The organism is Paenibacillus sp. OAE614 (assembly GCF_040546645.1).
Lineage (GTDB): Bacteria > Bacillota > Bacilli > Paenibacillales > Paenibacillaceae > Paenibacillus_AQ > Paenibacillus_AQ favisporus.
The window spans coordinates 1569623-1627293 of sequence record NZ_JBEPOD010000001.1 but is presented as its reverse complement, the minus strand read 5'-3'; the positions used below and the strand labels follow the sequence as shown (position 1 = coordinate 1627293).

The 57671-nt window shown below is 56.1% G+C and carries 40 protein-coding genes (1 of these 40 cut by a window edge); 9 read left to right on the top strand and 31 right to left on the bottom strand.

Annotated features, from left to right (window positions below):
- Positions 1 to 777: the 3' portion of a C45 family autoproteolytic acyltransferase/hydrolase gene (locus ABIE48_RS07815; protein WP_192714853.1), read on the top strand. It extends 186 nt beyond the left edge of the window; only the last 777 of its 963 coding nucleotides appear in the window; the start codon falls outside the window, past its left edge; its stop codon occupies positions 775 to 777.
- Positions 778 to 972: 195 nt separating this feature from the next.
- Here the strand turns inward: ABIE48_RS07815 and ABIE48_RS07810 are convergent, their stop codons facing one another.
- The 4 genes from ABIE48_RS07810 to ABIE48_RS07795 form a co-directional block, all read right to left on the bottom strand.
- Positions 973 to 2178: an MFS transporter gene (locus tag ABIE48_RS07810; RefSeq protein WP_145022313.1), complete on the bottom strand. Its 1206-nt coding sequence runs from the start codon at positions 2176 to 2178 to the stop codon at positions 973 to 975.
- Positions 2179 to 2399: 221 nt separating this feature from the next.
- Positions 2400 to 2984 carry a TetR/AcrR family transcriptional regulator gene (locus tag ABIE48_RS07805; protein WP_145022316.1) on the bottom strand — a complete coding sequence of 195 codons (585 nt, stop codon included), beginning with the start codon at positions 2982 to 2984 and terminating at the stop codon, positions 2400 to 2402.
- Positions 2985 to 3152: 168 nt separating this feature from the next.
- Positions 3153 to 4343: an S-layer homology domain-containing protein gene (locus tag ABIE48_RS07800; RefSeq protein ID WP_354518653.1), complete on the bottom strand. Its 1191-nt coding sequence runs from the start codon at positions 4341 to 4343 to the stop codon at positions 3153 to 3155.
- On the bottom strand, positions 4315 to 7503 hold the full coding sequence (locus ABIE48_RS07795) for a X2-like carbohydrate binding domain-containing protein (RefSeq protein WP_354518651.1): 3189 nt from the start codon (positions 7501 to 7503) through the stop codon (positions 4315 to 4317). Before ABIE48_RS07795 ends, ABIE48_RS07800 begins: the two co-directional genes overlap by 29 nt.
- Positions 7504 to 8344: 841 nt before the next feature.
- Between ABIE48_RS07795 and ABIE48_RS07790 the strand changes: the two genes are divergently transcribed.
- The 3 genes from ABIE48_RS07790 (at position 8345) to ABIE48_RS07780 (ending at position 10960) form a co-directional block, all read left to right on the top strand.
- Positions 8345 to 8971 carry a chromate transporter gene (locus ABIE48_RS07790; RefSeq protein WP_145022322.1) on the top strand — a complete coding sequence of 209 codons (627 nt, stop codon included), beginning with the start codon at positions 8345 to 8347 and terminating at the stop codon, positions 8969 to 8971.
- A gap of 10 nt (positions 8972 to 8981) precedes the next feature.
- Positions 8982 to 9518 carry a chromate transporter gene (locus tag ABIE48_RS07785; protein ID WP_192714855.1) on the top strand — a complete coding sequence of 179 codons (537 nt, stop codon included), beginning with the start codon at positions 8982 to 8984 and terminating at the stop codon, positions 9516 to 9518.
- 86 nt (positions 9519 to 9604) lie between these two features.
- Positions 9605 to 10960, top strand: coding sequence for a sodium-dependent transporter (locus tag ABIE48_RS07780; protein WP_145022328.1), 1356 nt, complete (start codon positions 9605 to 9607; stop codon positions 10958 to 10960).
- A gap of 69 nt (positions 10961 to 11029) precedes the next feature.
- Here the strand turns inward: ABIE48_RS07780 and ABIE48_RS07775 are convergent, their stop codons facing one another.
- The 7 genes from ABIE48_RS07775 to ABIE48_RS07745 form a co-directional block, all read right to left on the bottom strand.
- Positions 11030 to 13879, bottom strand: coding sequence for a beta-galactosidase (locus ABIE48_RS07775; protein WP_192714856.1), 2850 nt, complete (start codon positions 13877 to 13879; stop codon positions 11030 to 11032).
- Positions 13880 to 14009: 130 nt separating this feature from the next.
- Complete coding sequence (locus ABIE48_RS07770; protein WP_192714857.1) at positions 14010 to 15479, bottom strand: glycoside hydrolase family 30 protein; 1470 nt, start codon at positions 15477 to 15479, stop codon at positions 14010 to 14012.
- A 42-nt stretch (positions 15480 to 15521) separates the two neighbouring features.
- Entirely contained in the window at positions 15522 to 16367 is an 846-nt protein-coding gene (locus ABIE48_RS07765) for a carbohydrate ABC transporter permease (protein WP_192714858.1), read from the bottom strand.
- Positions 16360 to 17247, bottom strand: coding sequence for a carbohydrate ABC transporter permease (locus tag ABIE48_RS07760; RefSeq protein WP_192714859.1), 888 nt, complete (start codon positions 17245 to 17247; stop codon positions 16360 to 16362). Before ABIE48_RS07760 ends, ABIE48_RS07765 begins: the two co-directional genes overlap by 8 nt.
- 76 nt (positions 17248 to 17323) lie before the next feature.
- The gene (locus tag ABIE48_RS07755; RefSeq protein ID WP_354518645.1) at positions 17324 to 18610 is read right to left on the bottom strand and encodes an ABC transporter substrate-binding protein; all 1287 of its coding nucleotides are present in this window, start codon (positions 18608 to 18610) and stop codon (positions 17324 to 17326) included.
- A gap of 201 nt (positions 18611 to 18811) precedes the next feature.
- A complete protein-coding gene (locus ABIE48_RS07750) occupies positions 18812 to 19840 on the bottom strand; it encodes a LacI family DNA-binding transcriptional regulator (RefSeq protein WP_145156612.1) in 1029 nt (342 codons plus the stop codon).
- Between the two features lie 320 nt (positions 19841 to 20160).
- The gene (locus tag ABIE48_RS07745; RefSeq protein WP_192714860.1) at positions 20161 to 21639 is read right to left on the bottom strand and encodes an alpha-N-arabinofuranosidase; all 1479 of its coding nucleotides are present in this window, start codon (positions 21637 to 21639) and stop codon (positions 20161 to 20163) included.
- 118 nt (positions 21640 to 21757) lie between these two features.
- Here ABIE48_RS07745 and ABIE48_RS07740 point away from each other — a divergent pair, with 118 nt between their 5' ends.
- The gene (locus ABIE48_RS07740) at positions 21758 to 22537 is read left to right on the top strand and encodes a helix-turn-helix domain-containing protein (protein ID WP_192714861.1); all 780 of its coding nucleotides are present in this window, start codon (positions 21758 to 21760) and stop codon (positions 22535 to 22537) included.
- An 81-nt stretch (positions 22538 to 22618) separates the two neighbouring features.
- Positions 22619 to 23653, top strand: a complete 1035-nt coding sequence (locus ABIE48_RS07735) for an FUSC family protein (RefSeq protein WP_192714862.1) — start codon at positions 22619 to 22621, stop codon at positions 23651 to 23653.
- Here ABIE48_RS07735 and ABIE48_RS07730 read toward each other — a convergent pair.
- From ABIE48_RS07730 to ABIE48_RS07640, 19 genes are all read right to left on the bottom strand, one after another.
- On the bottom strand, positions 23602 to 24249 hold the full coding sequence (locus ABIE48_RS07730; RefSeq protein WP_192714863.1) for a nucleotidyltransferase family protein: 648 nt from the start codon (positions 24247 to 24249) through the stop codon (positions 23602 to 23604). The two genes, ABIE48_RS07735 and ABIE48_RS07730, sit on opposite strands and share 52 nt — an antisense overlap.
- Positions 24236 to 25282, bottom strand: coding sequence for an XdhC family protein (locus ABIE48_RS07725; RefSeq protein ID WP_192714864.1), 1047 nt, complete (start codon positions 25280 to 25282; stop codon positions 24236 to 24238). Before ABIE48_RS07725 ends, ABIE48_RS07730 begins: the two co-directional genes overlap by 14 nt.
- 14 nt (positions 25283 to 25296) lie before the next feature.
- On the bottom strand, positions 25297 to 25761 hold the full coding sequence (locus tag ABIE48_RS07720) for a (2Fe-2S)-binding protein (protein ID WP_145023190.1): 465 nt from the start codon (positions 25759 to 25761) through the stop codon (positions 25297 to 25299).
- Positions 25762 to 25811: 50 nt separating this feature from the next.
- Entirely contained in the window at positions 25812 to 26645 is an 834-nt protein-coding gene (locus tag ABIE48_RS07715; protein ID WP_192714865.1) for an FAD binding domain-containing protein, read from the bottom strand.
- Positions 26632 to 28905 carry a xanthine dehydrogenase family protein molybdopterin-binding subunit gene (locus tag ABIE48_RS07710; RefSeq protein WP_354518641.1) on the bottom strand — a complete coding sequence of 758 codons (2274 nt, stop codon included), beginning with the start codon at positions 28903 to 28905 and terminating at the stop codon, positions 26632 to 26634. The genes ABIE48_RS07715 and ABIE48_RS07710 overlap by 14 nt, the downstream gene beginning before the upstream one ends.
- 350 nt (positions 28906 to 29255) lie before the next feature.
- A complete protein-coding gene (locus ABIE48_RS07705) occupies positions 29256 to 32021 on the bottom strand; it encodes a discoidin domain-containing protein (protein ID WP_192714866.1) in 2766 nt (921 codons plus the stop codon).
- Positions 31969 to 34083: a putative Ig domain-containing protein gene (locus ABIE48_RS07700; RefSeq protein WP_192714867.1), complete on the bottom strand. Its 2115-nt coding sequence runs from the start codon at positions 34081 to 34083 to the stop codon at positions 31969 to 31971. The genes ABIE48_RS07705 and ABIE48_RS07700 overlap by 53 nt, the downstream gene beginning before the upstream one ends.
- A 37-nt stretch (positions 34084 to 34120) precedes the next feature.
- On the bottom strand, positions 34121 to 35548 hold the full coding sequence (locus tag ABIE48_RS07695; protein WP_192714868.1) for a glycosyl hydrolase family 28 protein: 1428 nt from the start codon (positions 35546 to 35548) through the stop codon (positions 34121 to 34123).
- Positions 35549 to 35642: 94 nt separating this feature from the next.
- The gene (locus ABIE48_RS07690) at positions 35643 to 37226 is read right to left on the bottom strand and encodes an extracellular solute-binding protein (protein ID WP_192714869.1); all 1584 of its coding nucleotides are present in this window, start codon (positions 37224 to 37226) and stop codon (positions 35643 to 35645) included.
- Positions 37227 to 37341: 115 nt separating this feature from the next.
- Complete coding sequence (locus ABIE48_RS07685) at positions 37342 to 38205, bottom strand: carbohydrate ABC transporter permease (RefSeq protein WP_192714870.1); 864 nt, start codon at positions 38203 to 38205, stop codon at positions 37342 to 37344.
- Positions 38206 to 38237: 32 nt separating this feature from the next.
- Entirely contained in the window at positions 38238 to 39212 is a 975-nt protein-coding gene (locus ABIE48_RS07680) for an ABC transporter permease (RefSeq protein WP_192714871.1), read from the bottom strand.
- Positions 39213 to 39388: 176 nt separating this feature from the next.
- Positions 39389 to 41617, bottom strand: coding sequence for a helix-turn-helix domain-containing protein (locus ABIE48_RS07675; RefSeq protein ID WP_192714872.1), 2229 nt, complete (start codon positions 41615 to 41617; stop codon positions 39389 to 39391).
- Between the two features lie 195 nt (positions 41618 to 41812).
- Positions 41813 to 45346, bottom strand: coding sequence for a putative Ig domain-containing protein (locus ABIE48_RS07670; RefSeq protein ID WP_354518637.1), 3534 nt, complete (start codon positions 45344 to 45346; stop codon positions 41813 to 41815).
- A gap of 328 nt (positions 45347 to 45674) precedes the next feature.
- Positions 45675 to 46844: a glycoside hydrolase family 88 protein gene (locus ABIE48_RS07665; RefSeq protein ID WP_192714873.1), complete on the bottom strand. Its 1170-nt coding sequence runs from the start codon at positions 46842 to 46844 to the stop codon at positions 45675 to 45677.
- A gap of 7 nt (positions 46845 to 46851) precedes the next feature.
- On the bottom strand, positions 46852 to 47682 hold the full coding sequence (locus ABIE48_RS07660; protein ID WP_192715348.1) for a carbohydrate ABC transporter permease: 831 nt from the start codon (positions 47680 to 47682) through the stop codon (positions 46852 to 46854).
- A gap of 2 nt (positions 47683 to 47684) precedes the next feature.
- Positions 47685 to 48620 (bottom strand): carbohydrate ABC transporter permease, encoded by a 936-nt coding sequence (locus ABIE48_RS07655; RefSeq protein ID WP_192714874.1) that lies wholly within the window; start codon positions 48618 to 48620, stop codon positions 47685 to 47687.
- A gap of 30 nt (positions 48621 to 48650) precedes the next feature.
- Complete coding sequence (locus tag ABIE48_RS07650; RefSeq protein ID WP_192714875.1) at positions 48651 to 49988, bottom strand: ABC transporter substrate-binding protein; 1338 nt, start codon at positions 49986 to 49988, stop codon at positions 48651 to 48653.
- Positions 49989 to 50361: 373 nt separating this feature from the next.
- Positions 50362 to 51954 (bottom strand): response regulator transcription factor, encoded by a 1593-nt coding sequence (locus tag ABIE48_RS07645; protein ID WP_192714876.1) that lies wholly within the window; start codon positions 51952 to 51954, stop codon positions 50362 to 50364.
- Entirely contained in the window at positions 51926 to 53710 is a 1785-nt protein-coding gene (locus ABIE48_RS07640) for a cache domain-containing sensor histidine kinase (protein WP_145022386.1), read from the bottom strand. Before ABIE48_RS07640 ends, ABIE48_RS07645 begins: the two co-directional genes overlap by 29 nt.
- 213 nt (positions 53711 to 53923) lie before the next feature.
- Between ABIE48_RS07640 and ABIE48_RS07635 the strand changes: the two genes are divergently transcribed.
- The 3 genes from ABIE48_RS07635 to ABIE48_RS07625 all read left to right on the top strand — a co-directional run bounded on the left by ABIE48_RS07635 (position 53924) and on the right by ABIE48_RS07625 (position 56722).
- Entirely contained in the window at positions 53924 to 55105 is a 1182-nt protein-coding gene (locus ABIE48_RS07635; protein ID WP_192714877.1) for a DUF4272 domain-containing protein, read from the top strand.
- 234 nt (positions 55106 to 55339) lie between these two features.
- A complete protein-coding gene (locus tag ABIE48_RS07630; protein WP_192714878.1) occupies positions 55340 to 56044 on the top strand; it encodes a YwqG family protein in 705 nt (234 codons plus the stop codon).
- A 24-nt stretch (positions 56045 to 56068) separates the two neighbouring features.
- Entirely contained in the window at positions 56069 to 56722 is a 654-nt protein-coding gene (locus ABIE48_RS07625) for a hypothetical protein (protein WP_192714879.1), read from the top strand.
- Between the two features lie 48 nt (positions 56723 to 56770).
- On the opposite strand, the gene ABIE48_RS07620 is transcribed toward ABIE48_RS07625, so the two are convergent.
- Complete coding sequence (locus tag ABIE48_RS07620) at positions 56771 to 57466, bottom strand: VIT1/CCC1 transporter family protein (RefSeq protein WP_192714880.1); 696 nt, start codon at positions 57464 to 57466, stop codon at positions 56771 to 56773.
- Positions 57467 to 57671: the final 205 nt, after the last annotated feature.

Below are 57671 nucleotides of genomic sequence, written 5' to 3'. Positions count from 1 at the left end.
GAGGCCTTGCTGTCCGTTACACCAGACCGTCCCGGCGAAGCTCAGCTGCTTGCTATGTATAACCTCCCCCCCTTCTTCTCCGGCTGCAGCAACTCGATATCCCACCGATTAGGCCATCATACTTTAATCCGAAATTATGACTTCAGCTTGGACGGGTTCAGCGGCGTATTCCGTTACGAGCCATTGCCTGATGGAGGGTGGATCATGGGTTCCGCCGAAGGCGGCTGGGGCTATCTCGATGGCCTGAACCATCACGGTCTCGCAGCGGCCATCACGTTTGGCGGGGACTTCACGGTAGGTAACGGTTTCAGCATTCCGCTCATTGTCCGCTATCTCTTGGCCACTTCGGCAACGGTTCCTGAGGCAGTGGAACGGCTGAACTCGATCCCCCATCGGCTTGTTCAAAACATCTCGCTTTTGGATCGGATGGGCTGTTTCAGCGTCGTCTACACTTCGCCGGAAGGCGTTAGCGCAGCTGACGGTCTCATTTGCTGCACGAATCATCAAAGACAAGTTCAAGATTCCGCGCACGACGAACACCGGACCGTGGAGCGGTTCGACCATCTCCTCAGAATGGGCGGTGCCATATCGCCTCAGGATTTTCATAAGGAGCCGTTGTATCATCGCAAGTTTTCGAATCATTTCGGCACGCTTTATACCGTCGAAATCGATCCTGTAACGGAAACGGTTCATTATCACTGGCCTGAAGGACAGCAGCTTCTCGCCACGCCGGCGTCGTCAGAGGCTGAGATTAACATTCTATTGTCCGAGAATTAGGCGGGCAGGATATAGCATTTCTCTCAGGGAGGTATAAAAGCGAAACTAAATAGCCAGTCGCCGATTCATTATCGACGACTGGCTGCTTAAACGTGAAGGGTGTTTTGATCCCTGCCTTATAAACGGGGTCATTCCCCTTGTACGGTTGCTTTTTTGAGAAATCCAGCAGCGATCTTCCGGATGACACCATACTTGTTATCTCGCTTCCCTTTTCTCCGTTAAGAAGTAGAGCAAAGCCAGCACCGGAAAAAGAACGCCAAGCCATATGGCCGCTTCCCATCCGCCTTGTGCATACGCCCATCCGCCTACTGCGGAACCAATAGCCCCGCCGGCGAAAAAGATAGCCATGAACAAGCCGTTCAGCCGGCTGCGAAGCTCTGCACCCAGTGCAAAAATGGAGCGCTGCCCGAGCACCAGATTGGCGGAAACGGCCATATCCAATACAATGGCGGCCACGACCAGGCTGATGATTGATAGCAGGGAACCGCCATGGATCACAATAGGCAGGAGCATGGAAACGACCGCGAGTCCAAGGGCGATCCCTGTACCGGGGCGGATCCACCCTTTATCGGCAAGCCGGCCGGCAACCGGCGCAGCCGCTGCTCCGGCTACCCCTACCAAGGCGAACAGGGCGACCCCTGTCTGGGAAAAATGAAATGCCGGGCTGACCAGCAGCATAGGAACCGTTGTCCAAAACAGGCTGAAGGAAGCAAACAGAAACGCGTGGTAAAGAGCTCTCCGCCGCAAAATCGGCGTCGTTTTCAGCAGCTTCAGCATCGACGACAGGATCTCCGGGTAGCTGATGGATGTTTGCGGACGTCTTGCCGGAAGCGCCTTGGCCAGCACCAACGCAAGCACGAGAATCAGAACGGCGGACAGAATAAAGATAGCGTGCCATCCCAGGAAGTCTTCCACTAAGCTGGCAGCCGGACGGGCGAGCATAATGCCAAGGAGCAGGCCGCTCATGACATTCCCCACATTGCGCCCCCGCGTTTCCTCAGGAGACAGATGAGCTGCGTACGGAACCAGGATCTGGGCGGCAACGGACCCTACGCCGATAAACAGCGATGCCGCAAGAAACAAAGCCGCGTTACGGACTTCAGCAGCGATGAGAAGCACGACCACGTTAAAGATCAGCAGGGTGACCACAAGCTTGCGGTTTTCGAGCAAATCTCCTAAGGGCACGATCAATAACAGGCCGATTCCGTAACCGATTTGAGTTAAGGTGACGATCAATCCCGCTGCCCCGGAGGATAATCCCAGGGCTGAGCTGATCGATCCTACGAGAGGCTGGGCATAATACAGGTTGGCAGCGATGATGCCGCAAGCGACGGCAAGGATCAGGTTGATCCAGGATGAAACGGCAGCGGCGTGAGGCTTTTCTTTTGCGATGGTACTCATAACATTTCTCCTTTGTTTGTAAGGCATCCCTTTTTCGGAACAATCGTTCCAGTTTAGGAACAGTCCGCCTCATGTTTTTTAGCATAAAATAGATTTTTTCAGAAAAGATTTTATCGGAACATTCGTTCCAGAACGGTTAAAAAAATGTCTATCGACGTATCCTCGCAGAAGACGGACCGCTAGCGGAAGTTTTTGTTGCCGAATCAGGGAGCGGAGGCTCGTTACAGCATGCCCAGCACCATTTCCATCATCTCCCGCGCCTTCGCGCTGTCCTGCTGAATTTTTGCCATCACGTTAACGCTGTGGTTGAGATTGAGCAGCATGAACGATAAGAGACGAATGTCTTTGTCAGGAGAAATTTCTCCGGTCTCTTGTCCTCTCTTTAATTTTTCGTAAAACAGCTGTTCCAATTCATCAAAGCTCTTCTTGACCATGTTCTGCAGCGGTTCGTCCATGGCGTCGATACTAAGAGCTGCGTTCGTAATCATGCATCCATTGGGAAGGACTTCGTCCTGCGCAGCAAAAGCACTCGTGATATGAATCTCGAAATACTGCCGGATGCCCTCAATGGCGGTAGGAGCGGCGATTAACAGATCCCGCTTTCTTTGCGACATCTTTTTGTAGTGCTGGATCGTCTCATAGTACAGAGACTGCTTATCCTGGAACGTTTCATACAAGCTGGAACGGCTAAGACCCATCGCTTCCAGCAAATCAGGTATGCTCGTCGCTTCATAACCTTTCTCCCAGAACACCGTCATAGCTTTGCGGAGCACTTGATCCCGGTCAAATTCTTTGGTGCGTCCCATCGGCGCCACCTCCCTTTGAGCACAAGTATATACGAACTGGAACGAGTAGTCCAGTATTTTTTAGCAGCGTCCTTACAACATGCAGACCGCCGGTGTTTCGGCGGCCTGCTGCATTCTACAGGTTATTTTCCAAGGGATCTGGGATTCAGACCCCTGAATGATGTATTTTTACGGCTGCTTAACCGTCTCCGCAGCCCACTCTTCCCCGCCTGCTTTTCTTGCCTTCACCGGATGATCCAGCGAGGCTTCGGCGATATCCTTATATGCCCAATACGCAGCAGGCACATCGCTCCAAGGCAGTGCGGCCGTTCCATAGAGCGGTCCGCGGCCGAGGGCGCGGTTTAGTGCGGTAACCGCTTCCGCGCGCGTCAGCGCCTTGGACGGGTGGAAGGTGCCGTCCGGGTAGCCGTTCAGAATGCCGGCTCCCTGCGCCTTTGCGATAGCAATCTCTGCCCAGTGGCCTGAGGTATCGTGGAAGCCGCTGCCCGCCGCGGAAGCATCGGGCTTCAGCCGGCTGGCCAGCGTGGCCATTTCGGCGCGCGTGATGGCCTGATCCGGCTTGAAGGTGCCGTCTTCATAGCCCTTCATCAGGCCCGCCGCCGTTACAGCAGCGATAGCCTTCCCGGCCCAGAAGCCGTCCTTGAAGTCGCGGAACGCGCTGGCTGCCGTGCCGGCCGTATCGCCTGCTGCCTGCGGAGCCGCTTTGGACAGAATGACCGCCATCTCGGCGCGCGTAACGGGCTGATCCGGCCGGAAGGTGCCGTCCGGGTATCCCTGAATATATGCGGTATGCCGCTCATTCGGGGTATCGTCTTGAGCCCCGGGTTCAGGTGTGGACGGAGGCGCTGCCGCTCCTGACGATGATCCCCCAGAGTTTGATCCCGGGCCAGGTGCAGTTGGACCGGACGGCCCTGTTGGCGGGTTCGGCGCGCCGGGATCTACCGGGTCTGTGCCCGCTGCAGGTACGGTGAATTTCAGCTGATCCACGAGCATCAGATCGCCCGATTTTTTCACCGCCCTCAACGTATGTGTTCCGTCAGTCAAACCGGAAATACTGTATAAAGGCTGTAATACCAGGCGCTGATCGCTGTGGGCGCTGACGGTCTTCTTCAGCACGCCATCCATGTACACGTCGATGTCTCCCAGAGCCGGTCCAACGGGACCCACCAACTCCACGCCCGTTCCTTTGAACGTATAGGAGAATTCGTCTCCGTTCGCTGCCGTATAATGGACGTCGTTGTGATAATCCCCGCCGAACGCGAACGTCAGCTGCAGCGTTCCGGCCGGCTGGGCGGCCAGATAAGCTTTGCTTAGAATCACCCGGGTGCCTTCAAACCGTATAATCGGTTCCTTCGACAAGTTGGTTCTTCCCGTTCGCTATGCCGCTGAACAATTGCGGCTGCTGCAGCAAGGAGACCGCTATATCCTCCTGGTTCGCAGCAGACTTGTCGAACACGGCTGATACCGGGCTGATCAAGTCGGGGATTTCGACCTTGAGCATATCCACCAGCATGAAGCGGCCGGATTTCTTCACAACTTTCAGCGTATGAAACCCTTCCTTCAGCCCGCTCACGCTGTACAACTTCTGCTGCGGCTGGCGCTGCTCGCTGTATGAGCTGACGGTTTTCTGAAACTCACCGTCCAGGTAAATATCCATGTCCCCCTGCGATGGATCGATCTCGGTAAAGAATTGGATGCCCGTTCCCCGGAACGTATGCTCAAAGGAATCGCCGTTGGTTTCCGTATAGTGTACATCGTCCTTGTAGTCGCCGAAATTCCTTCCGGTGCTGCGGTTCCAGGCTCCATGATAGACGATACTAGGATCGTCATCGTTCAGAGTGGTATAACGCACCGTCTCCGTCCCGGTCATATGGACGGTCAGCGTCTGGGGATCGCCAGCGCTGAACATAAATTTGAGCATGATGTCGTCACCCGGCAGCCCCGCCAAAAATTCCTTTTTGATCGTCACCGTGTCCTGGTCAACGGCATACTCATTCTCCGTCAAAGGCTGCCCCTCGTATTCCACGGCGGTCAAAGTGTTGCCGTTCAGATCCAGCTTCACGGACAAGTCCTGCTGCTGGCCGGCGCTTTTGTCGAAGCTGGCCTCCTTCGGGTCAATCGAGCTGTTCTGCGCCGCTTTGCCGCGGATGTCCACGCTCAGCACCTCGCTGTCCCCACCTTCAAACATAAAGCTCAGTGACGCCGGACCCTCCGGCTGCTTGGCAAGATAAGCTTTGCTGATGGTTACCGTGCCGCCGCTTAACGTATAATCGCTGCCGTTCTTCAGCGGATCGGCGCCGTTTTGAATGGCCGTAAGCGAACCGCTCCCCAGCGTCAGATTCACGGTAAGGTCGGACGGATTGCCGCTCTCCCTGTCATAGCTGACGGACACCGGGTCGATCAGATGGCTTGTCGTCACCTTCAGCGCGTCCAGCAGCATATATGTACCCGTTCTTTTGACCGCCTTGATCGTATGCGGGCCTTCCGCCAGCCCCGATACGGTGTACACCACCTGCTGCGCCTGCTTGCTGCCTTCCGTATACGTGCTGACCGTTTCCGGTTCAGCCGCTCCGTCCAAGTAGACGTCCACATTCCCTTGTTCCGGATCTTTCTCCGTAATCAGGTCAATGCCGCTGCCGTTAAAGGCATACTCGAAGTAGTCACCGTCCGTTTCGGTAAAATGAACGTCCCCTTTATAGTCCCCCGCCGGCCGGTCTCCCTGTGACGACCAGCTGCCGCTGTATGTAATCCCAGGATCATCATCGTTGATATACACCGAATGAGTGACCGTCGCTTCTGCGGATGCAGGGACATCGGCGGCGCTCTTATCCGAAGGGCTGGAAATTGCCTTACCGGAGTCAGAGGTCTGGCTGTCCGCGGCTGCATCAGGCTGCGTGGCGGCGGATTGGCCGGCGCCATCCGGTTGAATATCATCACTTTGCTCCTCCGGCTGAACGGCTTCTGCTCCTTCCGGTTGAGCGCCACCTGCAGCCCCCGGCTGAACGCCGCCTTTGTCTTGCTCGGGCCCTACACCTTGTACAGATGCGGAGTCTTTAATCGTCACAGCCAGATTTTGCACGGCAGGCGTCTGCTCGTAGCCGCCGTTCCGCTGCCAGTCCCCGGTATATCGGATGCCCGTATCGTCGTCATTAACTGCCGATGTTCCTTGAACAGCCGTTACCTTGAACATTCGGGAGGCATGCGGCTCCAATACGGCTGCGTATCCGTCATCAAAGGTTCCAAGCTCCGCATGGCTCCACAAGTCCCTCACCTTGGCCGAGCCGGCCAGACCGATGTCCTTCCAGTTAACCTTGACTTCGGTACTGCGGCTGCCCAGATTGAACAAGGCAACGCTGTAGGTGCCGTCCCCGTTGTTGGCGTACCACACCTGCTGCTGGGTGTCTATCGACACCGGGTGGGCTGGGCGTCCCGACTGATTGACGGCAATCACCTCGTCGTTGGTCAGCAGCTTGAGCCCGTAATCATCAAGCCGGGTCATATCGTTGCCGATATAGAGCGGCGCCGCCGATATTGCCCAGAAGGTCATGGCCGTCTGGCGCTCGTCTTTGGTCAAGCCGTCCATCGAACCGTTGCCGACGTTCAGGGAATCAAAGTCGTTCCAGCCGGTAGCCGGCCCGGCGTCCCTCCACCATACCGCTGCATCCGGGAACAGGCGGGCGATATTGGCCCACTGCGTCAGCCCGACATTGCTGTCATAGGCTTCTACATCCCATTGAATGCGCCAGCCGTTGGCATACTTTTTCCAAAAGTCCACGTAGTTGTGGTCCAGCGCCCACGAGATCTCGAACCAAATGTCGTGGCGTGCCAGCGCCTCGGACCAGGCCTTCACGTCCCCGCGGGAGTCGAGGTTCAGGTTGTTGTTGCCCGATCCCGGCGTGACGCTGTCGAATTTGACGAAATCGATCCCCCAATCCCCGAGCATGTCGGCGATGGAGTCCACATACTTTTGCGCACACGGGTTGCTGAAGTCGATTTTGTACGTGTATGAGTTCCAGGCATCGACAATCTTGAGCGGCTGTGCTGCAATGTCGCGGACCCGGCAGGCGCCGCCCGTCCCATAGACTTCGAGATCCTTCTTATAGGCATCAATCGACAGGCCGGGAATCAGATAAATACCGATTTTCTGCCCGTTATGGTGCACATAATCGATGACCTCCTGAAATCCGTTCGGATACAGTTTCGTGCTCGGAATCGGCCTGCCGTACTCGTCCATGTCTCCGTTCCAGCCCGCATCAATATTGATGTAGTTGTATCCGTGGGACTGCAGCTTGTCACGCATCGCGTCGGACTGCTTCTTGATGCTCTCCGCCGACGTCCAGTTGCCCGCAGAATCATACACCTGCATACTGTAGCTGCTCCAGCCCATGTACGGCTTTTGGGCCAGCTCCTTGTTGGCCGCTTCGGCCACGTTCAGCTTTTGTCCAGTCCATCCAGTCTGCACCAGTACCAGCATCACCAGCAGGATAAGCCCCATCTTCCTTCCCAACCGCTTCATCATGATTCCATCATCTCCTCCCAGCATGAAAAACTTAGAGGCGCCTTCGCGTTGTACGGATGACCTTATTTCGGACCGCTTGACGGATGCTGGCTTCCAGGACGCTGACGCCACAGACGGCCGGCCACCGAACACAAAATGACAGCGCTTTCTATATTGCTGATGATAGGGACTTCCTCATTTTCTGAACAGGTACATCTGGGTGTTCCGGCGTACACTTTTCCCAAAAAACTGGTGTTTTGTCCGGACTGCAAAGGTTTTTTTCAGTTATGGGTATTCAAAAAAAAACAGCCGTTTCCCAATTCTTCACAGGGTAACGGCTGCCTCGAACCAAAGGGGAGCCCCCCCGGTTTCCATGGCACCTGCATCTAAATTGTCCAGCGGCTGACTTATTCAGGAACGATTAACGGGAAGTATATCCAGCATCGACGTGGATCGTCGTTCCTGTGTTTGAGCATCTGCTGAAGCTCATACTTCATGCACAAGGCTGTGCCTTGCAAATCTACTGAGATCAGCCGATCCCAATAAGATTAGTCAAAATCGGCGGCCGGCTTGTCATCCGCTCTTAAGTTAATTCTATTATGAAATAAAGTCGAGCAGTCCGCTTGGTTTAAATCCTTTTTTTGGAACCTCCCTCCAAACTTGATACAAATAAGATAAAACCCACTAAATCCCTCGACATTACAAAGGCGAAGCAAACATTCAGCAGCCGAAATCCCAGTCCCCGGTTATTGCCTGTTTCACTTCCCTTTTGATGTCTTCTAGCCTATTTTCAAATAAGTTAATTTCATTTTGGATAAAAGATGTTATAATACAGACAGAATTTAACTCGAGGTGACGTGTTGTGCATACCGACAAGACATCGAAGGCGTACCTGCTGCTTCAATTGTTTTGGATTTTTTTCAAAATCGGTCCGGCGACATTTGGCGGCGGGTACGCCATGATGCCGATGATCGAGAAGGAATTCGTCGATAAACGCAAATGGATGGACCGCCAGGAAATGAGCGATTTAATGTCGCTCGCGGGCTCGGCGCCCGGCGGCGTCGGGGTGAACGCTTCGGCTTTTCTGGGATACAGGCTGGGCAAAATTCCCGGCGCTCTGGCGGCCACGCTGGGCATAACGCTCCCTACGTTCATCATCGTTTTTCTGCTGAGCGTGTTCTACTCGATGTTCCGCGAGGAGCCCAAAGTCCAGGCCGCCTTCAAAGGCATTCACGGCGCTGTCATCGGACTGATCGCAGTGGCCGCGTTCAAAATGGGCAAAAACGCGCTGTTTGACCGGACGACCGTCATCACCGCCGCCGGCTCCCTGGCCCTGCTTCTGCTGACCGGACTGAATCCCATGGTTCTGATTGCGGTCGGGCTGGTGCTCGGCATCACCGTCATCCGGCTGAAGAAACGGCTGGGGCTTCCGGTTCACACCGAGAGGGCACGCGAGGAGAACGAGTCCGTCATCGAATATTACATCTAGGAGGCGTCCCATGCTGTTCTGGCAGTTATTTGTCTCATTTTTAAAAATCGGGTTTCTCTCCTTCGGCGGAGGTTATGCGGTTATCCCGATGATCCAGTACGAAGTGCTGCAGCACGGGTGGCTGAGCACCGGGGAATTTCAGCGGACAGTATCGATCGCGGGCATGTCGCCCGGCCCGATCGCCACCAACAGCGCGACGCTGATCGGTTACCAGACCGCGGGCCTGGCTGGAGCCGTTACCGCTACCGCCGGCATCGTTCTGCCTTCCCTGCTCATTGTGATCCTGATTGCTGCTTTTTTTTATCGAATGAATGCTAACCCCTGGGTCAAATCCTCCTTTTACGGCCTCCGGCCGATCATTATCGGACTTATCGTCTATGCGGCCATCCACTTCGGTTTCCCCAATCCGTCGGAAGCCATCTATCACTGGACGACCTTCGCCACGCTGCTGATCGGTGTACTGGCGTTTGTCGCGATCACCAGATACAAACTGCATCCGGTGACCGTCATCGTATGCTCGGGCGTTGCGGGAATCGTGCTGTTTTAATTGGGTGAAATTAAATTTCCTATGCCTTTACGGGGATAATAAATTATTATAGAATGAACTTTCAAAAATAAACTGGGGGAACTTCTATGACTACACCACCTAAAAACCCAGCGGCATCAGGAAAAAAAGACCAGTTTTCATCCGCAGGCTTCATCCTCGCCGCCATCGGGAGCTCCGTGGGTCTGGGGAATATGTGGAAATTTCCGTACATCACCGGACAAAACGGCGGCGCAGCCTTCTTTCTGCTCTTTATCGTGTGCTTGATCGTCATTGGTTTACCTGTTTTGCTCGCTGAGCTTGCCATCGGACGCGCAGGCAGAGGCAGTGCAGCCACTTCGTTTGTGAAAGCGGGCGGCAGCAAAGTGTTCGGCCGTCTCGGCCTGCTGCAGGTTATCGCGCCTTTTCTGATTCTGACCTTCTACGTCATCGTCGCGGGTTGGACGCTGCATTACGCCGTGCAGTCTTTCAGTGGACACCTGTACAGCAATCCGGATTTCAAAGGACAGTTCAATTCGTTTATCGGCGGCTACATGCCGATCGTATGGCAAGCTGTCGCCATCCTGATTACCGGCTTTGTTGTGGTCAAAGGGATTTCCGGCGGCATCGAAAAGTTCAACAAAGTGCTGATCCCGGGATTGATCATCTTGCTCATCGTCCTGATGATTCGTGCCGTATCCCTGCCTGGCGCGGGTGAAGGCGTATCGTTCTTCTTGAATCCAGACTTCTCCAAGCTGACCCCGGAATCGGCGCTAGTCGCTTTGGGACATGCCTTTTTCTCCCTTTCGTTGGGGATGGGCATCCTGCTTACGTATGGTGCTTATGTGGACAAGCGCCAGTCTCTGGGGTCTGCCACGATCGCCATCGGCGTCGGTGACCTGATCTATGCGTTCGTTGCCGGGCTGATCATTTTCCCGACTACCGCTTCGTTCGGTATCGAGCCCGACTCCGGGCCAAGTCTGGTGTTCATCGCCCTGCCGGCCGCCTTCTCGGCCATGCCGTTTGGTGCGTTCTTCGGTGGGCTGTTCTTCGTCCTGCTGGCGATCGCCGCCTTGACGTCGGCGGTATCGCTGCTGGAAGTGCCGGTAACGTACCTGATGGACCGCTGGAAGTGGGGACGTACGAAATCGGTGGTCATCATCAGCGTGCTCGTGCTGCTGCTCGGCCTTCCGTCCGCGCTGTCCTTCGGCATCGTGCCGGGTCTGTCGGAAATGGGCAGCAAAAACTTCTTTGACTGGCTCGACTTCATTACGTCCAACATTTTGCTGCCGGTCGGCGGGCTGATCACCACCATTTTCGCCGGGTACTTCTGGAAAGGTGCTGCCGAAGCGGCCGGCCTCAAATCGGGATGGTTCCGGGTATGGCTGTTCATGCTCCGCTATGTGGCGCCGATTCTGGTGCTGCTCGTACTGCTCGACACGACGGGCATTCTGAAGCTGAAATAACGACGAAACTACAAAAAAGCAATCTCCGGGGCTGTTCACGACAGCGGCTGTGGAGATTGCCTTTTTTTATTATTCCAACACGAACCATGGCTGCCGGGACGGCCCGTCATACATCAGCCTGACCTGCCCGGGGTGCCTGCCTTCCTCATCGAACAGAAGCAGCTCGTTTTCTTCCCGCAGCCACTCCGCCGGAACTTTGTAATCCTCCTGGGGACCGATCTGCCAGAAGCGTCCCAGATCATGCCCGTTTAGTACGACAAGCCCCTTGCTCATACCCGTTAACCTCAGCTTCAAGCGAATGTTGTATCCGCTTGGCCACAACGGCCGGCGGAATCGCCACTGGTACCAACCCGGGCCTCCTGCCGTACCCGGATCCGCGGCAGCATCGACCGCCTTCCAGGCACCCGGTCCAAGCAAGCCGGCTCCGGCCATGGACCAGTTCTCCAAGCGGTCCGCACTCCGGAACATGATCATTTCCAAACGGTTTAGCGGAGAAGACACATAAGGCATCTCGATCACATTGACTCCCCCCGGTATTAAATAGCAGGAGATGTCGACGGTGCAAAACGCGAACCAGTCATGGTAACCTTCCAGCTCAACCATAGTACCGTTGATGCGCAGCCCTTGGCTGACCGCGCCGACGATGATGGCCCGGTCCATGCCGCCGGGCTCGAATTCCTTTCTGAGCAGCGGGGAACCGGACGGATGGCTCACTTCGTCCAGATGGACGGCTGCCCCGTCTTCGCCGCGCCAATCCCGGCGAAGGTCCAATACGCGGCCGCCCCGGTATACTGGGCCGGTAAGCCCTTTGGTCTCGCCAAGATAAGGCGAGAAATTCAGCCTTCCCATGTGCTGCACCAGAATCTGCAGCCGGTTGGTCCCTTGAACCGTCTTCAACGGGACGGCCGCAGCCCCGACCTGGCGGACCAGCGCCTGCTCCGCCCCGTTGTTGTACACCCGTGCCGTGTCCTGAAGGTCCGGCAGGATCAGGCAGTCTTCTACCGCCTGTTCGCTGTCAAATTCGCAGGCATACAGCAGGTACCCGTAATCCTGCCCAAACCGTCCAAAATCCTGCGGATCTCCGGTAAGGACAGCGCCCCCCTCCCCCACCACCGCCTGTAGCTCAATCGGCGATCTCCTCCATACAGCGGCGGGGAGCTGGGGCAGCCCGTGCCCGGACGGCTCCTGCATCTGAAGCTCACCGGCTGTTACGCAGCGCTCGCCTCCGGCCCAATGCCCCAGCAGCAGCACGCTTCGGTCCGGATCGGCTGCGGTGCCTTGAACCCGGCCGTCCTTGCCAACATCGATATCGTCAAGGCCGACGGCATAACGAACACCTTCGCCGGAACGCCCCTCGATCCGCCACGTCTGGTTGAGCGCATCGCCGGTCAGCACGACAAAGCGGATGCTTTGTTCCCCCGCCGAGATGCGGATGATGCCAGGCTCTTCGAAATGGCACAAATCGAGCCGGAGCCTCCTACCGTCAGCTGTGCTTTCGCTCAGGGCGTTAGCACCGTTATCCGTGATGGCGACGGGTTCGGGCGCCTCAATCACGACACAGGAGCGCTGACCCCGGTCCGCCGCAACGAACAAGGTCAGTTCCTTCCCTACGATTTCGTTTCCTATGAGGAGGGAACCCGACGTGAGATGAATCCCCTCGCCAATCGGGATCCGGTCCAGCACTGGGGCGATTTCTCCGGGATCGACTGCAACCGGGACGGTGACGCCTCCACCCAGCGTCATATGTACCGTTCCCCGCTCTTCCTGGTGGCTTTCCACAAACCACATGTTTCCCTTGCCTGAGCCCCGTCCCCGGACCGAATAACCGCCCGGATGCCGCGGAAACGGAACCTTCTGCTCCGTCAATGCTTCGGCCTGCAGCAAAAAAGCGCGGAAAGCGTTCATAAAGTAAGACAGCTTTTTGACCGAGGCATACTTCTCCGTGATTCTGCCGTACTCATTCAGCGGGGCGTCATAGTCGTACGAAGTGACCATATAAATATCGCTGGCGCCTACCGTTCTTCCGCCATATCCGCCAAAGTTGGTTCCGCCGAAAAACATGTAATGGCTGATTCCCGTAAATCCGGCGCGGATAATTTCCATCATCCGCTTTTCGAGCAGCGGAGCGGTTTTCTGCGTGGCCGACGGCCCGCCCCAATGCTCGAACCAGCCTGTCCAGAACTCCGTCACCAGCTTCGGTGTATCGGGCTGCTTGGCCCGCAATTCCGCATAATGCCGATCCGCTCCCGACCAGAAATTGGCTCCCTCGATTGTGCCTTCCGCACCGCCCACGCAGGTGATCAGCGGCACGTCTATGCCCCGTTTGAGCAGGCCATTGCGCAAATACTGCATGTATCCCCCGGCCTGCTCATCGTCCGCCAAGTAGCCGTATTCGTTCTCCACCTGCACCAGGATGACCGGTCCGCCGCGGCTGATCTGACGGTCCCGGATGACCGGTACGATGCGGTCGAAGTACAGGTCGGTGTAGGGCAAATAAACATCGTTAACCTGCCGGAACCGCATCCCCTCCTTCGTGCCGAGCCACCACGGGTATCCGCCGAAGTCCCATTCGGCGCAAATAAAAGGACCCGGCCGTGCAATGACCCACAGTCCCAGCTCGGCGCACAGGTCCAAGAACGCCCCGCAGTCGCGGTCACCGGCGAAATCCCATGCCCCTTCCTGCGGCTCGTGCACATTCCAGGCGAAATACGTATCGATGCAGTTCATGCCGGCGAGCTTTGCCTTCATTAGCACCTCCCGCCATTCGCTGCGGGGCATGCGGAAATAATGCACGGACGCGCTGTTTAGAAATATCCTCTCCCCGTTCAGCATAAAGCTGCGGCGGTCATACGCCAGCTCCGGCGCAGCTGCTTCGCGGCGCGGATCGGTTAACCATGCGGTCGATTGTTCTGCCACCATAAACCCCTTCTTTCTTCTAGCTTCTCTTCTATAGATGCTGTCGCTGTTCTGACGCTAGCCGGGTTTCTTTTCGCATGACGAAGGTCCCCCGGCATCCTCCGCGGCAATTCGTTCGGGCCGGAAATATCCGTTACGGGTTCAGCTTGGGTGAAACGCCGTCGATCACGACGGTGGTGACGGAATTATCCGCTGCGGTGATTTCCAGACCGGTGGGTGATGTCTTCAGGTCGTCAAGCCGCTCCAAATTGCGGTCCGCCGAGGTTTGGTACACTTCCGCCACCGCTGATGCCGGATAGGAGTAACCGCTCAAGTCAAACGCTACTTTCTTCTCCGAAAGTTCGTTGCGGACGACAAGCACCAGCCTGCCGCGCTCCTCGTCGTAAGCAGCCAGCGTCCGGCCGTCGTCCGTCGGGATGATCGATGCCCCCGGCCGGATAAACTTGCTGAATTGGGCCATGCCGTAATACTGCTTGGTCATCGCATACTGCTCTTCGCCAGTGAAGCCCGCATGGATAAATCCCCAGTTGTTGCCCGCCCCTTCGTCCTCGACCGCCTGCCAATACACCCAGGCCGCAGGCTTCATCACTTTCAAGTCGAACATGATGCGCTCCGCCAGCTCCTGCACCGAAGACATATCCTCATGGCTGTGCGGCTCGCTGCCCCCGGTCCCGTATTCGGACATCCATAGCGGTTTGCCCAGCTTGCCGGCAAGCTCCCGGAGCTCCTCCATCCGGCTCCCGTTATAGGAGTGGGTGTTGATCTGCGAGATGGCGTCCAGCGTCTCCGGATCATAGGCCAGCAGATTCTCTACCGTTTCGTCGATGCTGTTGTCGTCGGCGGCGCTGACGCCAGTCCCGGTCAACCCTTTGCTTGCCAGGGACGCCGCGACTTTGCGGATGAGCAGCGCCTGCTTATCGGTTGAGAAATGGGCACCCTCTTGAATATTCCCTTTTTTCCACCAGTTCGAGGATGGCTCGTTCAGCGGGTCGAGCGTCCGGAACGTAATGCCCCACTCGTCGCGGTACCTTTTCACCACTTCGGTCAAATAGTCCGCAAAGGCGTCGTACTGATCATCCTTCAGATTGTTGCCCCCGTCGACGGCTCCGGTAACCGATCCGCTGACCGTCATCCAGTAAGGCGGCGAATTGGAGAACGCCTCGGCGATGGTCACCCCGCGCTTCAGCGCTCCCTGCAGCACCGACCGCTGGTTGGCGTCGGCCTCCCAGTCCCACCGCCCCTTTTCCGGCTGAAAACCGGGCACGTCACCCCCTGGGCGGAGCTCCTTCAGTTCCGGATTCTCACCTCCGCCGATGTTATAACGAACGATTGTGAGGCCAAGCCCCCGATCCGGATCGAAGAGCAGGTCCATCACCTCGTTTTCCTTCTGTTTGTCCTTCCAGCCGCCGAGCACGTTGGCCCACCAGGCCAGCGACGTTCCCCAGCCTTCAAAACCTTCGTATGCTTCCTCCGGCATCAGATGCACCGGCTCGCTTTCAAACGCTGCCGGCTGCGTGCCGCCGATTTCCTTTGCCGACTTCATCAGCATGCCTCCTCCCGCGATGACCGCCAGCACCAGGCCGGCGGCTGCCAATCCTATCATTCGTTTTCTTTTCCTGCCGGGCTGTGGCACACGCCTTCCCCCTTACTTGATGCCGCTGCTGCCGCCGCTGATGTTAGCCTCGTACACGAACCGCTGGCCGAACAAGTACACCAGCACCATCGGAATCGTCAGAAACAGCGAGGCGACCATGACCAGGTTCCACGGCGGCATCTGCCCGCCGCCAACCGTCGTCAGCAGCTGCACGCCCAGCGCGAGCGGCATTTTTTCCGGATCGTTGATATAAATGAGCGGGCCCATAAAATTCCCCCAGTTCCAGGAGAACGAGAAAATGGCGATGGCAGCGAGGATCGGATAGGTCAGCGGCATAATGATTTTCCAGTAGATGCCTGGATGGCCCATACCGTCGATCATCGCCGCTTCGTCGAGCGATTTGGGGATGCCCATCACGAACTGCCGGATCAGGAACACATTAAACGCCCCGGCGAAAAAGCTCGGTACGATCAGCGGATAGAACGTGTTGACCCAGCCCAGGTTGCGGAAAATGATAAACTGCGGAACCATGGTCACTTCTCCCGGAATCATCATCGTGCTCAGCAGCACCACGAACAGGATTTTGCTGCCCTTCGCCTTGATCCGCGCAAAGCCGTAGGATACGACCGAGGCGGACAGCACCGAGCCGATGATCGTGATCACTGTAATGATGAGAGAGTTTTTCAGATACAGGCCCAGATTGTTATTGGAAAAGATCGTCACGAAGTTCGACCATTCGAACTCGGCCGGAACGAATGTAAAAGCCGATTTGACCGTCGTCTCGTCGCTGGCCAGCGCAATCGAGATCATGTACAGAAACGGAGAGGCTAGCAGCACGCCCACAATGATCAGAAAAACGTAGGCTATCGCTTTTTCAACATGGGATATCTTACTCATTGGCTTTCCCCTCCTCGTAATGCACCCATAGCGCCGATGAGCGGAAGACGAGCAGCGTCAGCGCCATGATCATGATGAACAGTACCCAGGCGATGGACGAAGCGTAGCCCATTTTGTAGAACTGAAAGGCGTTCTGGAACAAGTACGGAACCACCATCTGGCTTGAGTTGTCCGGTCCCCCGGCGGTCGTGATAAATACCTGGGCAAAGGTCTGCAGCGCCCCGATGATCCCGGTCACCAGGTTGAAAAAAATCACCGGCGTCAGCATGGGGAACGTAATGTGGAAAAAGGTTTGCGTGCTGCGCGCCCCGTCGATCGCGGCCGCCTCGTACAGCTCCTGGGGCACTCCTTTCATGCCGGCCAGCAGCAGCACCACGCCGCCGCCCACGCCCCACAGCGACATCACGATCAGCGCGGGCTTGACCCAATGCGGGTCCAGCAGCCAGGCCGGTCCGTGGATGCCGAAGATCGCCAGCCCCTTGTTGATCAACCCTTCGGTCGGCGCAAGCAGATGGATGAAGAGCAGCGAGCTCGCCACCACCGGCACAACGGACGGGAGATAGAACAAGATGCGGAAAAACGTAATGCCTTTCAGCTTTTTGTTGAGGTAATAAGCAATCCACAGCGAGATGGCCATCCCGACCGGAATCGAGATCAGCGCATAGAAAAAGGTGTTCCCTACCGATTTCCAAAACAGCGGATCGTCGGTCAGCAGCGTTTTGTAGTTGCCAAAACCGATAAAATGCGGCGACTGGAACAGGTCCCAATCCGTGAAGCTCATATAAATGGAAAATAAAATCGGGCCCAGGGTAAGTCCGATGAACCCGATCAGCCATGGCGAAATGAACAGGTAAAACCATTTTCCTTCCCGTTTTCCCACGTCAAGCCCCTCCTGTGATGAAGGGAGAAGGCGGCCCCGGCGGATGCCGGAACTTGCCTGCCCCCCAGCTGTCATCCTACTTGTAAATTTTCTCAAGACCGCTTTGAATCGAGGTCACCGTGTCATCCAGCGAAGCTTTGTCGTTGAAGTACACGCCCAGCTTGTCGTTAATGACCTTCATCATTTCGTTCCACTGCGGATTGAGAGGCTCCGCGTAAATCTTGGATTCGCTGAAGGCCGCCATGTTGATCTTCTTGCCGCCGTATTCGGCGTTCAGGAACTTGTCGCTGGACAGTCCCGCCTTCGTAGCCGGAGCATCCTGGCCTTTTTCGATCATCGGCATTTGCGCATCGAGCGTGGTCAGCGCCTCGATCACTTTGAAAGCTTCTTCCTTATGCTTGGATGCGTTCGTAATCGTAAAGCCGTTGAAGAAGGCGTTGGTTTCGCCCCAGATCGGCGCGATATCCCAGTTGATGCCCTGCACCTTGGCCAGCGAGCCGATGTTCCAGAAGCCGGTCGTTTCCATGGCGATTTTGCCTTGGGCGAACAGCGGATCCGCACCGATGTTGCCCATGTCGGCGATCTCGGTCGGCGTCGGGCCGGCGCCGTACTTGAAGGTCAGGTCATTCAGGAACTGCAGTGCCTTGCGTACCGGTTCGGTGTCAAAGGTCGGCTTGTTATCGGCATCCAAGAGCGAGCCTCCATTCTGGTAAATCAGCTGCATCCACTGCGGCCACCAGGAGCCCGGGTAGTAGCCCCACTGCACGGTCTTGCCGTTTTCCTTGATGGTCAGCTTCTGGGCGGCGTTCAGGAGGTCTTCCTGTTTCCAATCCTTCGTTGGATAGGAGACGCCGGCTTTATCAAACATGTCTTTGTTGTAAAAGAGAACCATGGCCCCTGCCCGGTCCGGCATCCCGTACTGCTTGCCGTCGTATTTCATCAGGTTCGCAATATCGTCTGTGTACCGTTCGGACATATTGACGTTGTTTTTCTGAATCAGCTCATCCAGCGGAATGATTTGATTCTTGGAGGCATAGGCCTGGTAGTTCTCCGCGATCATCATAATGTCCGGTGCGGTTCCGCCCGCAATCATCGTCTGCACCTTCTGGTCGTAATCCCCGGCGACGAGGTTCAGCTTGACGTTAATGTCGGGATAGGTTTTCTTCACGATATCGAGGCGTTCCTGATAAATCTTCTTCTCATCCTCGGAGCCCCAGATCGTCATGGACAGATCGACCTTCTTGCCGCTTGTCCCAGTCCCGGCCTCCGCCGAAGTCCCGCTGTCCTTGCTTCCACATGCGGTCAAACCGATCAGCATCGACAACACCAGTAAAGAAATGATTCCAAAGCTTCTTCTTTTCACCCGTTACTCCCCCTCAAATAAAAGTTCAAAGACAACAGACGAAACAAATGACCGATATGAAACCCATTTCATGAAATGGGTTTCATAAAGCCGAAATAGAAAACCCGATCCATTTAATGAAAGGGGTTTCATTCCTCGATCATTATATTCCAGCATTTCCCCGGATGTCAACGCTTTCTTTTTGAGGGCCATGCGCGAGCATTATCGGCGGGCAGGCCCGGTGCTTTGTCTAACGATCAGCTCCGGCTGAAGCGCCGTCTGCTTTTTTGTCTTGCCTCCGCCAATGAGGTCATGAAGCACATCGACCGCCAGCTTGCCCAGCTGATACGTGTTTTGGGAGACGGTTGTCAGCTCCGGGATGACTGCGCTTGCGAGCGGCGTGTCGTCATATCCGACGATGGATATGTCGCCCGGGATGGACAGCCCGTGCTCAATCGTCGCCTTGATTGCTCCGATGGCTGTATAGTCGTTGACGCAAATAACCGCCGTCGGCGGGTTTTGCTGCTCCAGCAGCCCGGCCATTTGCTCTTTTCCCGAATCGATGGAAAAGTCGCCCAGCAGCAGCCGTTCTTTCGGGATTTCCAGCCCGTGCTCCTTCAGCTTTTTCTGGATAGCCTTTACTTTGACCATGGTGGTGGCCATTTCCCTCAGCCCGCCCACAAAGGCGATTTCCCGGTGCCCGAGGTCAAGCAGATGCTGGGTGGCCAGGACAGCTCCAGCCGCTTCGTCGGTGTATATACGGTGCAGGCCGCTCTTGGCAATGTTCCCGTTCACGAGCACGATCGGCAGATGCTTGCCGGCTTCGATCAGCTCCTGCGCCATCTCTTCAGGACAGTGCTGCAAATTGATCCTGCCGCCGAGAAAAATAATGCCGTCGACCCGCTTTTCCCGGAGAATCGTCAAATACTCGGATTCCCTGCTGTGATCCCCGCCGGTATTGCACAGGAAGAACGTATACCCCTTGTCCCGCGCCTCGTTCTCCGCTCCCCAGAACACTTCCGGAAAAAACGGGTTCGTGATGTCCGGCAGAATGATCGCAATCGTTCCGGTCTCTTTCTTGATCAGGCTGCGGGCAAGCGCGTTCGGCTGAAACTGATGCTTCTCGATGATCGCCATCACCTTTTCCCGTGTGCTGGCACGCACCGGCGCGGTATCGTTAAGCACCCGGGATACGGTGGATACCGATACGTTGGCTTCTTTGGCGATATCGTAAATGGTGATAGGTGTCATATGCGAACCTTCCTCTTTCTGAAATAGTCAATCCTAGATAGAATGAACTAAAGAAATGAATGATATTGCCCGTAATGGTTCGTTATAAAAGGGAAGCTCAATGCTTTACTTTAGTTCAATCTATGTAATCATAACAGATCCATGACACCGATGAAACGGATTTCATCAACATCCCTGATCCCAGCCGCCAGGGCTCTCTGCAATGCAAAAAAGGCCGAATCTCCGAACATATCAGAAATATCGGCCTTGATTTTAATCTTGAATGTCGTTGTTGGTCCGTCTTGAACCCTTTATTCTCGTCAAGCCCAAAGCAGACTTACTTAGACCAGTTCAAGCACAGTCACCGACTTGGAAGGCAGCTCGACGACCAGGTGCGTCCCATCCGTCTTGAACGCATCGAACGGCTTCGGCGCGATCCGGTCGGGCTGTTCAAACGTGTTATGCGCATCCAGCTCCTCCGAGGTCAGCGTCGTTCCGGTCACCGTCAGCGATGCCGCCGAAATGCCGCGCAGGTCGATCGTTACGGACGAAGCGCTCTCGTCGTTCAAATTGCACAAGCTGATATGGATTTTTCCTTCGGCGTCCCGCGAGGCGGTTCCCGTCACTTCCGGAATGGCCCGGCCGAAGGCACTGTATGTACCGCTCTCCAGATTCAGATCCAGCAACTCCGCGTCCTGATGCACTTTATACATATCGAACACATGGTACGTCGGGGTCAGGGCGATTTTTTCGCCTTCGGTCAAAATGACCGCCTGCAGCACGTTGATCGTCTGGGCGATGTTGGCCATCCGCACCCGGTTGCAGTGCTTGTGGAAAATGTTCAGGGTCAATCCAGCCACGAGCGCGTCCCGCAGCGAGTTTTGCTGATACAGGAATCCCGGATTGGTTCCCGGTTCCACGTCATACCAGGTTCCCCATTCGTCGACGATCAGTCCGATCCGTTGGTCAGGGTCATATTTGTCCATAATCGTGCTGTGCTTGGTAATGAGCTCATCCATAAACAGCGCCTTTTCCAGCGTGGTGAACCATTCTTCGCGGCTGAATCCGGTAGCCGGCCCCTTGTTCCCCCATGTTCCCGGGACGGTATAATAGTGCAGCGTAATGGAATCCATATACCGTGCAGCCTCACGCATCAGCACGTCCATCCAGTTGTAATCGTCCGAGTTCGGGCCGCAGGCGATGCGGTGAATCCGGTTGTCCCCGTAGTTGCGGACATACGTCTGGTACTGGCGGTACAGATCCGCGTAGTATTCCGGCCGCATGTTGCCGCCGCAGCCCCAGTTTTCATTACCTACGCCAAAATAGGTGACCGACCAAGGCTGTTCGCGCCCGTTCTCTTCGCGCAGCTCTGCCATCGGCGATACGCCTCCGAAGGTCAGGTACTCCACCCATTCCGACATTTCCTGCACGGTACCGCTTCCAACATTGCCGTTAATATAAGGCTCACAGCCGATTTGGGCACATAATTCCATGAATTCATGCGTACCGAAGTGATTGTTCTCCACCACGCCGCCCCAGTGGGTATTAATCATCCGTTTGCGGTTTTCCCGCGGTCCGATGCCGTCCTTCCAATGGTACTCGTCCGCAAAACAGCCGCCCGGCCAGCGCAGCACCGGTACCCGGATTTGCTTCAGCGCCTCCACCACGTCATTGCGGATGCCGTTCGTGTTCGGAATCGGCGAATCTTCCCCGACCCAAATACCTTCGTATATACACCGCCCCAGATGCTCCGAGAAGTGTCCGTAAATGTTTTTGTTAATTTTGCCTTTAATCGTATCCGCGTTCAATACGCTGCTCATGCAATTGCCTCCTCTTTCCCGGTTTTCTCCCACACAGTATAGTGGCTTGTGCGATATGCCACAATGATTTATACTGGCCAAAAACTGACCTATCGTGCTTTTTATGGAGGAGGCATTTATGATTCAATTAGTCAGCTGCGGGCACAACTTCGTTCACTCGGACGGGATCCGGATCGACCGCAGCAGCGGGGCCGGGAATTACGCTTTTGTCCTATTTCGGAGCAAGGCGGAAGTGGTGATTGACGGCACGGCTTATTCCGTGGATAACAATGCCTACATTTTGATGCAGCCCAGCACCCCATACATGTACCGGGACCTTGAGAAACCCTTCGTCAACGACTGGTTCCACTGTGAAGGAACGGAGCTTGGCGCATATCTGCAGCAGCTTGAGCTTCCGCTTGACCGTCCGGCCGAGGCGGCTTACCCGACGTCCGTGTCCCGGAGCATCATGGAGCTTCAGACCGTGAACTGGCTGGGCGGGCCCCACCGCTTGGAAATTATCGACCTGGACCTGCGCAGCCTCCTGATGAAGCTCGCCAATTGGCGGCACCTGCCCCCTGCCCAGGGAAACGCCGGCCGGTATCTGCACCAGCTGTCGGAAATCCGCAGCGAGCTGTACCGTTCACCGCAGGCTTCCTACTCCCTGGACGAACTCGCGGCCAGCGTCAACCTGAGCAAATCTTATTTTCAGCATCTGTACAAGGATTTGTTCGGATGCTCGGTCTCGTCCGACATGATCAACAGCAGGCTGGAGTATGCGAAGTATTTGCTGGATAACAGCTCCCTCTCCATCGGCAGCATCGCTAAGATGTGCGGATATGAGAACGAAACCCACTTCATGCGGCAGTTTAAAAAATTCGTATCGGCCACTCCGAGCGGCTATCGAAAAAGAAAGTAGCGCACCTGCCCTGCGAGTTTACTCCCCTGATTCCATGGGAACAATAGCAGCAACAATAAGTAAAATGGGGCTGCACAACGAATGAGTGACAATCTATGGAATACGATCAAAAACAGCGGTGTCGTCTGGAAAATGCCGCTGGCTGCGGCGCTGTCATGGGAGGCTGCGAAGTGGGCGGGCTCTTCACATCCTTATCTCGCCCCGCTGACCGCGGTCCTGACCGTCCAGGCCACCGTCAGCCAATCCATCCGGTTCGCCTGGCTGCGCGTTCTGGGAACGGTTGCCGGCGTCCTGCTTACGCTCTGCGTGACCCCCTGGCTTCCCCTGAACGGATGGAGCCTGGGGCTGTGCCTGCTGGTCGCCTCGTTTGCCATCCAGCGCCTGAAGCTGGATCACACGATGGTGACGCAGGTGGCCCTCAGTATCCTGCTCGTTCTGTACTTTGAACACAAAATGCCCAGCTATTCGCTGGACCGGATCCGCGATACGATCGTCGGTGCGATACTAGCGGTACTCGTGCAGGCGCTGCTGTTCCCGCCGGATTCCATCCCATCCGCCAAGCAAAAAATGACCCGCTTCGCGGACCATTTGGCAAGTCATTTTATCAAGGCCGGGCAATGGGTGGAGCAGGGATGTCCTCCAAGTGAAGCGCAAACGCTGAAATGGACTTGGCACGCGCTGTTTCAGGAGCTGCACCAAGCGACCACCGAGCTGGACAAGGCGGCCCAGAGCTTGCGGTATCACCCTTTTGCCGCCAAGAAGCGCGATCTGCTGAACCGTCTAACCCGGCAGATGGAGCAGCTGCACTCGGGCTACACCAACCTGTCCGATATGATCCGGGTGCTGGGGCAGTGGTCGCAGACCGGCCATTTTACCCGGGTACACCAGCAGCAATGGGCCGCTCACCTGCAAGAACTCGCTCAAGTGATCAAGCGTTGGCATGCAGGCCCAGGCATCTCCACTGACGGCAGCGCCGGCGCGGTCAGCTTGAGCCTTCAGGCTCCGGCACATTTGGAGCAGGAGCAGTACCCTCTCGCCCTGTATATGAATGCCGGGCAGCTGCTTCAGGATTTTGGCGGGGAATCCGCGTTCTCCTTGTCCCGCAGCAGTCCGTAGTCCTCCGGCGTGTCCACGTCGACGAACAGATCCGGCGATCCGAAAGGGACAGAGATCCCCGGCCTTCCGTGACGGATCAGCTGCCGGGCTCCCCGGTCCCCTTGCAGCCGGAGCAGCTCCGGAAACATCCGCCGGTGGCAAATGACCGGCGGTCTCGCCAGACCGCCGAACTCCGCAGCGGCAAAATGAATCTCTTCCCGTTCCGATGCCTGATCGTAGCGGCAGAGCAGTTCGTTGATCATTTCAGCTGTGACGCAGGGCTGGTCTGCGAGCAAGATCATAACCGACTCGGCCCCCGCGGTCATCGCCGCCTCCACCCCGCACCGGATCGAATGCGCCTGTCCTGAATGCGCATCCGGACAGCGGACAAGCGTCCATTTCGCTCGATAGCGGTCGCTGCCAAGGTCTGCGTCCATCCAATCCGCCTTAGCGCCGGCGGTCACGATCCATACATGCGCCAAACCGGCCTGCAGGGCGGCAAGCAGAGCATGATTGCCAAGCGCAATCCCCCCAAGCGGCAGACCAAGCTTATTCGTTCCCATCCGGCTGCTTTGTCCCGCCGCCAAATAAATGCCGTGGATGCTATGTCGCTTCATAAGATAAGCGCCTCTTTCGGGAAGTTCGGTACACCTGGATTAATTCGGCCACGATGCTGAAGGCGATCTCCTCCGGACCTTCTGCTCCGATCGGCAAACCTACGGGGGCGTGCCAATGGTCCGGCAATGAGCCGCTTTCGAGAAGCCGCTGCGTTCTGCGTATCGAGCCCAGGAGACCGACATAAGCAAGGTTATGGCCAGAGAGGATCCGGATGAGCTCCCGGTCCCTCTGGAAGTGATGCGTCATGATGACCACGTAATCGTTTGGCGTCCACCGCATCCGCCCGGCCGTTTCCTCCGGGAAGCCGTCAAGCAGCGTGTGGGCATCCGGAAAAAAGCTTCGGTCGCACAGGGCTGCCCTCCAATCGGCGACGGTGACCGTGAATCCGGCGGCGGCCGCAAAGGAGGCCAAAGGCCTGGCATCCGGCCCAGCACCGAACAGGGTCAGCCGGGGTTTGGGGAAATACGTGTGGACGAATACTTCCTCCGCCTCTCCCTGCACGATCTGCATCCCGCTCCGCCACCCCATCCGGGCAACTGCCCAATCCAACAGAGCCTCCGGAAACGCCCCCGGCCATTCGCCGAACCGGTGCCTGGAGCTGGTGACAAAACTGTATCCCACAGCCAGGGGGTCCGCGCTATTTTTTAAAATCAGCATGACTTCGGTCTGATCGTCCAAATAATCCTTCAGCATCAGCAGATGCCTTCGCAGCGAGTCGCCGACGGCCACAGCCGTAACCTGAATCACGCCTCCGCAGCCCTGTCCTTCCCCCCAGGACAGCGGATCGGAAGCATCCAGGTCGAAGGTATAGGTGCATGGAACCCCGGCTGCCAACAGCTCCGGCACGCGGGCTGCGATATCCGCTTCTAGGCAGCCGGCGCTCATTACGCCGATCTGCGTTCCGTCCTCGAACAGCAGCATGGATGCGCCCTCTTTACGGTAGGCGCTGCCCTCCACCCGGGTAATGGTCGCCAGCACGCTGCGCTGTCCGCACTGCTGAAGTGCTTCCAAAATCCGATGAATGTCTTCCAAGCGTGTTCCTCCTTTTAGCTGCTGCCGGTTGCCGGGCCGCCTTCCTTGTTCGCTGCCAGCGCCGCCATGATCGCCCCGTGAATTTCTTCATACGAGGTGCAGCGGCATATGTTCGATTCCAGCCACAGCCGGATGGTCTCCGGATCCGCGTCCGGATGGGCGCTCAGCAGCCCGTGACCGTTCATGATAAATCCCGACGTGCAGTAGCCGCATTGGAACGCCTGCTTCAGGACAAATTGTTCCTGGACCGGCGAATGCTTCAGCCCTTCGATCGTGGTGATGCGCTGTCCGTCCGCCTCTACGGCGAGCATCAGGCAGGACTTCATCGGCAGACCGTTCAGGATGACGGTACAGGCGCCGCAGTCCCCATTCTCGCAGCCGGGCTTGCACCCGGTTAAGCCAAGGTGGTCCCGGAGGGTATGCAGCAGCGTCTCCGCCGCACGGACCCAGAGCCACCTGCGCTCCCCGTTGACCTCCATCTCCAGCGGGTAGATCGCATTCGAGTTCGAGCTTGCGCTTTCCAGGAGGTTCACCTTCCTTCCAAAGCCTCAATGGCGTCTTTGACAGTTTGCTCGAATAAAAAGAGCCGGTAATCGGCCGTGCCTTCCGTATTGGTCAGCGGTGGTGCCGGGAGCTGTCCTGCTGCCAGGCGGGCCCGCTCTTTCGCCGATAGCCCGGGGGTATTCAGCACCTGCTCGATGGAGGCCGAACGGAACGGGAACCCGCAGACCCCGCTGAATGCCGCGCGGATGCGGCTTCCCTTTTTCACGGCAACCAAGGTCACCAACGGGTAACCGACATTACCGATCTGCCGCTTCTTCACATGAACGGACGGCAGAGATACGAATTCACGGTCCGTCACGGTCTGCAGCAGAAACTCTCCGGGTTCCAGACGGATCTGCCCGCGGAAGACTTCGTGGATCGCTGCCTCCCTGACTCCGCCTTTCCCTGCAATGACCAGGCGGCTGTCGGCCACAAGCAGCGGAAGAACCGCTTCCCTGTAATAGATTCGCCCGCACAGGTTGCCGGCGAGCGTAATCTTGTTGCGGGACGTCTGGTCGGCGACGCCTTGGACCGCCCTGCCGAGCAGAGGGAAGAGGTTCGCGCCGGTGACGGCGGACAACGTGACGCAGCCCCCGATGATCAGGTCATTTTCGCGGAACCCTATGACTTTGCATTCGGGGATCGATTTTAAATCGACGACCGCACCCGGGCGATCCTCGTTCAGCCTGGCCATCGTAATGATTTCCGTTCCTCCGGACCAATACATCGGGTGCTTCCCCTGGGCTTGCAGCGCCTGAAAGGCATCAACCGCCTCTTTCACCGAAGCCGGCCGGTAATATTCAAAGTCAAATGGTATCATGGGCCGTCCTCCAGATCCGCTCCGGGGTAAGCGGAAGCCGATTTAGCGCAAAGCCCGTTGCCGTCGACAAAGCGTTGGCCAGCGCCGCAGGCATGCCGATCACGCCATGCTCGCCGATGCCCCGCAGGCCGAATGGCGCCTCCGCATTCGGCGTTTCGACGAAATCGACGAAATATGCCGGCTGCTCTCCGTAACGCAACATGTGATAAGTCCGGAACTGCGGATTCAGCACCTGGGCCTCTTCATTGAACGCAAAGGCCTCCCTGCTGGCAAGGCCCAGCCCCATGCTCATGCCTCCGGTTATTTGGCCGCGGGCGAAAACCGGATTGATAACCCTGCCGGCATCAATAACGGTTGCCGCCTGCAGGATCCGATAGCTAAAATCCCTCGTATCCAGCTCCACCTCCACCATTTGTGCGCCGACCGTCCACTCCGGGCCCGGTTTTCCTTTGCCGGTCATCGGGTCCAGCTCCTTAATATCCCGCATCGCATAACTGCCGCGGCCAATGACCTGGCTTCCAATCGTTCCCCCCTCCGGAAGTTTGTATCCAAGGGCAATCTTGGTGATCTCTATGCCGATCCCCGGATCCCGCTTGCTGTAAACCCTTCCGCCTCCGATTTCCAGCTCGGCCGGCGGGAGCTGAAGTACCCGGGCAGCCGTGTTCTTCAGCTGTACGATGGCATCGTGCGCCGCCGCCCGAATCGCGTTGCCGACCAGAAAAGTGCTGCGGCTTGCGACGGTTTTCCACAGCTGCGGCTCGGTCTCCGTATTGACGTCAGTGCTGATCGATACCTTGTGCACATCCATTCGGAGCAGCTCGGCTACCATTTGGGTGAGGGACGTCCGCGTGCCCTGCCCGATCTCCACAGCGCCGCAGAGCAGATTCACGCTGCCATCGGCATTAAAAATGATGACCGCCCCCGCACCGGCATCGGCGGGGGTATTAGAATTTTTCCACATACAGCATACGCCCCTGGCTTTGACAAAGTGGCCTTTTGCTTCAATTAAGGGCTGCTCATCCCATCGGATCATATCTTTCAGCTTCGCGATACACATCGGGAGATTACCTACCGTACTCCGGTCCAGCAGCGTTTGCGTCGGCGTCGTGTCGCCGGGCCCAATGGCATTCAAAAAGCGGAACTCCAGCGGATCCATGCTGAGGCGTGCGGCCATGACATCCATTGCCCGCTCTATGGCAAACGTCAGCTCGGGATGTCCAAACCCGCGAAATGAAGTGGAATAGGGGTGATTCGTATACATGCAGAGCGAATCGCACTGCAGATTGTCGATTCGGTACGGACCCGAGCAGTCGCTGGCTCCGGCCTTGCTCATGATCGGTCCCCGGTCCGAGTAGGCCCCCCCGTCATACCAGTGCGTAATTTCCGCGGCGGCGATTTTTCCATCGGCGGTACAGCCCAGCTTGACTCTCGATTCCAGTCCGATATGCACCGGGGAAGAGACCATGTCGCGCTCCCTTGAATTGACCAGCTTGACCGCTTTTCCCCCTACGGCCCTGGAAGCCAGAAAAGCGAGAAACTCCAGCTGAACGGCCGCTTTCCCGCCAAACCCACCGCCAACGAGCGGGGTGTGAACGATGATTTGCTGCAGCGGGATGTGAAAGTATCTGTTGATTTGGCTGCGGATGATGTAGGGGGACTGCGAGGCGGAATGGATGACGGCTTTGCCGTCCGGCAGCAGCTCCGCCGTACTGCAGCGCGGTTCCATCGCGGCATGGTCCGATTGCGGCATGCTCACCCGGACCTCGATCGTGTGGACGCTGCGGCTCCATCCTTCCTCCATGTTTCCTTTGCGGATCCGGTTGCGGCTTGCAACGTTGGTGCCGGGCTCCGGATACACCTCCTCATAATGCTTATACTCGGCCAGACGTTCATGAATGAGCGGCGCGCCCGGCTTATAGGCCTCCAGCGGGGACTGAACAAGCGGCAGCGTCTCGTATTCCACGCAGACCTGCAGCGCCGCCATTTCCGCAATATATTCCGCATCCGCCACCACCACGGCAACCGGCTCGCCGAAATACCTCACCTTGTCTATGGCCACCGGCGGCCGGTCTTCCAGCGGAGAACCGGTGAGCACCGGGAAATCCTCTCCTGTGATGACCGCACGGACACCCGGAATACTCCGGGCCGCGGAGGTATCGATCGACAGCATCCGGGCATGGGCACGCGGGCTGACAGCCAAGGCGGCGTGCAGCAGACCGGGTTTCGAGGTATCTCCCGTGTAACGGGCCGCCCCGGTCACTTTCTGCCCGGATTCCTTTCTCAGAACTTCTTTTCCGATGGACGAGGCGATTTCGGCTCCCTCCTTTCATCCCCATAGTTGTGATAGATGCACATCCTCTACTGCCTATTTATATGGGAAATGCATTGTCCCTAGTATTCGGTTTATAAGCATACACTCAGTAAAAAAGGTCTATCGTTGTACATTCGATGAAGACAGACCTCGTATAGCGGCAGTTTTCCTTGCGAAATAAGGAAGCTCAGTCGCTGAAGCTTATACGTCTTATACCTAAAAAAACTGCCCGGCGGACATGCATTGTCCGTCGGGCAGCGGGTTCATTCCCATCTTCTGTATCGTGGCCTGCTTTCGGTTCAGAGCTCCACCCTCGGAGCCTTCTCATCCGCCCCAAGGCTTTCCTCGGCCCCATCTATATTTGACGAATCGCCGGACTGATCATGCGGCACCGTGACGGTAACTGTATGAGCTGTTTGATTTCCCGCTTGATCGATCGCCGTGTACGTGATCGTATACATACGGGATTTTTCGGCGCGCAGGCGGAATGACGTAACAGCCGAGCCGATTTCGGCTTCGACATCGTGCAGGTCCCGGTCCGGTTCACTGCTTATAATGGACGTTAACAAGACAGATTCGATGCCTGAACCAGCGTCCTCGGCCATCGGCATGGCCTGCACCTGAACCATTTTATGATTCGGCGGCCAAATGGCCGTTTGATTGAGCCGAACGTCGAGTGATGGTGCCGTCTTGTCAATCTTGATGGTAGCCGTATGCGGCTCCTCGGCATTTCCGGCGTTGTCGACGCTCCAGTAGACCAGCGTGTGCACGCCCTCGGCGGTCAGCTTCACCGAAGACCCGGACTGCTCTTCACTGCCGTTTACCGTATACACGGTCTTCGCTACACCGGATTCCGCGTCTTCGGCGCTAAACGTTACGGCCGCCTCGGTGTTCACCCATCCCTGCGGCGCATCGGCCGTCGTCACCGGAGGTACCGAGTCCTGCGTCTTCACGGTGCCGTGCAGCCTCAGTTCCGCCATGTTGCCGAACCAATTGCTTCCGTTAAAAATCCGGATGTAGCGGTAAGGCTGCGACGAATGGATGGTCAGCCGCTGCCACTCCGCAGTGGATACCGCCGAGGGAGAAAGGGTCTCCCATGCCGCAAGATCGTTGGAGCCTTGAACTACAGCGCCTTTGATCCGCGTATAATATTGATCCTGCCGCGCGATGATCTCGACGCTCGAAAGCGCGGCTTGGCGTCCTTCTTTTAAATCAAAAACGATGTACCCTCCATACCCGCTGCCGTTTACCCGAAAATCGGTGATGCTGCCCAAATCGCCGTCAAACAGGTTGGAAGCTGTTCTTAACAAATCTGCCGGATTTCTGCCGCTTGAATCGTTCAAGTCCGCATTCCCGAGAACATCGATCGCATCCGATTCGTCGACGAGGGTGAGCGACGTGTTGTCGGTTGTTGATGCGGCGGGAAACCCGTCTGTACCGCCCTCATCTTTATAATGGATAGTAAACTTAACATCTCCTGCCACGGCCCTTTCACTCATGTTCGCTGCCGCGGTCCAATGGATGCTGTCTTCGGAGTGTGCCTCGGCATTCTGGCCTTGGATCGTCACGTTGACGTCATGGATCGGCTCCTTGGATTTAAAGCTGAGCGTCACCGTATCCCCCGGAACGATCCGGCCCCGCAAGCTCTGTTCCGAGCCGATCGACACCGTATCGATGAGATTGCTCGACTGCACGCCGCCGTACAGCCTGAGTTCAGCCATATTGCCGTACCAATTCCCGCCGTTGTAAATCCGGATGTACCGATAAGGCTCATAACCGCTGACCTGAAGCGTCTGCCAATCGGCCGTCGATACCGCCGCCTGGGAAATGGTCGTCCACGATACATGATCGTTAGAACCCTGCACGACTGTTCCGTTAATCCGGTTATAATATTGGTCCTGCCTGGCGATCAACTCAACCTTGGACAGCGTCACCTCGCCTCCTTCTTTAAAATCAAAAGTAATATACCCGCCATATCCGCTGCCGTTTACCCGAAAATCGGTGATCGTGCCCAGGTTGCCATCAAACAGGTTGCGGGCCGCAGCGAGCAGATCGGCCTGATTTCTGCCGCTCGAATCGCTTAATGCAGCAATTTCCAGCACATTGCCGATCAGTCCCGACTCCTCGGCGAGAAACAGGCTCGACCCGTCGGACGTAAATATCGTTTCTGCACCTTCGATCCCGTCATTCGTCCGGTACTTGATACTGAATTTGACACCGCCCTTCGGGGTGCTTGCATCCGTCACCAGCGAAGCGCTCCAATGCAATGAATCCGTTGAGCTTACTTCAGCGGCTGCACCTTGAATCTGCACATGGACGTCCTGGATCGGTTCATTTGCCTGGAATAACAGCTTGATCGTATCTCCCGCGACGATCCGGTTCCGCAGCGCTTGATCGGAGCGGATGGATACCGACTGCAGCTTATTCAGCGTTTCGTGGCGCTCGCCGTAAATTCGGAATTCAGAAAGCTCCAGCATCGTGCCGGGCGGCTCGATCATATGGATTTTCAGGAACCGGTAAGTCTCGTTTTCGAGTCCTTCCTGCACCTCAAGCCGCTGCATGTCTTCAATCGCCTTGGTGGTTCCCGGGGTTAGACGGATCCAGTTCTCTTGATCATTGGAACCATACACGGCTACCCCGCCGATCCGTTCCGGGAAGCTGGCTCTGACCTGAAGGTCGAAAGCATGCGCCGACACGGTATAATTGGGCCCGAAGTCCAGGTAATGGGTCAGATTTTGGGCCAAATAATAACCGACAAAGCTGTCCGGGGAGTTATCCAGCAGGTTGGGAACCTGATTGCCGAAAGTCGTGGTAACGAGCATATCCCGGTAATTCATGCTGCCGTCCGACAGCAGGGGCGTCAGCAATTGCAAGCCGGAGACTGCCTCGCTGAGCTCCGCTAGTTTTTGATAAAACGCCTCATCCGACGCACCGGAAACGGCATTCATCACGTCCGCATACACCTGCCGGTAATGCTCCAAGGTCGACGCAATGTAGCTCGTTTGTTCGTCGTTATGGAGCGATCGCCGCCTCGACGGCCGATGTCCGGTCGTGTGCCACCACAATCTTGACTTCCTTCGCCGTGACCGAAGTACCGTCCGAAGCCGATACGATAAACGAGTATGTCCCGGCCTGTGCCGGCTTCCAGGAGAAAGCCCCCGTTTGCTCGTCGATGATTGCGCCTTCGGGCACCCCGTCGGCCTGGTAGGTGAGGGCATCGGCGCTCCCTGCGTCCGTTGCGGAAAAATCGGAAACGATAGCTGCTTCGGACCCGGCATACCCGAATAAACTCACAGCTTTGCTGCCCGCGTCAAACGCTGGAGGAGTCAGCTGATCGCCCGCTTTGATGTTGATATGGTCTATGTCCACGATCGTACCGGAGCCTTTGACAGTAAAATAAATCAGATCCCCTAGAAACTGAAAATCGTTCAGGGTACACGTCACATATCTCCACTGCCCCTTCGTATCGGGAAGCGTTAGGGTGTCGTCGATCCCAAGGTTCATCTCCAGCTTGGCCGGGCCGTTCGTGCGGATGCGGAACCCGATCTTTTTCTCGCCGACGGCGGAGCCGACAAACGCGATTTTACTGCCCTTCTCCGTGCCTTGGATTTGAACGAAAGACACGTCCCCTTCCTGCTTTGCCGCAGACTGGCCGTCAAACGAGGTGAAGCGGTCTTCGATCTCCCTTACGTCCGGATTCGTTATCGCTTTCGGGAGAAACCGGTTGCCTTCGGACTCCGCCTCTTTCGGGATAAACAGCCAATAGTCTCCCCCGCCATCCGGCGACCCCCAATAAAAGGGAAGCCTTTTGTTAAACATCTCGGTAAAATACGGAGCCTCCTGCTCCATATTCACCCCCGCTTCATACTTGTAATAATAGTAGAGGTCATAGACGTTTCCGCCGATTCTCCCTCTGTAGCCGCCAGCCAGCTGCTTATAGACGATGGTCGGATTTCCGGCGGGATCCGTGTGTGCGGCAACCGGGGTCCACGGTGTGTCATAGCCGATCATGTACCGGGCAAAATAGTCCGCTGCCTTTAATATGCGCCGGTCGAGAAATTCATAAGGATTGACCGCATTGGCCGCGGCAGACACGGTTCCTTCCACGGGGTCTACTTTGGTTCCCTGCGCGAGCAGCAGCCGTGAGATGATCTCCACGTTGGTGATGTCTCCGGCACCGTGCGCCTGATCCCGGCCCATTTCGACGTGCTGCACCCTTGGTGGATCGACCTTTTCCCCGGTCAGAATGTTCGTATCCACCAACCGGAACAACGCTTTAATCGCCCCGTTCTGGCCCTGGTCCACCGCCGTTTTGTTGACGGTAAACCATTCTACGCCTTCGTTGTACCGTTCGCGGTTACCAGTAAAAATATACCCCGACATCGCTCCCAGGAGCGAATAAAGATGCTGGTTCATGAACCGGCCGTTGTTGTGCTGGAATGTGTCGATCACCGGGTTGATGAGATTCGCGGAAAATTGGGCAGTATCCTGATCCGTCCACTTCAGTTCCTCCGTCGGCGTATCCGTATATCTCAGAATCTCAGCCGCCGTCACCATCCGGTTCAGCGGGATGCCGGTATGAATGTGCGCATCGTTAAAATAGGCGTATTTCGAAGGGTCCATTTGCGACCAAATCCGGATGATGTGCATGGCGTTGGACCGATACCCCTCATCCCCCGTGATAACGTACATCAGCGCCTGGGTATAAGCCTTCAAACCGTCCGCGATGAATCTCGAATTAAAGCCTTGACTGTTAAACGCGTCACTTGCCGGCTTATTCGGATCGGCGCCGCTCTGGTTGCTCGAAGTGACGGTTTTCGAGGCCGTTGGAGATAGCAGCATTTGATGAAAATAAGTGTTCCACGGTTCCTTCTGCTCCCGGACCTGCGTTCTGACGTTTTCAAGAATCTCTTTCGTCAGCCCGACGCCGGGATGCTTGAATCCGCTTTCATCCATCGTTTCATGAATCGACGGTAGTTTATCCGTTAAGACCGACGGCGCAGCCGCTTCCGCTGCTGCATCTTCAGGCGACAACGGCAGCAAAGCTGCCGCCAGACTAATCGACGCGATCACCGCCATCATGCGCTTTAACGCATGACCCAGCATCCGCTTTTTCCAAGCTTTCATCATGCACACCTCCAGCTTGATATGATTTGCCTCAACTTTACTCGAATTCAATATGCCGGGCATGGCTGCCAATCACGATATTTCCGGATTCCGGGTCTAACATCTGGCGGCCGTTGATCCGTACATTCCGAAACAGCACGCCGTTCACGATGCGGTCCGGATCAAAGCCTTCGATGACGCTCGGTTGCCCGCAGTCGCCGTCGAATGCCACATCCTTGAACCGGATGTTCTCCACCCGGGAGCCGGGACTCGGATTATATTTCGGATTTTGGAATACACGAATGTCGATCGGCCGCCCGAGCTCGAACGGCTCCACCCGGATGGAAGCGAATAGTACGTCCCGAACCGTGTTGTGATCCCCGGCATTAATCGCCAGGCAGCCCCAATACCCTTCCTGCGGTTCATGATGCTCCAAAATGTCAATGTTCTCGAAAACGATCCGCTCGATGGTATCCCCCTTATGCCCGTGATCTCCGTGAACGCCGATCATGATCGGATGGGCAACGTCAGCCCATAGAACGGCATTTCGGACCGTGACATCCCGGCTGTCACCGTAAAAATCCCCCCGGCTTCCATAGATTGCGATGCAGTCGTCGGATGTCCGCAAAAAGACGTCCTCAATGTGGACATCTGAGCAGGACATCATGTCGATGCCGTCCGACCATCCGCGGGTGCTGAACGTTTTGACGTTGCGGATGGAGATTTGCTCGGATTCACCGATCAGGATGGTATAGTGAGGCGGATCGACCGTAATGATTCCTTCAACGGCGATGTTGTGCGAAAATGCAATCTCGACGCCTCGATAATACGTCTCCTTCGCAAAATCGGACATGTACAGCATTCCGCGGCCGCGAACCGTCACGTCGTGCACGCGCTCGCAGACTATTGCCCCTTTGACGACGGCGCCTCCGGCGATATAGACCGTCACGCCTGAAGAGATGCGAAGCAGAGGCTCGTCGAGCACATGCATACCCGCCTCAAAGTAAATCACCGACACCCCGGCTGTCATCCGCCGCAGGAGGTCATCCGGGTTATGCTTGCCGGGCAAGACGGCCAAGACGTGCGGATCGGCAGGATCGGGCACGTTCTCTTCGAGCGGGTTCGCAAATAGATGCAGATTATGAAACCGGTCGCCATTCACCTCCAGCGACAGCTTGCGCGGCCGGTCGAGCGTAAAAATAATCCGGTTCCCGCTTCTTCTGCACTGGATCCCGGCAGATAAAGGGCGTACGACCGCTTCCGCAACCTCGCCTTCGTTCTTGGTCACCTCCACTTCTACAGGTCCGGAGCAGTCAAAATAGACCATGGAGGCATTGCGCACGTCATGCATATCCACCTTCACGTTATAGCTGAACAGCGGCTGCCATTCGCCCTGGCCCTGCCGGATCCGTACCGTAAAATCGGGGTTGCCGACCGCTTCAGAGGGTGCCGGGTAGGTGATTAACCGATGGGTTGTCGTTGTCAAATCGATCCTTCCTTTGCTCTATAAGAACTCCGGCCGAAGGAAGCTCGCCCGTGGCGAACCGCCTCTGGCCGGGTGGATTATAAGTCCATCCATATTACTTGGTCTTTCTCTCCGCATAAATCTTGTTCACTTCGTCCGTGACTTCCTGGCCGCCGGACTTCAGCCACTGCGCTTTAAAATCGTCGAACGCTTTGTCCGTGTCCGCTTCGCCGGTGACGGCTTTGATCAAATACGAATCCTCCAGCGTCTGCAGATTCGTCCAGTATTTCGTCTTGCTGTCCAGTACGGCAGGCCCAACGATATCCTGAAGGGACTCATAGCCGGTGTCCAGCTTGGCTTTCAAATCCAGCAGCTCCTTGCTCGTCGTGTATTTCGTCATCGACGTGTCCACCGAGTTCAGCGGATTATAGAAGCTTCCGGCACCGACTTTGCCGGCTTCGGCCTCGGGCAGCTCCTTGGCGACGACAAGATCGCCCTCCATATCATAGTTCACGCCCTTTTGCCCGAACGTGGTCAGCAGCCATCCTTCCGGATCAGAAGCGACATAATCGAGAATTTCCATGAGCTTTTGCCGTTTGGCATCATCCTTCTCCAGCTGGACGCCTAACAGGACGGGCGCTTGGCGCGCGCCGTACGAGAACCCGTAGGCTTTGCCGGCCGGTCCGATGACCGGCTTGCCCGCTACAATGTTTTGTCCGTTATCGAGGGCGGGCTTCGTAATAAATCCGGATTCCTTGTAAAAGTTGCCCCACTTCATGTTGTCAACCATGCCGATCTTTTGGCCGGCGAACTTGGTGTTCAGCTCGTTGTTGTCCGTCGTGATGAATTCGGGATCGATGAGCCCGCCTTTATACCACTTATTGAGCAGCTTAAGCGCCGCTCTTGTTTCTTCCGTAATGCCCCCCCACACGACCTTGCCGTCTTCCCCCAGCTTGAACTGGTAAGGTGACACGCCGTAAGCGGAAAAGACGGAGGTGAACATCTGCGCCGGCAGCTTGCCCCGGCCGGATAGGCCGTACGTATCCTTCTTGCCGTTGCCGTCAGGGTCGTTGTTGACGAATTTGGTCAGCACGTCTTCCAGTTCCGCAAGCGTCTTGGGTGGCTCGTTATAGCCGATTTTTTTCAGCCAGCCTTCGTTATAGCCTGGAATGAACCCCTCGTTCCCTGCGGGCCATACCTTCGGAATCCCCCAATTCTTGCCCTTGTAGAAGCCGACATCCCATGCGCCGCCGTCCACCGCCTCCAAGGCTTTGGCGTAGTTCGGCATCGTTTGCTTGATTTCGTCCGGGGACACGCTGGCGATGATGCCTTGGTCCGCCCACATCGCCATGTCCGTTTCGTTCGCGTCGATCGGAAAAATATCGGGAATCTGGCCGGACGCCAGCAAAATGTTGAACTTGTCCTTCCACGACTGGCGTTCGAATTTGACGTTTTTGATGGTAACGTTGAACTTCTCCTCCAGCTGCTTCTGCACGTAGCTGCCGTCGATACTCGGGGCGTTGAAATTGTTAGCCCATACGATCTCGATTCTGGCCTCTTTGCCTTCCTGGGCGCCTTGCGTCCCTTTGGCCTGCGGATCCGTGCCCGCTGCTTCCTTGCCGCTGCAGCCCGTCGCGGCAAGCGATACGGCCAGGGCGATGCCCATCACGCCAAGCCAGTTTCTTCTTTTTCGTTTCATCTCGTTTGCCCTCCCTTTTGTGTTCCTTCCCGGATTATGTTTTTAGATTGTATGAAGATGAGGATCCATCCTTTGATTTAAACTCGACGTTCAGGTGCGTCCGGTTCAATTGGACCTAGGCCTTCAGCGAGCCGACCATGGTGCCTTTTACGAAATATTTCTGGAGAAAAGGATAGACGATCAGGATCGGCAGCGCGGTAAACATAATCGTGGCGGCCTTGATCGTTTCCGCCGTCTTGAACATTTCGTCGACGGTGAGGATGGCGCCGCCTTCGGAAGTGATGACGAGTCTTCGCAAAAACAGCTGCAGTACGATCAGCGACTGGTCCTGAAGGTACAGCATGGCATCAAACCATGCGTTCCAGTGCCCCACCGCCGACCAGAGCGCCAGCGTCGCAAGCACCGGCTTCGACAGCGGGATGACGAGCGTAAACAGAATCCGCAAGTCGTTGGCCCCGTCGATTTTCGCCGAGTCCTCCAGCTCCGCCGGAATGTTCATGAAGAAGTTGCGGAGAATGAGCATCGAATACGTGCTGACGAGTCCAGGGATGATCAATGCCCAGCGTGAGTCGATAAGTCCCAGCGATTTGACCAGCAGGTAGGACGGAATCAGGCCGCCGCTGAAAAACATCGTGACGATGATGACCATCGTGTAAAACTGGCGGTGCGGCAGATGCTTTTTCGCAAGCGGATAAGCGCCCATCGACATAAACAGCAGCGACAGAAGCGTCCCGACAACGGTGCGGAACACCGTGTTGCCAAGGGCAAGCCAGATCGTGCTGTCGCTGAGTACCCTTTTCCAGGCGAACAGCGATATTTCTTTCGGGAACCAGTGCATGCCCGGCCGTACCGCTTCTCCGGCAGAGCTGAAGGAAATCGCCAGGACGTGGATAAACGGGTAGATCATGCAAATGCTCAGAATGGCGATAAAGAGGATCAGGATAACCTGGAACACCTTTTCGCCGAAGCTGATGGTCATGCTTGTTCATTCCTTTCGTTCATGGTCAGCCTTTACAGGACGCCCTCCTGGCCCATCTTTTTGACAATGAAATTGGTGGACAGCACCAAGACGAGCGCCACGACGTTCTTGAACAATCCGACGGCCGTCGTCAGGCTGTACTGCCCGTTCTGCAGGCCGACGCGGTACACGTAGGTATCCAGAATATCCGAGACGCCGTATACGGCGGGCGAATACAGGTTCAGGATCTGGTCGAAGCCCGCGTCCAGAATGCCGCCGACCCTTAAGATCAGCAGGATGGAAATGACCGGGAGGATAGACGGGATCGTTATATAGAGCGTCTGCTTCCAGCGGTTCGCGCCGTCGATGACGGCCGCCTCGTACAGCTGCTGATCCACGCCCGCCAGAGCGGCCAGATAAATGATCATTCCCCATCCGACTTCCTTCCAGATCGCTGAAACGACGAGCGTAAACCGGAAATAGCTCTCATCCCCGAGGAAATAAATCGGCTGAAACCCGAGCATCTTGATCAAATCGTTGACGACACCGGTATTCGGGGACAACAGCATGATCAAAATGCCGCCGAGGACGATCCAGGACAGGAAATGGGGCAGGTACGAAATCGTCTGGGCGATTTTTTTAAACATCGAAAACCGGATTTCGTTAAACAGCAAAGCCAGGATGATCGGGGCCGGAAAGCCGAATACGATATGGTAGAAGCTGATGACGAGCGTATTCCGCATAATGTTCCAAAAGTCCGGGGACATGGCGAACATATAATGGAAATGCTTAAACCCGACCCATGGGCTCGCCCAAATGCCCTTCATAATGTAAAAATCTTTAAACGCGAGCTGAATGCCATACATTGGAGCGTAATGGAAAATCCCATACCACAACAGCACGGGAGCCAGCAGCAGGAAGAGATACTTGTTCTTTTTGTACCGTTTCCAGTTGTACGCGAGTCTCGACTCCCTTGGTTTGCCAACTGTCTTCGCTGCACTTAATTCCGGGGCGTTTGCCGGATGCATGCTTCTAAATCTCCTTTCTAACTTGTGATGTCGCCTCATCGGCTACGCCTACTGTAAAAGGATGAAAGCGCTTTTTCCACTTCAACTTCATTCGATTTTGTTGGATTTCTTTCAAATGCGGGTTGCAATTTTGTTAAATGCGGCATTTCAATTTCTTTAAAAAAGGAAAAAGCAGCCTACAAAGGCTGCTCTGAAGCAGATTTGCCCCCGTCGCCCACCGTGGCTTTCCGCTGCCTGTACTGAACCGGCGTCACCCCGTAACGGGCTTTGAATTTGGTGTGGAAATACTGAATGCTGCGGTATCCGACAAGCGAGGCGATTTCGGAGACGGACATGTTGTCATGGGTCAGCAGCATGTCAGCTGCTTTGCCGAGCCGGGTGCGGGTCACGTATTCCGTGAATGATTCGTTCATTACTTTTCCGAACAAGGTGGAAATATAAGCGGGAGCCAGCGATGCCACTTCGGACAGGACGTTCAATGAAAGATCTTCGTCCAAGTGCTCGTCGATATAGGCTTTCAGTTTCAGGATGACTTCCTCATGCGCATGGTTGCCCGATTCCCGGACATGAATCCCGATCCGTTCGGACAAATCGCGAATCGAGCCGATCGTATCCGCAAGCGTGTCCTTTTTCAGCTCGTCAAACAGGTCGAACGGCGGGACCAGCTGCTGCAGCTCCAAGTCGATGACCGATTCGTACAGCGCGGAGACCATCTGGAGCAGGGCCAGCTCCACCGCTTCAAGCTGCAGGTTCTTCTGCTCAAGAACGGCATACACCTCGTCGATAAAACGGTTCGCCCGCGCAACATCTCCGGCCTTAAGGGCGTTCTTGAAAATTTCAAGGGAGAACAACGGCGGCTTCGGATCCAGCATAGCGATCTTCGAATGCGAAACGAGCGCCTCTGGCCCGTAGATGAAGCGGTAGCGGTAGGCTTGATGCGCCAAGCGGTAAGACAGCGGAATTTCCTCGATCGTCTGAACCGGGGGACCGATGCCCGCTCCGAATCGCAGCCCGGCCCCGGTCTCCCTCTGCAGCCTGGCCAATGGTTCCAGAGCCGCTGCTTCGTCCACCGCCCCGCCTTCGTTCATAAAAAAGACGATGGCTGACTCCTGCGGGTTGAGAATGACAAGTTCGTACGGCAGGTGATGACCGTCAAACTCGTCGATCCTCTTGAGCTGTTCGCTGCGCCCATCGACCAGCTGAATGTGCGCCACCTGGTAGCGGCAATGTCTGGGCAGGGCATCCAAGCGTTCCACGCCGAGACTGGCGCCAAGCACCAAGTGCTTCATCTCGTTTTGCTGGGCCTGGGATTCCAGGCTCAGGATCTTCTGGCCCATAAAGCTGAGCGTGCTGTCGATCATCTGGTATTCGTTCGTATTCACGTGATTCAGTCCCGGTAAATGGCGGACATGCTGGACCAGCCTTTTCATTGGCAAGTAAAAACGCTTGGAAATCAAATACGAAATGCCAAGCCCGAGCAGCAGCACAAGACTGCACCCTGTAAAAATTTTGGCTTTGAGCTGCTTGGAAGCGAGCACGAACGAGTCCATCGGCCGGATCATCGCATAGGTCAAACGGCTGCCCGGTCTGCCCCCCTCCAGATGAGACAAGACGAGGGTACCGGTTTTGTTGCCCCTCATCTCGGTGCCTGTTGTGCCCTGGCCGATGGAACGCTGCAGCAGCACCATCTCTTCTTCGGTTGCTCCGGCCGTTTGCATGATGAGCTGTCCGCCCGGATCGAAAATATACAGCCGTTCGCTGCCGGAGTTCAGAATGCTGGCAACGGCTCGCTGCAAATATTCCATATCGACGTCGATGTACAAATAGCCCTTCGGGGAATTCCCGAGTGTCCCGTACGGCAAATTTACAGCATAGGTCATCGCTTGGTTTCCTTTCGGCAGCGTCCGGACGATCCACCGGTTCAGATCGGATCTCTGAAGCCCTTTCATGAAGGCGGCGTCCCCGGAATGTTCCGTTTTTGCATAAAAATTGGCGCTGTCGACGATATAATCTCCTTGTCGAAAATAAACCGTGACGCTGGAAGCGCCTTCAAGAATCTGCTTGAACATGTCCAGGTCCTGCCGAAAAGCAGCGATGCGGCTTAAGTTCCCTTCCCAGCCGTTATCGAGCAGCACGTTCAAATCCGAACTATCCCGGATAAACACGGTGGATACGGCTTTGTTCTGAAGCTGGTCCTCATATTTGCGGAGCAGCGTTCCTTCTACATAGTCCTTGGCCGTCTCCAGCCGGCTTCGGCTGTCCCTGGCGATTTCGTCGACCATCATCCGGTTCGCCTGCGTATACAAATATCCCCCGGCAAGGCCAAGGAGTAGGACCGCAAGCGCGGTATAGGATATAATCAGGCGGCTGAAAAAGGTATCTCTATAGAAAGGCAGCTTTTTCATTGCAGACTCCCCCCCCTTTTGATCATCGAGCACATCCACGCCAATCTTATTCTGGATATGTCACCGTATTTCCTCCCTCATGTGCCCCCAATCCGACAGAACTCCGTTATGATGACATGTACAGAAAAGGGCATCCCATCAACCGAAATCATTCGGTGTGGGATGCCAAATTCGAGGTTCACAAGGGATGCACGCTTAACGCCCGAGCGAGGACTGCACCGTACCGTGAAGCCGCAGCTCCGCCATATTGCCAAACCAGGTGCCGGCGTTGTAGATCCGGATGTAGCGGTAGGCTTCCTTTCCGTTGACCGGCAGCACCTGCCAATCTGCGGTAGATTGCGCCGGCGATGTCAACGCCGTCCACTCCGTCAGATCGTTGGACCCTTGGACGACTGTCCCTTTGATCCGGGAAAAGTAACTGTCCTGTCTTGCCATCAGCTCCACGCCGGTAAGCTGTGCTTGATGGCCCTCTTTCAAGTCAAAAACGATATAGCCACCGGCCCCGCCCCCGTTCAAGCGGAAGTCGGAAATGGTGCCTGCATCGGCATCGAACAGATTCGCGACATTTTTAAGGGTGTCCGCCGCCGCCCGCCCGGTAGAATCGATGAAATCGGCCGTTTGCAGGACATCGATGACGTCATCGTTCCGGCTGACGAACAACTTGGAGTTATCCGTCGTCAATACCTGCGGTGTTCCCGGTGTTCCGTCCGCCTTGGTGTAGGTAATGTTAAACTTGACGGTCCCCATGGGTGCGTCATCCGATAACACGGTGTCCGCCGTCCAATGGCGCTGATCATCCGTACGGACTTCGGCCTCCTGCCCCTGAATGCTGACCTTCACTTGGCTGATCGTCTCCTTGGAGATAAAAGATAACCGAACCGGGTCGCCGGGAACGACCCGCTGCATCAGGGCATGCTCCGATCCGATCGACACCGAGTCCAGATCGTTATAGATTTCGTGGCGCTGTCCCTCGATCCGGAATTCACTCACTTCAAGCATGGTGCTCTGCGGTGCGATCATCTGCATTTTCAAAAAGCGGAACGGCTCCTTCCGGTAAGCCTCGTCAACCTCCAGCCTTTGCATGTCCTCCGTGAGCCCGGTCGTCCCGGACGTTAAGCGGGTCCAGGTCTCGCCGTCGTTGGAGCCGAACACCGCGATGCCCGCGATCCGCTCCGGAAAGCTTCGCCGTCCCTGGATCTGGAAGGCGTCTGCAGTCACTTTAAAGCTGCTGCCGAAGTCGATTGTGTGGAACAGATCGGCAGCCAGTCCATAGGCCGCAAAAGTATTATCGTCCCCATCCGTCAGACTGCTCAGGTAATCACCGAAGGAGGAAGCCACCACGACTCCCGCCGTATAATCCAGGCTTCCGTCGGGAAGATGCGGGGTTAACGGCTCAAGTTCCTCCGCCGCCTGCAGAACGTCGGACAGCTTGTGGTCAAAGAGCTCATCGCTTGCGCTGCCGATGGAAGCCAAGGCATCAGCATAGGTCTGCTTAAAGTGCTCCAGGGACGAAGACACGTAACCCGTGTTGGAGTCATAATTTGCTGCCGCGGCATCCACAGCGGATTTCCGGTTGTCCGCCACCTCGAAGTGGACGTTCCGTGTCGCGACGGTGGTTCCATCGGTGGCCGTGACGGTGAAGGCGTAGGTGCCGGCCTGTTCAGGCTTATAACGGAACGCGCCGGTATCCGGATCCAGCTCGGCCCCCGCCGGCAGCCCCTCTGCCTCGTAGGTCACCCGATCGCTTGGACCCGGGTCGGTGGCCGAAAAGTCATAAGACGTTGCGGCACCCACATAAGCGACCCGCTCCAGATCGCCGCTCCCCGCCTTAAATACCGGCGGCGTCAACTGCTCCCCTGCCTTGACGTTCAGGCTGTCGATGCCTACCTTCGTTCCGGGACCGGTCACCTTCCAGTACACGATGCTGTGGTTGGGGTCGACCTGACTGTACGTCACATGATCGATGCCCATATCATAAGTAATGTACCTCCACTCGCCCTTGGTATCCGGCAGCGTCAGCGTATGATAAGGCGCGGAGCCCATCGCCCTGCTCATCGCTAACTCCGCCGGGCCGTTCGTCCGGAACTTCAAGCCGACCAGGAGCGGCTTCGAGCGGTCGCCGTAAGCCACGTTCAGCGGCGCCAGCCAGCTGCCTTTCTCCGTTGCTTTGACCTCGATATACGAAACGTCCCCGTCTTTCCGGGTCGCTGCATTTTTGTCAAATGCCGTATAGCGCTCTTCGACGTCGATCCGCGCGCTGTCCTGCTGTGCTTTGGGAACGAGCTTATTTCCTTCAGCGCCGGCCTTTTTCGGAATGTACAGCCAGAAGTCTCCGCCTCCGTCGACATTGTCCCACGCCTGTTCCAGATTGCCTTTGTAATAATAGTTGGATGGCGGGCGCTTCTCGAACATTTCGGTCAGATAAGGAGCCTCCTTCTTCAGGTTCATGCCCTCGGTGTACTTGTAATAGAAGTAGATGTCCCAAAAATTTGTCGTGACCATTCTCCCCCGGTACATTTCGGACAGCTGCTTGTAGATGATAAGCGGCTTGCCGTCCGAATCCGTGCTCGCGGCCACCGGAGTCCACGGGGTATCGTAGCCCAGCATATAACGGCTGAAATAATCGGCTGCGCTCAAGATCCGGTTATTCAAAAATTGATAGGAGGTCACGGCGTTGTTGGCGGTTGAAACCGTGCCTTTGACAGGGTCCACCTTCGTTCCCTGTGCCAGCAGCAGCCGCGACAGAATGGCCGCATTGTTGAGGTCGCCCCCGCCATGGGCCTGATCCCTTCCCATTTCGACATGCTGCACGCGCGGGGTTGTGAGCTTCTCACCCGTCACGGCATCGGTATCCACTAATCGAAAGAGCGCTTGGATAGAGCCGTTGATGCCCTGATTTACAGCGGTTTTATTGACGGTGAACCATTCGACGCCCTCGTTGTACCGCTCGCGGTTATTGGTAAAAATATAACCCGCCATCGCCCCGAGCAGCGGATACGTATGCTGATTCATGAAATGGTTGTTGTCATGCTGGAAAGTCTCGATCACCGGTGTGATCAGATGGTTCGTGAAATCGGCCGTATCCTGCTCCGTCCACTTCAAGCTCTCCGTGCGGTAACTGGTATACCTCAGAATTTCCGCAGCGGTTACCATCCGGTTCAGCGGAATTCCCGTGTGGATGTGGGCATCCTGAAAATACTTATATTTAGCCGGATCCATCTGGGACCAGATCCGGATGATGTGCAGCGCATTTCCGCGGTATGTCTCGTCTCCCGTAATATAGTACAGCAGCGCCTGCGTGTAAGCTTTCAGTCCGTCGGCAATAAATCTGGAATTGATCCCCTGGCTGTCGAACGCGTCGCTGCCCGGCTTGGACGGATCGGCCGCGCTCTGATTGCTGGAGGTGACATCCTTCGCAGCGGACGAGGAGATAAGCATCGCCTGGTAATAGGAATACCAGGGCTCCTTTTTTTCCAGGATCTGAGTCCGCACGTTTTCCAGAATCTCTTTGGTTAATCCGACGCCGGGGTGCTTGAATCCGCTGCTGACGGTTTCATGAATATCCACCCGGTAGTCTGTAATTGCAGCATCCCCATTACCGGATACAATCTCTGCCGCCGCCCGGTTTGAAGGGAACAGCGGGATCAGCAGCGAGATTGTCAGCAGTACGATGCCCGCACGCCTCCAAACCTGACTGAACGGAGCCTTATGCTTCACTTCCATGATCATCTTCCTTTCCTTCTGAAAATGTACTGCCGTTTAAGTCAAATCCGCTCTGTCAACTACCCTCCTCAGCTCCAGCGCTTTGGGCTGGTATGCTTCTTCGCATTCCTCCTTTGGATATGAGAATCGATGAATCCGCTTACAAATTTGTTCTGATATAGACGACTAGCCTTCCCTTCTTATCTTAAAAAATGGCCGCCATCCCTGGAATGCAGTTTCTTTAGGCCGATGTGCCGCTTTTTTTGGCAGTTGAACAAAGACCCGCCAACGGATGGACAGGGTCTTTCGGTTTCTTATTAAGAGATCGGCATTCGGACTGGGTTCGCCCACCCGTTCACCAGATCAGGAAATCCATTCCTTTCAGACGGAGCACCGCTTCGATCAGAAAATAGTCCCCATAGATGATCGGCACGGCGTAATCCCCGTTGCGCCCGTGATACGAACCGGTTCCGCCGCCCACGATGGCGTCTTCGGCCGGATTCCAATTGCAGAAGCGCTCGTCCGTGGCCTGCAGGATGCGAAGCGCTGCATTTACGTACAGCGGCTTCTCCAGCGGCGGCAGAGCCTCGGCGATTTCCAGCAGGCCGCAGGCCGCGCACATGCCGGCGGTCGTGTCCCAGGCCACCGGCTCGGCCGGAGCCCGGAAGTCGACCAGCGGGACATAGCCCGTCGCCGCCACGTTCGCGATGAAATAGTGCGCGACCCGCTTGGCCGCCTCGAGGTACCGGGCTTCACCCGTATGACGGTGGCTCAGCGCGAAGCCGTACAGCGCCCACGCCTGCCCGCGGGACCAGGCGGAGCTGGTCCCGTAGCCCTGGCCTCCCGGCGCTTCCACAAACGAGCCGTCCTCCGGGCTGAGGATGACGATGTGGTTGCACGAGCCGTCCGGACGGACGACGTTCGCCAGCGTCGTGTCGGCATGCTGCCGTGCGATAACATCGAAGCGCGGATCGCCCGTCTCGCGGCTTGCCCAATACAGCAGCGGGATGTTCATCATGCAGTCGACGATGATCCACCCGGTGCAGTCGTCGTTCCAGGCGCGGATGAACCGGCCCGCCGGGTTGTAGCGTCCGGCGAGCAAATTCGCCGCGTGCATGCCGCGTGTTTTGGCGCGGGCGCTGCCGGTCAGGCGGTAATTGGCGACCGCCGAATGCAGCCACATAAACCCGACGTCATGATGAAGGCCGTCGTAGCCTTCCAGCGCGGTGTCCAGCTTGCGCTCGACGCTTTCGGCCGCCGACCGGTACTTCGCTTCCCCTGTGGCGTGATACATCTGCCAGAGCATCCCCGGCCAGAACCCGTTGGTCCACCAGTAAATATCCGTCTCTGCCTTATCTTCGCGATATGCGCCATCCTCCGGAATATACGGAATCCGGTCGCCGATCCGGTCCACTTCGGCCAACATTTTCACCTGCAGCTTATCCCATACGTCATCCAGCCACTGCCGCTCCTCCGCCGTCAATCCGGCGTGCGGCGCCGGCTTTTCCACGTTGTTCTTGACCATCTATGACTCACCCCTTGATTGCGCCGGACGCGAGGCCCTTCACAAAGTACTTTTGCAGGAAAACAAACACGATCAGCACCGGCACGATCGACATCGTCGTCCCGGCAAAAATCATATCCCAGCGCGACGAAAACTCGCCGACATAATAGAAAATTTCCACGATCATCGTTTTGGGCTGCCCGGAAGGCAGCACCAGCATCGGCATCAGGAAGTCGTTCCAGATCCCCAGCCCCTGCAGCACGACCATGCTTGCGGTACACGGGCCGAGCAGCGGGAAAACGATGCGCCAAAAGATGCCGTATCGGGAACACCCGTCGATGGCTGCCGACTCCTCAATTTCGCGCGGAACCCCTTTAAGGAAGCTGGTGTACAGCAGACAGCCGAAGCCCACCGAGCCGGACACATAAATGGCGATCGGCCCGATCAGATTGCCGTACATGCCAAGCATTTTCAGTTCCTTAAAGAGCGGAATCATGTATGCCTGGAACGGAATCATCATCCCGGCAAGGTAGAAGACGAATACGAAACCCGTCCAGCGCTTGTTATGGCGCTCGATCGCATACCCCGCCATCGGGATGATCAGCACCATGAACAGGATCGAGAGCACGGTCAGCAGAACGCTGTTGATCATCGCTTTCGGGTAGTCCGTTTCGGTCAGCAGGTACTTAAAGCTCTCCAAATAGAGCGACTTGGGAAAGGCGATGGCGTCCCGCATAATTTCTGGATTGCTCTTGAAGGCGGACATAAGGTTAAAGAAAATCGGAAAGAAAAAGATGACGGCCAGAATCAAGGTCACGATAAACATAAGCACGTCGTTCCATTTGCGCCGTTGTTCCATCATTACATCTGCACCTCCCTTTTCCGCAAAAACTTCACCTGAATGACCGTAATAACCAGGATCAGCAGGAACAGCACCATCGCCATCGCGGTTCCGAATCCCTGCCGCATTTCGCCGAAACCGACTTTATAAATGATGTAGGTCAGCGTTTCGGTAGCAAATCCGGGTCCGCCGTCGGTCATCACCGCGATCTGGTCGAAAATTTTCAGCGAGCTGATCATGGACAATACCGAGCATACGGTCATCGATCCGGCGAGCAGCGGAAACGTCACGTGCCGGAACTGCTGCCACCGGTTTGCCCCGTCCATGGAAGCCGCTTCAGTCAGATCGGCGGAGATGCTCTGCAGGCCGGCGAGGTAAATGATCATATAATAACCGGCCGATTTCCAGACTGTGGACAAAATGATCGATACCATCGCGTATTTCGGACTGCCCAGCCAATCGACCATAAGCGAGGACAGCCCGATTGTATCCAATATTTGATTGAAGACGCCGAAGTTGTAATTCAGAATGATCGTCCAGATAAAACCCATGACCACCCCGCTCATCAGGACGGGAAAATAAAAGATGCTGCGGAACAGATTGCGGAACCAGCGCACCTGATCCACCAGCACCGCCAGCAACAGAGCGGCCACGTTCTCGAGGACGACGAGCGACACCGTCAGAATCAGCGTGTTCTTCAGCGCATTGTGCACCCGATCGCTGTGCCAGATCTCCACGAAGTTGGCAAATCCGATGTAGTGAACGTCACTGCTCACGCCATCCCAGGAGGTAAAGCTGAGATAGACGCTGCTTGCCGTCGGCACGATCACGAAGAGCGTATACAAGATGAGCGACGGCAGAATGAACAGCAGGGCGTAGAGCTGCACCTTTCGCTTTTTCTTCGGCATCGGCATGGTCTGAATCTGGTTATGGCTGTCGGGATAAGGCATTGCCATGCTGTGATCCTCCTTTGCTTGAGGTGCGCCTTACTGCTTGTTGGCCGCGACTTCCGTATCGTACTCGGCATCCGCCTTCTTCATATATTCCGCGACGTCGCCGTTCTTCAGAACCATTTCCTGCATCAGCTTGTAATACCAGTTGCGGAATTGCGGCGGGATCTGATTCTCTCCCCACCAGTTGTTGATCGCCAGCGATTTGGTCACCGATTCGTCCTTCATCAGGTCAAGAACGGTTTGCATCTGCTCGGTCGCCTGGTATTCCACAGGTTCCTTGGTGGATGGGATGCCGTTGACCGTGGACAGATACTTCGCGTACTGTTCTTTGGAGAAGAAAAACCGGATAAACGATTTCATGGCGTCCACTTTTGCCTGATCTTTGGCCGCATCGGCGGACAAGGTCCAGCCGGCCGGGGACGGCAGACCGATCACATTGCGTTTGCCTTCCCGGTCCGGCAGTGCATAGAAGCCGAATTCAAAGTTCGGATCCGCCTGCTGGATTTGCGTGAACATCCATGGACCGGAGAACAGCTGCGCGGCTTTGCCTGCCACCAGGATGGACGCCGTCTGGTTGTCGGCGGTGCTCAGCCAGCCCTTGTCCACATATTTGGAGAACAGCTCCTTATAATCGGTCATCGCCTGAACCACGTTGGCGTCGGTAAAGCTCACCTGTTTGGCCGTGCGCTTGGAGTTCCAGTCCGGGTCTTTGGCATACACATCATCGATCAGAAACTTGTTCAGCCAGAAGCCCATATGGAAAATATCCTTGCCGCCGACGACGATCGGGGTGATGCCACTCGCCTTCAGCTTCTCCTGGTCGGCCAAAAACTCGTCGTACGTTTTCGGCTCTTCGGTAATGCCGGCCTTCTCGTACGCCTGCTTGCTGTAAATAATGCCCTGCGGAGCGTTCAGCGTCAGCGGAGCGTTATACACCTTGCCGCCGACCTCCGGCAGCGTGCTGAACAGATCGTGCAGGTCGGACGGGAGCTCCACGATTTTGCCGGCCTTCAGAAAGACCTCGGTATCGCGCATTTCCACCAGATCGGGAAATTCGCCGACCGCGTCCTTCGTCTTCAGCCAGTCGAGATAAGAAGAAGTCGTCCCTTCGCTGACGTCCTTGATTTCGACGTTCGGATTGGCTTCGGTAAACGCCTTAATCGCGTCGGATATCGCTTGCTTGGATGCCGGGTCGCCGGTGGCATAGCCGATCGTAAACGAGGTTTTCGCCGCTTGGCCTTCTCCGTCCGAAGCGCCATCTCCGCTTGTTCCGGATGCGCCTGATTCTGTGCCGCCTTTGCCGCATGCGGACAGAACGAGCACGAGCGCCAGCAGCAGGCTGAGCATGTGAAATTTGGATTTGTGAGCCATCTGATGTGTTGCCTCCCTTTTTGTGAATGGTACGGTTCGAATCGTGCGGATCGTAGGGTTCCATACCGCCCGGATGACTGCGCCGCGCGCGTCAGACCCGATCCTTGGTCTTAGGTTATCAAAATGCGGAAGCCGCTAGAATGAACTTTTTCGAGATCGAGGTGAGGCATTTTCGAGTACTTCCTGAAGAAACATCCCCACAAAGTGGAGCCTATACTTCGGTGCATATTCCAAATACTTTGCGGGGACCCCCAAAAATTTTAAATTCTATAATGCAGAAAAAAAACGCCTGACGGCGTTGTAAACCCGGCGGGCCGGAGGGCGGCTTGCATCCTATGGCAGGGGACGGCCGGATGACTCGGGCAGCTTTCGGTCAAGCTTTTCTTTTCTTGTCCTGGCGGTAATCGTTCGGGAGGCTTCCGTACGTTTTGCGGAAAATGTCGCTGAAATGGCGGGCGTTGTTATACCCCACGGCCTCAGCAATTTCATACACCATCAGATCGGTATGCAGGAGCAGCCGCACCGCGTGTTTCATCCGGATGCCGGTCACGTACTGCTTGAAATTGATTCCGGTCTGCTTTTTGAAAAAAAAGCTGAAGTAGCTTGGATTCATGAAAGTAATGCCGGCGGCCGACTCCAGCGTGATTTCTTCCTGATAGTGCTCCTCAATATACTGCTTCACCTTGGCCAGCAGCGCTTTGTCTTTATTGCCGGATTCCGCCCCGGCCATCCGGAACATCCTCTCGACCGTATTCGCTATGTCGCGCCGGAGTTCGGCGAACGAGCCGCACTGCTCCAGCTTCCGCTGAACATCATGCGCGTCCAGGCTGGCTTCAGGCAGAGATAGGCCTGATTTCCCCAGTTCCTGTGCCAGCGAAAGGACGGACGAAAACGCCGTCGAGACCGCCAGCGACCGGCTCCCGTAGGCGCTGACGCAGATGTAGGAGAGCAAGCAGTCCAACCCTTCTGCAACCGCTTCCCAATCGTCGTCCGTAAAGCCGTTCACCACCGCCAGCTGACGCCGGTACAGCTCATCCTGCTTCGGCTTGTTGTCCACGGCCCGGTAGGTATAAATCCGGTTCGGTCCGTCAAAATACTTCAGGCCAAGCGCCTGCTCCGCCTGCCGGCAAGCCTCCGGAAGGCTGCCGAAATCGGCCGCCGCCGGACTGGTCCCGATCGTCACGCTCAGCTTCAGATAAGTGCGGATGCTGCGCTGCACGTCCTGTGCCAGTTCTAACGCTCCCACGGGACCCTCATGGCAGGCGACGTAACAAAACCGGCCGGACCGGACAAACACATGGCCTGATCCCGACCCGTGGACGACTTCCTGCAAAATGTTGCCGACGGCAAACTCCACGAGCTTCGTCTCCCTGTCATTCCACTTATCGCTGTCACCCGGAAGCTGCTCGGCCAAGACCACCCCGGTGCTGTACAACGGGCCCGGCAGCTCGGCCGTAAGGTGTCGGTAAGGCGCGGAACCGGGCTGGAGCGTTCCCTCCATCAGCTGCGCCAGCCACGACTCCAGCTCGCCCTGACGGATTTTGTGCTCAAGCTGCTGCAGCTTTCCTTTGCGGATCGCTTCCTCCTGGTGCTCGTTAATCAGAGAGGCCGCCTTGCAGAGCACCGATTCGAGCTGCTGCTTGATGATCGGCTTCACCAAGTAATCGAGCGCCCCGTAAGCCACCGCATCCCGCGCGTAGGTAAACTCCTGGAAGGCGCTAATAAAGATCACCTTGATCGGCAGTCCTTCTTCATGGATGCGGCGGATCATATCGATTCCGGTAAAGTGCGGCATGCTGATATCGCTGATGATTACATCGGGCCGCAGGGTTTCCATGAGCTCCATTAACTCCCGGCCGTCGCAGGCATTTCCGATAATGTCAAAGCCAAGCGCATTCCAGTCGATCAATTTTCGCAATCCCTTGAGGATCATCGGCTCATCGTCCGCGAGCAGAACCCGGATCATCGTCATGCACCTCCTTGATAGGCAGTTCGATCGTTACGGATGTGCCAATATGGGGCCGGCTGGTCACCGACAGCCCGAATTCCGGACCGCACAGCGACCGGATCCGCTCCTGGACGTTTTTCATCCCGACGTGTCCGGACGGCGCCCCTTCCTCGGCAAGCCTGGCCGTGATCCGCTCGACCTCCTCTTTTTCCATTCCGACCCCGTCATCGACAATGACGATGGCCAAGCGGTCCTCCTGTTTGCGGATGGAAACACCGACCGTTCCTTTACCCTGCGGCCGCAGGCCGTGCTGGACCGCATTTTCCACAAGCGGCTGCAGGGAGAGCTTCGGCACGCCCCAGGACAGGCGCACATCGTCCGCAATGTGTGTCCGTAGTTCGTAACGATTCTCAAACCGGACTTCGATAATGTAAAAATAGTCCCGGAGATGATCCAGCTCCTGCTGCAGCGGTACCCATTCCTCACCGTAATCGATGACGTACTTCAGCTGGTTGGACAGCGACAGAATCATGTCGCCGACCTCCGGCACGTCGCTGTGCACGGCATTCATCCGGATCACCTCCAGCGTATTATATAAATAGTGCGGTCGGATCTGGCTTTTGAGCGCATTCAGTTCGGTCTGCTTCTGCTTGATCTCGGCGACATAGGCTTCGTCGATAAAAGCCTGCAGCCGCTCGACCATCCGGTTAAAGCCATGGCCCAAGCGGCCGATTTCGTCATGGCTGCGGACCTCGACATGCGTATCCAGATTTCCCGATTCCACGGTGACCATCTTCTGAATCACCTGGCGGATCGGCGCCGCCAGCCGCCGCGAGAACCAGACCCCCATGACGATCAAAACCACCGCGCAAATCACGATCGCGATATACACGGCTGTGCGGGTCGTCGCGAGCTGACGGTACAGCTCCTCTTTGGACAGGTGGGTCACGATGCGGCCCTGCAGAGCCGGAATTGGTTCACTTAGAGCCAGCATCTGACCGTCGGATGGATCTGATACCGTGACGGTCTTCCCAGCGTTATTCCGATGACCAAAATAGACGCGCCCCTGTCCGTCCAGCACATACAGCTCGTCCTTCCCGTTTAATTTCATTTCGGAAAAGAATTGGTTGAACATGTCCGTGCTCACGTCAAAAAACAGCGTCCCGACCACATGCGGCTCCTTCTCAAGCGGCAGCGAGATATCGATCAGGTTTCGCCCGATCGTGACGACTTGTTTGTCCGAACGGGCCAAATAGGTCTCGTCATGCGCAGCAAAATAGGCGATGTTCCGTGGACGCTCCTTCATGACGCTGAGCCAGTCTTGTAATGGCAGCGCTTCCGGAATCAGCACCGCATTGGTCCGGAGCTGGTAATACAGCTTCATGTCCGAGGACCTGACAAAATACACGTTGCGGATAAAGGGATCGCTGTACAAAATCGTTTTGAGAAAGCTTTCGATCGGGACCGAATTGATCTGCTCCAGTTCGTTGACCTTGCGGGTCTGGTTTTCGTCCGATCCTTCGACGTAACCGTCATACCGGCCGGTGTACATCAGCTTGGAAATGTCGTCGTATTTGGTCAGCGCCGAGTTGACGTTGTAGCTCATGTACAGCACCATCTGCCGAAGGTTGTTGGTCGTATAGCGCTCCACATGTGTCGTGAATGACTGCACGGCATAGTAGCTGAGCAGGGATAACGGCACAAGTCCCACCAGGATAAAGGAAGCCGAAAATTTAAAGAAAAGGCTTTGCGTTAGCTGTTTCCATCTGAGCATGAATGTCAGGTCCCTCCTCTTCCCCCTATATTAGCACAGACCGAAGGCACGTCAGGTGTACATTTTTCAAGCCGCAGGTGGGAGGATTTCGAGGATATTGCTGCTGACGAGATTCGGCCTGGAAGTCGTGCACGAATTCGGTATAAAATGGTTGATGTGTGCTTTTTGCACACTGTTACTGGTTGTTTTTTTACATGTGGGAGGAGAATCGTTGTGAAGAATTGTGCGCTGTACAGCTCAACCTTCGATCTGGATCAGATCGTAGACCTGATGAAGGCGATCGACCCGAATGGAAAAATGAGCGTTAATGAGAGCAAAACCCGGATTGAGATCGTCAGCAAGGGCTGGCTTCGCCGAAAGGCTACCGCTTTTAACATCATCACCAGCAAAACGCACCCGGATGAGTTTGCAAGCATGCGAAGCGGCATGGAGCAATTTTTTGCCCAGATCCCGGCGGAGAACGAGCCGCTGCAGCAAAAGCTGCTGATCAAGATCAGCACGCTCAATATGGTCATCGGCGTCGAAACGGAGGATGACATTTCGGAATCCATGTTCACCCAGCTGCTGTCGATTATTCGGCCGCTGGACGGGCTGATGTTCTGGGGCGGCGGGCAGCTGCTGAACCCGGATGGACGGCTCCTGCTGGGTACGGACGGCCGCTCGGAAGTGGACGATTACGCTGTCACCGCCCATACGAGCTTCCTCCATGGCGAGGAGCCGGAGACAGCGTCCGGTACGGAGCGCAAAGGGCGTTCCGAGGCGCTTTTGTCGGCGCAAGGCTTTCAGAAGATGCCGCCGATGCCCGGACGGCTCGGCGATGAAGCCGCGGGACGAATCCGGACGCTTGCGGAAACCGCGCAGCGCGCCGTCGCCCTCTGCATTACCGCCGTCAAGGGCGAATGCATTGGTGCGGGCGAAAGCCCCGAGGATACCCGGGAGCTGATCTCGAGAATTACGGCCCAGTACGGGGCGGACGGGTTCTTTTCCCCCGAAGAACAGGCGTTTATCCAAAACGGCCATGCGGGTGAATCCGAAGCGGTCCCTTTTTCCTGGCGGTATGAAGGCTTTTGGGTGCTGCTGTGGGCCTTGGGCCATGTGGACGCCTTGGGGAGCCCGGCGCATATTTGCGATGTCCCCGAAGCCGTCTCCAAACTGCAGCAGTATGATTCGTTTGATTCTTTTTTAGCGGGCTCACGGCTGCGGAGCAGTATGGAAATACTCGACGCCGCCGATTTGATCTACCGCTACGACTGGCTCTGCGTCGACAGCCGGATTCAAGGACAGCCGGCTCCCGGCGGCCTGAACGCAGGCGTTGTGTATGAGCGTCACCGTGCCTTAAACTGGCTGACTGGATATATGGGCCAGGAATGGGACGATGTGCGGACGGATACGTAGGGTGAAAGGAATATGGGTTACTACTTTCCGGAGGGATAAGCAGCGGGATCCGAACAACGGCATATTTGCCGAGCGTTAAGCAGAGGGGATCGAACAACGGCTTGCTCGAGGAGGGTTTGTAAAGAAGCGGCAAAGATGCTTCGTGTACATACATGATGATATATGGATGATCTTCGTTTTTTCAGATGGACGCAAGGTTGACCTGAGCATGGGCACTTAAAGGAGGATGCAAGTATGAGTAAAGAACGGATCGTAGAGCTTCAAAGCGCCTTGCGGCGCACGGCGACCCTTTTTCAAACAGGTGGAAGCAGGCCTAGCCTCTCGGTGGAGCAGTGCTGGATCGGACAAGTCAACCTGGCATTGCCCGATGAGGAACTGCCCGTCGATGTGGACGGAGAGGCGATGGCTCCCATCCTTCAGCTATATCTGCCCGCGCTGCCCTATGTTCCGGACGAACTGAAGGAAACCGAACTGCTGACCGTATTTTTGTCACCTAACGTCCTGGATCACGATGATATGAGCGGATATATGTGCATCCGAGAGTACAGCGATACCGGGAAATTGGTCTTGAAAGACTTCGGGCCTGCCTTTATGTCGATCAAACCTTTCCCGCTGTTCCCAGAGCTTTGTCAAGATGACTCCCCGCAATGGGACAGCGATGATATACCCGAAGCGTACAGACAAGAGATTCTCCGACTGGAAGAGCTGGAAGGGCTGAATTATTTCGAGGATATTGCCGGGGAAATATATCGTGTCCACAAGCTTGGCGGATATGCCGCCTTCACCCAGCCTGGCATCGACTTTGGAGATGGATACGCTTTTGTCCTCCAAATCGCCTCAGACGCCAAAACCGGGCTCAACATCGTGGATGACGGCAATTTTTATTTTGCCAAGCATAAAAAGGACGGCACTTGGCGCGGCTACTTCGATTTTTATTAAAGGATCTATGGGGAGTGAAACTTGATGGACGTGCTGGACCAAGCCATGGCATCTTTTCTAAAATGGCAGAATCAATATAACGAGGCATATGGACTTTTCAAAGAGCAGGACATCCGCCCGTTGGCGGAGTTCTGTGACCCCGGCGTGGATATACGTATTCCGCTTTCGCCGGAACTGCAGCATTTTTACACCAGATATGAAATAAGAAGTGGTCCTGATAATGCAACATCGCTCGGAATGAAAAGCGCCGCCGTGGAAATCGGAGATGCTGCCGTTCTTTTCTTTCCGAAGCCGGAGCATTTGTTTCGCCAGCAGCTGGGATACCGTTGGCTGGGAACGGGGGAGCCGTACCAAGCATCCCCTTCGTGGCCTCCGGATCATGTGGTCATTGCCAATTACAACGACGACCCGCTGATCGTCGACACCGCCTCGCCGGCGTCCCCGGTGTACGGGCGGATCGATGGATCTGAAGCATTCCCCCTTGCAGACTCGCTGGCCGACTTTTTTTCGGCCCTGGCGCTCTTGATCGAAGCCGCTTTCACAATGGAGGGGAATGTAACCAACGAAGAAACGTTTGAAATCGAGGCTGCTTTTGTGGAGGAAGTCAGGCCGAAGCTGATGCAGCTGCTGGGCGAGGAGAAGGCGGAGAATGTGATGAAGTATTTGTCGTTTTACTAGAGAACATCCCGGATTCATCCGCTGAAAACAGTCATTGAGAGTTAACCCTCAAGATATGAGTCTTGCAATGAAAAATGCGATTCCGGCGGCCGCTCCGCCTACAATGGTTGTTTGCCAGGCACTGCGGAACGGACGGGTACCGGTGAACCTTCCTTTAACGTAGCCAAACACGAATAAGGCAATCAGCGTGACAATCACCGAAACGGATAAAGCTGTGCCCGACTGCCTGATCAGCATATAAGGGGACAGCGGAATCACACCCCCTATAATGTAGGATAGTCCGATCGTGAGCGAGCTGTTGCGCGCCCTCTTAGGCTCGGGTTCTTCGAGCCCGAGCTCATATTTCATCATAAATTGAACCCATCGGTCCGAGTCCTGGCAGATGGCATCCACCGCCGATTCCACAATTTCTTTGGGAAAATGCCACTCTCTCAGGATATCGGCCACTTCCTCCCTTTCCTGATCCGGTATTTCCCTGATTTCCTCCTGCTCCCGCACGAGTTCGGATGCATAATGCTCCCGGTCCGTCCGGGCGGCAAGATATCCGCCGAGCCCCATCGCGATAGCACCCGCAGCGATTTCAGCCATCCCCGCCACAACGACCAGGCTCGTATTCGGTACGGTCCCGGACAAGCCGGCGGCAAGGGCAAACGGAACCGTTAAACCGTCCGACATTCCGATCACAATATCCCTGATCAAATCCGGTGCGTTGAAATGCTTTTCCTCATGCCTTTCCACAGTCATATTCCCCCCACCCTGCGAGCAGCTTCTGCGCTTGATTCCCTTAATATGGGTGGTTTCCGTTAAAATATACCTGAATGAGCCTGCACGGTCTGTGCTCTATTCGGAGGATATCATCGTCCCTTTTCCGCATACCAAACCCAATGGATATCTTCAAAAGCACTACTCCTTGTCGTTGCCGGACAGGAGTTTTTGATCTTCAGCTACT

Excerpts from the sequence above, each read along its gene's own strand:
- ABIE48_RS07810 (WP_145022313.1), bottom strand. The coding sequence starts at position 2,178 with ATGAGTACCATCGCAAAAGAAAAGCCTCACGCCGCTGCCGTTTCATCC.
- ABIE48_RS07805 (WP_145022316.1), bottom strand. The coding sequence starts at position 2,984 with ATGGGACGCACCAAAGAATTTGACCGGGATCAAGTGCTCCGCAAAGCT.
- ABIE48_RS07795 (WP_354518651.1), bottom strand. The coding sequence starts at position 7,503 with ATGATGAAGCGGTTGGGAAGGAAGATGGGGCTTATCCTGCTGGTGATG.
- ABIE48_RS07785 (WP_192714855.1), top strand. The coding sequence starts at position 8,982 with ATGCTGTTCTGGCAGTTATTTGTCTCATTTTTAAAAATCGGGTTTCTC.
- ABIE48_RS07780 (WP_145022328.1), top strand. The coding sequence starts at position 9,605 with ATGACTACACCACCTAAAAACCCAGCGGCATCAGGAAAAAAAGACCAG.
- ABIE48_RS07775 (WP_192714856.1), bottom strand. The coding sequence starts at position 13,879 with ATGGTGGCAGAACAATCGACCGCATGGTTAACCGATCCGCGCCGCGAA.
- ABIE48_RS07770 (WP_192714857.1), bottom strand. The coding sequence starts at position 15,479 with ATGATAGGATTGGCAGCCGCCGGCCTGGTGCTGGCGGTCATCGCGGGA.
- ABIE48_RS07765 (WP_192714858.1), bottom strand. The coding sequence starts at position 16,367 with ATGAGTAAGATATCCCATGTTGAAAAAGCGATAGCCTACGTTTTTCTG.
- ABIE48_RS07750 (WP_145156612.1), bottom strand. The coding sequence starts at position 19,840 with ATGACACCTATCACCATTTACGATATCGCCAAAGAAGCCAACGTATCG.
- ABIE48_RS07745 (WP_192714860.1), bottom strand. The coding sequence starts at position 21,639 with ATGAGCAGCGTATTGAACGCGGATACGATTAAAGGCAAAATTAACAAA.
- ABIE48_RS07740 (WP_192714861.1), top strand. The coding sequence starts at position 21,758 with ATGATTCAATTAGTCAGCTGCGGGCACAACTTCGTTCACTCGGACGGG.
- ABIE48_RS07735 (WP_192714862.1), top strand. The coding sequence starts at position 22,619 with ATGAGTGACAATCTATGGAATACGATCAAAAACAGCGGTGTCGTCTGG.
- ABIE48_RS07730 (WP_192714863.1), bottom strand. The coding sequence starts at position 24,249 with ATGAAGCGACATAGCATCCACGGCATTTATTTGGCGGCGGGACAAAGC.
- ABIE48_RS07720 (WP_145023190.1), bottom strand. The coding sequence starts at position 25,761 with ATGGAGGTCAACGGGGAGCGCAGGTGGCTCTGGGTCCGTGCGGCGGAG.
- ABIE48_RS07715 (WP_192714865.1), bottom strand. The coding sequence starts at position 26,645 with ATGATACCATTTGACTTTGAATATTACCGGCCGGCTTCGGTGAAAGAG.
- ABIE48_RS07700 (WP_192714867.1), bottom strand. The coding sequence starts at position 34,083 with ATGAAAGCTTGGAAAAAGCGGATGCTGGGTCATGCGTTAAAGCGCATG.
- ABIE48_RS07690 (WP_192714869.1), bottom strand. The coding sequence starts at position 37,226 with ATGAAACGAAAAAGAAGAAACTGGCTTGGCGTGATGGGCATCGCCCTG.
- ABIE48_RS07685 (WP_192714870.1), bottom strand. The coding sequence starts at position 38,205 with ATGACCATCAGCTTCGGCGAAAAGGTGTTCCAGGTTATCCTGATCCTC.
- ABIE48_RS07680 (WP_192714871.1), bottom strand. The coding sequence starts at position 39,212 with ATGCATCCGGCAAACGCCCCGGAATTAAGTGCAGCGAAGACAGTTGGC.
- ABIE48_RS07675 (WP_192714872.1), bottom strand. The coding sequence starts at position 41,617 with ATGAAAAAGCTGCCTTTCTATAGAGATACCTTTTTCAGCCGCCTGATT.
- ABIE48_RS07670 (WP_354518637.1), bottom strand. The coding sequence starts at position 45,346 with ATGATCATGGAAGTGAAGCATAAGGCTCCGTTCAGTCAGGTTTGGAGG.
- ABIE48_RS07665 (WP_192714873.1), bottom strand. The coding sequence starts at position 46,844 with ATGGTCAAGAACAACGTGGAAAAGCCGGCGCCGCACGCCGGATTGACG.
- ABIE48_RS07660 (WP_192715348.1), bottom strand. The coding sequence starts at position 47,682 with ATGGAACAACGGCGCAAATGGAACGACGTGCTTATGTTTATCGTGACC.
- ABIE48_RS07655 (WP_192714874.1), bottom strand. The coding sequence starts at position 48,620 with ATGGCAATGCCTTATCCCGACAGCCATAACCAGATTCAGACCATGCCG.
- ABIE48_RS07650 (WP_192714875.1), bottom strand. The coding sequence starts at position 49,988 with ATGGCTCACAAATCCAAATTTCACATGCTCAGCCTGCTGCTGGCGCTC.
- ABIE48_RS07645 (WP_192714876.1), bottom strand. The coding sequence starts at position 51,954 with ATGATCCGGGTTCTGCTCGCGGACGATGAGCCGATGATCCTCAAGGGA.
- ABIE48_RS07640 (WP_145022386.1), bottom strand. The coding sequence starts at position 53,710 with ATGCTCAGATGGAAACAGCTAACGCAAAGCCTTTTCTTTAAATTTTCG.
- ABIE48_RS07630 (WP_192714878.1), top strand. The coding sequence starts at position 55,340 with ATGAGTAAAGAACGGATCGTAGAGCTTCAAAGCGCCTTGCGGCGCACG.
- ABIE48_RS07625 (WP_192714879.1), top strand. The coding sequence starts at position 56,069 with ATGGACGTGCTGGACCAAGCCATGGCATCTTTTCTAAAATGGCAGAAT.
- ABIE48_RS07620 (WP_192714880.1), bottom strand. The coding sequence starts at position 57,466 with ATGACTGTGGAAAGGCATGAGGAAAAGCATTTCAACGCACCGGATTTG.